Annotated in this window: 48 protein-coding genes (1 of these 48 only partly in view); 33 read left to right on the forward strand and 15 right to left on the reverse strand. The window is 63.5% G+C overall.

The genetic code is table 11. The annotated features are described in order from the left end of the window. A partial coding sequence (locus tag ACFX5Q_RS03355; RefSeq protein WP_404275372.1) for a PAN domain-containing protein occupies positions 1-1,773 on the reverse strand: 1,773 nt, incomplete at its 3' end. Between the two features lie 280 nt (positions 1,774-2,053). On the opposite strand from ACFX5Q_RS03355, the gene ACFX5Q_RS03360 reads away from it, so the two are divergent. The 6 genes from ACFX5Q_RS03360 to ACFX5Q_RS03385 all read left to right on the forward strand — a co-directional run bounded on the left by ACFX5Q_RS03360 (position 2,054) and on the right by ACFX5Q_RS03385 (position 16,796). Beyond that, positions 2,054-3,982 carry an autotransporter assembly complex family protein gene (locus tag ACFX5Q_RS03360; RefSeq protein ID WP_404275374.1) on the forward strand — a complete coding sequence of 643 codons (1,929 nt, stop codon included), beginning with the start codon at positions 2,054-2,056 and terminating at the stop codon, positions 3,980-3,982. A 3-nt stretch (positions 3,983-3,985) separates the two neighbouring features. Continuing rightward, a complete protein-coding gene (locus tag ACFX5Q_RS03365) occupies positions 3,986-10,036 on the forward strand; it encodes a translocation/assembly module TamB domain-containing protein (protein WP_404275375.1) in 6,051 nt (2,016 codons plus the stop codon). 286 nt (positions 10,037-10,322) lie between these two features. Then, the gene (locus ACFX5Q_RS03370) at positions 10,323-11,975 is read left to right on the forward strand and encodes an ABC transporter substrate-binding protein (RefSeq protein ID WP_404275377.1); all 1,653 of its coding nucleotides are present in this window, start codon (positions 10,323-10,325) and stop codon (positions 11,973-11,975) included. Positions 11,976-12,202: 227 nt separating this feature from the next. Continuing rightward, a complete protein-coding gene (locus tag ACFX5Q_RS03375) occupies positions 12,203-13,237 on the forward strand; it encodes an ABC transporter permease (RefSeq protein WP_404275379.1) in 1,035 nt (344 codons plus the stop codon). A 12-nt stretch (positions 13,238-13,249) separates the two neighbouring features. Beyond that, a complete protein-coding gene (locus ACFX5Q_RS03380) occupies positions 13,250-14,407 on the forward strand; it encodes an ABC transporter permease (RefSeq protein WP_404275381.1) in 1,158 nt (385 codons plus the stop codon). A gap of 52 nt (positions 14,408-14,459) precedes the next feature. Then, positions 14,460-16,796, forward strand: coding sequence for a dipeptide ABC transporter ATP-binding protein (locus ACFX5Q_RS03385; protein ID WP_404275383.1), 2,337 nt, complete (start codon positions 14,460-14,462; stop codon positions 16,794-16,796). A 19-nt stretch (positions 16,797-16,815) separates the two neighbouring features. On the opposite strand, the gene ACFX5Q_RS03390 is transcribed toward ACFX5Q_RS03385, so the two are convergent. Next, a complete protein-coding gene (locus ACFX5Q_RS03390; protein WP_404275384.1) occupies positions 16,816-17,406 on the reverse strand; it encodes a transglycosylase SLT domain-containing protein in 591 nt (196 codons plus the stop codon). A 216-nt stretch (positions 17,407-17,622) separates the two neighbouring features. Here ACFX5Q_RS03390 and ACFX5Q_RS03395 point away from each other — a divergent pair, with 216 nt between their 5' ends. Together ACFX5Q_RS03395 and ACFX5Q_RS03400 are read left to right on the forward strand one after the other, a co-directional pair. Further along, a complete protein-coding gene (locus ACFX5Q_RS03395; RefSeq protein WP_404275385.1) occupies positions 17,623-19,161 on the forward strand; it encodes a trimethylamine methyltransferase family protein in 1,539 nt (512 codons plus the stop codon). Positions 19,162-19,223: 62 nt separating this feature from the next. Continuing rightward, the gene (locus tag ACFX5Q_RS03400) at positions 19,224-21,665 is read left to right on the forward strand and encodes an FAD-dependent oxidoreductase (RefSeq protein ID WP_404275386.1); all 2,442 of its coding nucleotides are present in this window, start codon (positions 19,224-19,226) and stop codon (positions 21,663-21,665) included. A gap of 21 nt (positions 21,666-21,686) precedes the next feature. Here the strand turns inward: ACFX5Q_RS03400 and ACFX5Q_RS03405 are convergent, their stop codons facing one another. Beyond that, complete coding sequence (locus tag ACFX5Q_RS03405; RefSeq protein ID WP_404275388.1) at positions 21,687-22,079, reverse strand: DoxX family protein; 393 nt, start codon at positions 22,077-22,079, stop codon at positions 21,687-21,689. Between the two features lie 209 nt (positions 22,080-22,288). Here ACFX5Q_RS03405 and ACFX5Q_RS03410 point away from each other — a divergent pair, with 209 nt between their 5' ends. Continuing rightward, positions 22,289-22,777, forward strand: a complete 489-nt coding sequence (locus ACFX5Q_RS03410) for a hypothetical protein (protein WP_404275841.1) — start codon at positions 22,289-22,291, stop codon at positions 22,775-22,777. Between the two features lie 58 nt (positions 22,778-22,835). Here ACFX5Q_RS03410 and ACFX5Q_RS03415 read toward each other — a convergent pair whose 3' ends face one another. Then, the gene (locus tag ACFX5Q_RS03415; protein ID WP_404275389.1) at positions 22,836-23,612 is read right to left on the reverse strand and encodes a VOC family protein; all 777 of its coding nucleotides are present in this window, start codon (positions 23,610-23,612) and stop codon (positions 22,836-22,838) included. Between the two features lie 176 nt (positions 23,613-23,788). On the opposite strand from ACFX5Q_RS03415, the gene ACFX5Q_RS03420 reads away from it, so the two are divergent. From ACFX5Q_RS03420 to ACFX5Q_RS03450, 7 genes are all read left to right on the forward strand, one after another. Then, positions 23,789-24,517: a gamma-glutamylcyclotransferase gene (locus ACFX5Q_RS03420; RefSeq protein WP_404275391.1), complete on the forward strand. Its 729-nt coding sequence runs from the start codon at positions 23,789-23,791 to the stop codon at positions 24,515-24,517. A 114-nt stretch (positions 24,518-24,631) separates the two neighbouring features. Continuing rightward, the gene (locus ACFX5Q_RS03425) at positions 24,632-25,996 is read left to right on the forward strand and encodes an NAD(P)-dependent oxidoreductase (RefSeq protein WP_404275392.1); all 1,365 of its coding nucleotides are present in this window, start codon (positions 24,632-24,634) and stop codon (positions 25,994-25,996) included. A gap of 2 nt (positions 25,997-25,998) precedes the next feature. Beyond that, entirely contained in the window at positions 25,999-27,312 is a 1,314-nt protein-coding gene (preA, locus tag ACFX5Q_RS03430) for an NAD-dependent dihydropyrimidine dehydrogenase subunit PreA (protein WP_404275394.1), read from the forward strand. 130 nt (positions 27,313-27,442) lie between these two features. Then, complete coding sequence (locus tag ACFX5Q_RS03435; protein WP_404275396.1) at positions 27,443-27,961, forward strand: RrF2 family transcriptional regulator; 519 nt, start codon at positions 27,443-27,445, stop codon at positions 27,959-27,961. A 13-nt stretch (positions 27,962-27,974) separates the two neighbouring features. Continuing rightward, positions 27,975-28,433, forward strand: a complete 459-nt coding sequence (locus ACFX5Q_RS03440) for a carboxymuconolactone decarboxylase family protein (protein WP_404275397.1) — start codon at positions 27,975-27,977, stop codon at positions 28,431-28,433. A gap of 59 nt (positions 28,434-28,492) precedes the next feature. Continuing rightward, positions 28,493-28,870 (forward strand): DoxX family protein, encoded by a 378-nt coding sequence (locus ACFX5Q_RS03445; protein ID WP_404275398.1) that lies wholly within the window; start codon positions 28,493-28,495, stop codon positions 28,868-28,870. Positions 28,871-29,105: 235 nt separating this feature from the next. Continuing rightward, the gene (locus tag ACFX5Q_RS03450) at positions 29,106-29,462 is read left to right on the forward strand and encodes a DUF3592 domain-containing protein (protein ID WP_404275400.1); all 357 of its coding nucleotides are present in this window, start codon (positions 29,106-29,108) and stop codon (positions 29,460-29,462) included. Between the two features lie 35 nt (positions 29,463-29,497). Here ACFX5Q_RS03450 and ACFX5Q_RS03455 read toward each other — a convergent pair whose 3' ends face one another. Then, entirely contained in the window at positions 29,498-30,220 is a 723-nt protein-coding gene (locus tag ACFX5Q_RS03455; protein WP_404275401.1) for an SDR family oxidoreductase, read from the reverse strand. After that, on the reverse strand, positions 30,217-31,056 hold the full coding sequence (locus ACFX5Q_RS03460; RefSeq protein WP_404275402.1) for an SDR family NAD(P)-dependent oxidoreductase: 840 nt from the start codon (positions 31,054-31,056) through the stop codon (positions 30,217-30,219). The genes ACFX5Q_RS03455 and ACFX5Q_RS03460 overlap by 4 nt, the downstream gene beginning before the upstream one ends. A gap of 101 nt (positions 31,057-31,157) precedes the next feature. Between ACFX5Q_RS03460 and ACFX5Q_RS03465 the strand changes: the two genes are divergently transcribed. Beyond that, a complete protein-coding gene (locus ACFX5Q_RS03465; protein ID WP_404275403.1) occupies positions 31,158-32,030 on the forward strand; it encodes a helix-turn-helix transcriptional regulator in 873 nt (290 codons plus the stop codon). A gap of 13 nt (positions 32,031-32,043) precedes the next feature. On the opposite strand, the gene ACFX5Q_RS03470 is transcribed toward ACFX5Q_RS03465, so the two are convergent. Beyond that, positions 32,044-32,673 (reverse strand): TetR family transcriptional regulator C-terminal domain-containing protein, encoded by a 630-nt coding sequence (locus ACFX5Q_RS03470; RefSeq protein WP_404275405.1) that lies wholly within the window; start codon positions 32,671-32,673, stop codon positions 32,044-32,046. Between the two features lie 239 nt (positions 32,674-32,912). Here ACFX5Q_RS03470 and ACFX5Q_RS03475 point away from each other — a divergent pair, with 239 nt between their 5' ends. The 5 genes from ACFX5Q_RS03475 to ACFX5Q_RS03495 all read left to right on the forward strand — a co-directional run bounded on the left by ACFX5Q_RS03475 (position 32,913) and on the right by ACFX5Q_RS03495 (position 37,874). Further along, positions 32,913-34,241, forward strand: coding sequence for an aspartate aminotransferase family protein (locus ACFX5Q_RS03475; protein WP_404275406.1), 1,329 nt, complete (start codon positions 32,913-32,915; stop codon positions 34,239-34,241). 70 nt (positions 34,242-34,311) lie between these two features. Beyond that, the gene (locus ACFX5Q_RS03480; protein WP_404275407.1) at positions 34,312-35,562 is read left to right on the forward strand and encodes a Zn-dependent hydrolase; all 1,251 of its coding nucleotides are present in this window, start codon (positions 34,312-34,314) and stop codon (positions 35,560-35,562) included. Then, on the forward strand, positions 35,559-36,008 hold the full coding sequence (locus ACFX5Q_RS03485; protein WP_404275409.1) for a contact-dependent growth inhibition system immunity protein: 450 nt from the start codon (positions 35,559-35,561) through the stop codon (positions 36,006-36,008). Before ACFX5Q_RS03480 ends, ACFX5Q_RS03485 begins: the two co-directional genes overlap by 4 nt. Before the next feature lie 34 nt (positions 36,009-36,042). After that, positions 36,043-37,494, forward strand: coding sequence for a dihydropyrimidinase (gene hydA, locus ACFX5Q_RS03490; protein ID WP_404275410.1), 1,452 nt, complete (start codon positions 36,043-36,045; stop codon positions 37,492-37,494). Between the two features lie 2 nt (positions 37,495-37,496). Beyond that, positions 37,497-37,874, forward strand: a complete 378-nt coding sequence (locus ACFX5Q_RS03495) for a hypothetical protein (RefSeq protein ID WP_404275411.1) — start codon at positions 37,497-37,499, stop codon at positions 37,872-37,874. Positions 37,875-37,900: 26 nt separating this feature from the next. Here the strand turns inward: ACFX5Q_RS03495 and ACFX5Q_RS03500 are convergent, their stop codons facing one another. Next, positions 37,901-38,305 (reverse strand): cupin domain-containing protein, encoded by a 405-nt coding sequence (locus ACFX5Q_RS03500; protein ID WP_006204163.1) that lies wholly within the window; start codon positions 38,303-38,305, stop codon positions 37,901-37,903. 116 nt (positions 38,306-38,421) lie between these two features. Between ACFX5Q_RS03500 and ACFX5Q_RS03505 the strand changes: the two genes are divergently transcribed. The 4 genes from ACFX5Q_RS03505 to ACFX5Q_RS03520 are packed head-to-tail and all read left to right on the forward strand — an operon-like array spanning position 38,422 to position 42,285. After that, on the forward strand, positions 38,422-39,213 hold the full coding sequence (locus tag ACFX5Q_RS03505; RefSeq protein ID WP_404275412.1) for an ABC transporter ATP-binding protein: 792 nt from the start codon (positions 38,422-38,424) through the stop codon (positions 39,211-39,213). 29 nt (positions 39,214-39,242) lie between these two features. Next, on the forward strand, positions 39,243-40,121 hold the full coding sequence (locus tag ACFX5Q_RS03510) for an ABC transporter permease (RefSeq protein WP_404275413.1): 879 nt from the start codon (positions 39,243-39,245) through the stop codon (positions 40,119-40,121). Then, positions 40,118-41,272, forward strand: coding sequence for an ABC transporter permease (locus tag ACFX5Q_RS03515; protein WP_404275415.1), 1,155 nt, complete (start codon positions 40,118-40,120; stop codon positions 41,270-41,272). The genes ACFX5Q_RS03510 and ACFX5Q_RS03515 overlap by 4 nt, the downstream gene beginning before the upstream one ends. A gap of 41 nt (positions 41,273-41,313) precedes the next feature. Further along, positions 41,314-42,285, forward strand: a complete 972-nt coding sequence (locus tag ACFX5Q_RS03520) for an ABC transporter substrate-binding protein (protein ID WP_192180808.1) — start codon at positions 41,314-41,316, stop codon at positions 42,283-42,285. Between the two features lie 51 nt (positions 42,286-42,336). On the opposite strand, the gene ACFX5Q_RS03525 is transcribed toward ACFX5Q_RS03520, so the two are convergent. Next, positions 42,337-42,795: an Lrp/AsnC family transcriptional regulator gene (locus tag ACFX5Q_RS03525; protein ID WP_192180809.1), complete on the reverse strand. Its 459-nt coding sequence runs from the start codon at positions 42,793-42,795 to the stop codon at positions 42,337-42,339. Positions 42,796-42,916: 121 nt separating this feature from the next. Between ACFX5Q_RS03525 and ACFX5Q_RS03530 the strand changes: the two genes are divergently transcribed. Together ACFX5Q_RS03530 and ACFX5Q_RS03535 are read left to right on the forward strand one after the other, a co-directional pair. Further along, positions 42,917-44,200, forward strand: a complete 1,284-nt coding sequence (locus ACFX5Q_RS03530; protein WP_404275417.1) for a cystathionine gamma-synthase family protein — start codon at positions 42,917-42,919, stop codon at positions 44,198-44,200. 157 nt (positions 44,201-44,357) lie between these two features. After that, entirely contained in the window at positions 44,358-44,804 is a 447-nt protein-coding gene (locus ACFX5Q_RS03535) for a CHRD domain-containing protein (RefSeq protein ID WP_404275418.1), read from the forward strand. 51 nt (positions 44,805-44,855) lie between these two features. Here the strand turns inward: ACFX5Q_RS03535 and ACFX5Q_RS03540 are convergent, their stop codons facing one another. The 3 genes from ACFX5Q_RS03540 to ACFX5Q_RS03550 form a co-directional block, all read right to left on the reverse strand. Next, positions 44,856-46,505: a thiamine pyrophosphate-binding protein gene (locus tag ACFX5Q_RS03540; RefSeq protein WP_404275419.1), complete on the reverse strand. Its 1,650-nt coding sequence runs from the start codon at positions 46,503-46,505 to the stop codon at positions 44,856-44,858. Next, complete coding sequence (locus tag ACFX5Q_RS03545) at positions 46,502-47,677, reverse strand: CaiB/BaiF CoA transferase family protein (protein ID WP_404275421.1); 1,176 nt, start codon at positions 47,675-47,677, stop codon at positions 46,502-46,504. The genes ACFX5Q_RS03540 and ACFX5Q_RS03545 overlap by 4 nt, the downstream gene beginning before the upstream one ends. An 80-nt stretch (positions 47,678-47,757) precedes the next feature. Then, positions 47,758-48,690: an alpha/beta fold hydrolase gene (locus ACFX5Q_RS03550; protein WP_404275422.1), complete on the reverse strand. Its 933-nt coding sequence runs from the start codon at positions 48,688-48,690 to the stop codon at positions 47,758-47,760. Between the two features lie 185 nt (positions 48,691-48,875). Here ACFX5Q_RS03550 and ACFX5Q_RS03555 point away from each other — a divergent pair, with 185 nt between their 5' ends. Next, complete coding sequence (locus tag ACFX5Q_RS03555) at positions 48,876-49,886, forward strand: ribonuclease (protein ID WP_404275423.1); 1,011 nt, start codon at positions 48,876-48,878, stop codon at positions 49,884-49,886. A 42-nt stretch (positions 49,887-49,928) separates the two neighbouring features. On the opposite strand, the gene ACFX5Q_RS03560 is transcribed toward ACFX5Q_RS03555, so the two are convergent. Next, positions 49,929-51,209, reverse strand: a complete 1,281-nt coding sequence (locus ACFX5Q_RS03560) for a diguanylate cyclase (protein WP_404275424.1) — start codon at positions 51,207-51,209, stop codon at positions 49,929-49,931. Between the two features lie 268 nt (positions 51,210-51,477). On the opposite strand from ACFX5Q_RS03560, the gene ettA reads away from it, so the two are divergent. The 3 genes from ettA (at position 51,478) to ACFX5Q_RS03575 (ending at position 55,208) form a co-directional block, all read left to right on the forward strand. Beyond that, entirely contained in the window at positions 51,478-53,127 is a 1,650-nt protein-coding gene (gene ettA / locus ACFX5Q_RS03565; RefSeq protein WP_404275425.1) for an energy-dependent translational throttle protein EttA, read from the forward strand. Positions 53,128-53,174: 47 nt separating this feature from the next. After that, complete coding sequence (gene tam / locus ACFX5Q_RS03570) at positions 53,175-53,942, forward strand: trans-aconitate 2-methyltransferase (RefSeq protein ID WP_404275426.1); 768 nt, start codon at positions 53,175-53,177, stop codon at positions 53,940-53,942. A gap of 144 nt (positions 53,943-54,086) precedes the next feature. Then, a complete protein-coding gene (locus ACFX5Q_RS03575; RefSeq protein ID WP_404275427.1) occupies positions 54,087-55,208 on the forward strand; it encodes a beta-ketoacyl-ACP synthase III in 1,122 nt (373 codons plus the stop codon). 1 nt (position 55,209) lies between these two features. On the opposite strand, the gene ACFX5Q_RS03580 is transcribed toward ACFX5Q_RS03575, so the two are convergent. Further along, complete coding sequence (locus ACFX5Q_RS03580) at positions 55,210-55,776, reverse strand: methyltransferase family protein (protein ID WP_404275428.1); 567 nt, start codon at positions 55,774-55,776, stop codon at positions 55,210-55,212. A 210-nt stretch (positions 55,777-55,986) separates the two neighbouring features. On the opposite strand from ACFX5Q_RS03580, the gene ACFX5Q_RS03585 reads away from it, so the two are divergent. Further along, positions 55,987-56,604, forward strand: coding sequence for an MOSC domain-containing protein (locus tag ACFX5Q_RS03585; RefSeq protein ID WP_404275429.1), 618 nt, complete (start codon positions 55,987-55,989; stop codon positions 56,602-56,604). Here the strand turns inward: ACFX5Q_RS03585 and ACFX5Q_RS03590 are convergent. Continuing rightward, positions 56,601-57,237 carry the 3' portion of a D-amino acid aminotransferase gene (locus tag ACFX5Q_RS03590; protein ID WP_404275430.1) on the reverse strand. It continues 326 nt past the right edge of the window, so the window shows 637 of its 963 coding nt (coding positions 327-963); the start codon falls outside the window, past its right edge; it ends in the stop codon at positions 56,601-56,603. The genes ACFX5Q_RS03585 and ACFX5Q_RS03590 overlap by 4 nt on opposite strands.

The raw sequence follows: 57,237 nt of genomic DNA on the forward strand, positions 1-57,237 counted from the left end.
CCCGGAGACGCCGCGGTCGGACAGGTCGAAGCCGGCCCGGCCCATGTCGAGGAAGACGAAGTCGTTGTCGCCCTGCTTGGCCATCAGGACGGCCGGCACCATGCCGCCGTCGCCGCGCGTCAGGCCGGGGTTGAAGACGGCGCGGCCTTCGGCGTCGGTGGTGGCGGTGCCGAGGATCTCGTTGTTGCGGGCGAGCAGCGTGAGCTCGGCGCCCGATATCGGCTTGGCGGTTCCGAGCGACCGGGCAAAGACGTTGAGCCCGTCCTGCCCCGTATAGGTCGACAGGCCGATGTCGGAGACAACGAACCATTGCGTGGCCCGTGAATTATACTCGTCGCTCTTGTCGTCCACCGCCTGCGCGGTCAGCACATAGACGCCCGGCTTGCGCTGCGGCAGGGCCTCATCGACCGGGAAGGACGTGGTGACCTCCTTGTTAAGATCGTTGGCGATGTCGAGCTGGCCTTCCCAGACAGGCTCGCCCATCTGGTCGGAGATGTTGGAAAGGTCGTAGCCGTCGAGCTGCTTCAGGAACTGATAGCCGGACAGAAGCTGCGCCAGCGAACGGTCGCCGATGCGATAAAGCTTCATCTTGGCGGCGGCCATGTTGACGGTGACGACCGGAATGCCGCGGCGCGCGCCGGCCGGCAGCACGAAGCTGTCGCCGGTGAAGCGGGCCGATGGCGCGCGGTCCTGCACATAGATCGACAGCACCACGGGCACGGAAATCACCTCGCCGATGGCGGCCGGCAGGCCGGTGCGGAAGGTCACTTCATAGTGCTGGCCGTGTTCCAGCCCTTCGACGCAGATTTGCTTGTCCTTGGCCTCGACGCCCTTCGGCGGCGCATTGTCGACGGTGACGAACTGGGCATAGTCGACGCCCGTCTTGACCAGGTCCTCGGAAAACTGCGCGCAGATGCGTGGCGCGCTGGTGTCGGCGTCGACCGTGTGATCGATGACGCGGAAGCCCTTGCGTGACTTCAGGTCCGCATAGTCGGCCTGGACCGAAGGCGAAGCGACCAGCGCGAGGCTGGCTTCATAGGCCTGGAGTGCTGGCCGGTAGAGGTCGCGGCGGTCAAGCCCGGCGCCGAGCAGCGCCAGCACTTCGGCGCGCGTCCTGGTGGTGCGCAGGAGCTTGTAGGCGTTGAAGCCGGCGGAGGTGGCGTTTGCCGGCAAAGTCGATGCTTCGGAGGTGTTGGAGGCCGGCTGCACCGCAAGTGTCTCGCGCGCCAGTTCGAACCAGAGGTGGCCGTCATCGGGCAATACCGAAACCGCGGCCTCGTATTTCTGCATGGCGGAGCGATGGTCGCCGGTCAGCGACGACTGCTCGGCCGCTGCTTTGAGCGCTTCCAGCCCTTCGGTCGGCTTGTCATAGGCCGGATCGGTCAGCTTGTTGCGGTACTGCTGGGCCTGGTCGGCCATCCAGTTGGGGAAGAAGGCAAGCTCCGGCGGCGCGCCGATATCGGGATCGCCATCGACATTGGCGACCTTGCCGGCGATGGCGCCGTTGAAGGTTTTCAGCTGGTTATAGTCGGATTTGAGGAAACACCATTTGGCCTTGGTGTTGTAGGTGAAGGCGCGGCAGGCCGGATCGCCCAGGCAGGTCGTCTTGCACTGGTCGAGGCTGACATTCTGGTCGGAGCGGAGATCGAAACCGAAATAGTCGGAATTGTCGGTCGTCACGATTCGCCGGGCTTCGGCCGCTTGCGCGGCGCTTCCCAAGGCAAAGAAAAGAAGGAGAAGAAAAGACAGACCACGAGCCGCGCGCATTGCCATAACACCCTCCAGACAGTGCTTACGTCCCGGCATGATCAAGCTTCAGTCAGGCTTGTCAACACAAGGACGCGGCAGGTTCCGCCTGCCAACGGTTTCCTTTCCGGCCGAGAGCCGGTATCGGATAGAACCTCCATAGGACAGGGGATCACGCATTCTTGCGGCGACGCAGAAGGTGTGAATTCCAAGCCCTGTCTATTTCAGACAATTGGATTGTGGCCCCTTTACGAGCACTTCAGAACTTCATTCCAATTTTAGCATTGCAAGCTAGGTTAGATTTGTAATGTCGGCGCATGAAAGGCATATGTCGGGAAGAACCGCGCGAATGCGCGGGCTTCCGCGCGCCCTGCTTTTCGTGCTGATGTGTTCCACCATGCTCGCCGCGGAAAGCCGGAATGCGGCCGCTTTCGAGATTTTCGGCATCAAATTGTGGGGCTCGTCGAAGGACGAGGACGCCGATATCGTCGACCCGCTGCGCTACGCCGTGAGCATCGAAGCGACCGACGCCGACAAGGATCTGGTCAAGAAACTCGAAAACGCCTCGACGCTGAAGGCCGACGAAGAACGCCCTGTGTCCGGTTCGCTCGGCCTGCTGGCCAAGGCGCGCAGCGACCGCGAACAACTGGTTGCGGCGCTTTATGCGGATGCCCGCTACGAAGGCATCGTCACCGTCACCATCCAGGGCAAGGCGCTGGATGAATTGCCGCCGGACGCCGAATTCACCGGGCCGCAGCCGATCCCGGTGGTGGTCACGGTGACGCCTGGGCCGAAATTCACGCTGGGCAATATCAGGCTGGAGGGCGATGCGGCCGGGCTGGCAAGCGCCGATTTCGGGCTGATCGCCGGCGGCGATGCCGGATCGGGCGCCGTGCTCAAGGCCGAAGCGCTGATCGTCCGGGCGCTGAAGCAGGAAGGCCGGCCGCTGGCCAAGGTCACGAGCAGCCATATCGTCGCCGACCATGCGACCTCGACGCTCGACGTCACGCTGACCGTGGCGGCCGGACCGGTCGCCGGCTATGGCGACACGACGGTGGAGGGCACCGAGAAGGTCGACCGCGATTTCACCGAATACATGACCGGCCTGAAGCGCGGCCGCCAGTATTCGCCCGACGAGATCGACGATGCACGCGACCGGCTGCTTGGGCTGGAAGTGTTCAACAGCGTGACGCTGAAGGAAGGCGGCGGCCTCGACGCCGACGGCAACATCCCGATCAACGTTCAGGTCAGCGAACGCAAGCCGCGCTATTTCGGCGTCGGCGGCACCTTCTCCAACACCGAGGGGCTCGGCCTCGAAGGCTATTGGGGCCACCGCAATCTGTTCGGCCGGGCCGAAAAGCTGCGCATCGACGGCGCCATCAGCGGCATTGGCAGCAACGACCTGGGCGAGCTTAACTACAATGCCGGCATCATGTTCGAGAAGCCGGGTGTGGTCGGGCCGGCATCGAAATTCATTGCCAGCGTCAAGACCGTGCTCGAACATCCCGACGCCTATGACCATTTCTCAATCAAGGGCAGCACCGGGCTTTCCTATGACATCGACAAGAAGCAGAGGGTGTCGGCGGAAGGCGCGCTCGATTATTCGAAAATCACCGATGCCTTCGGCAAACACACCTATCTGATCGCCAGCATTCCGCTGCAATATGTCTATGACAATCGCGACGTCAGGCTCAATCCGACAAAAGGTTTCAGGGTGCTGGCCTATGCCGAACCGAGCTACGACATTTTGAGCGGCGCTGCCTTCCTCAAGCTGAAGGGCGAAGGGTCGGCTTACCAATCGGTCGACACGGCCTCAAAATTCGTGCTCGCCGAGCGCGTTGCCATTGGTTCCATCGTCGGCACCAGCCTGGAGCATGTCCCTGCCGACCGTCGCTTCTATTCCGGCGGCGGCGGCTCGGTGCGCGGCTATGCCTATCAAGGCATCGGCCCTAAGGACATCGACGGGCAGCCGATCGGCGGCCTTTCCTTCTTCGAAACCTCGGTCGAGATGCGCATTGCCGTCACCGACACGGTCGGCATCGTGCCGTTCGTCGATGCCGGCACCGTCTCGACGAAATCTTTCCCGGACTTTTCCGACATGAAGGTGGGCGCCGGCGTCGGCGTGCGCTATCTAACGCCATTCGGGCCGTTGAGGGTCGACGCGGCGATCCCGCTCAACCGCGACCCGGGCGACCCGCGTTTCGGCATCTATGCCGGCATCGGTCAGGCGTTCTGAGCCATGAAGACGTTCTGGCGCATCTTCCGCATTGTTCTTTACACGCTGCTCATCGTGGTGGCGGCAGCGGTCGGCGCGCTCGTCGTGCTGACCAAGACCGAGCGCGGTCGCGACAACCTCGCCGGCATCGTCTCGAACCTGGCATCGAGCGATGACCGCAAGGTCACCGTCAGCGGCATAGACGGCATCTGGTCGGGCGCGCTCAGGCTCGACCATGTCGTGCTGGAAGACCGCAACGGTGCCTGGCTGGTGGCCCGCAAGGTCGCCGTCGACTGGTCGCCGCTGGCGCTTCTGTCGAAGAGTTTTGACGCCGAGCGCATCGGTGCCGAGCGCATCGAACTCGCCCGCTTGCCGGCTGCGAGCACCCGGCCAGCGGAGAGTGGTGCAACGACGCTGCCGGTTTCGATCGACATAAAACAGATCGATATGCCTGAGATTGCGCTTGGCGAGCAACTGGCCGGGAGTGGCATTGCCGAGCTGGCCGCCAAGGGATCGGCCAAGGTCGATGCCTCGCCGCTGGCGGTCGAAACGGTGCTCAACGTCACCCGCCATGACGGCAAGCAGGGCAATGTCGACGCCAAGGTCCATTTCGCGCCCGCCGACAACAAGCTCGACCTCGATCTCAAGGCATCCGAGCCGGCGGGCGGCATCATCGCCAATCTGCTCAAACTGCCTGACGCGCCACCGGTCGATATCATTGTCTCGGGGACGGGGCCACTGGCCAACTGGAGCGGCATCGGTACCTTCGTCGTCGACGGCCAGATCGTCACCCAACTCACCGGCCGCCACCAACTCAGCGACAAAGGAAACTACGTCGAGGCCAAGGGTGACGGCGATTTCGGGCGCTTCCTGCCGGAGAAGCTGAAGCCGCTGTTTGCCGGCAAGACCAGCTTTGACCTTGCCGGCACCACGACGCCGGCCGGCGGCGTCGCCATCGAGCGCGCCACGATCGAGAGCGACGCCGTGCATGGCACTGCCGCGGGCACTGTCGATCCCAAGGGCGCGAGCGACCTTTCGGTGGAGATCGCCGCCAAAGGCGAGCCCGTGGTGCTCGACGTCGGCACCAAGGCGCAGCCAGTTACCGTGGCGGTGAAAAACGCGACCGCCCGCGCCTTTGGCGACGGCAAGGCGCCGATGGTCGATATCGGCGCGTCGCTGGTTTCGGTGGCGGCAGGCGGCACGCAGCTCAACGATCTGGCGGCGCAGATCCATTCCGACGGTTTCGAAATTGAGAACCGCAGCGGCCCGGTCACCATCAAGCTTTCTGCCGGCGGCCTGAAGACCGATGTCGCGACGCTGACGCCGCTGGTGACCGGCAAGCTGGCGGCCGATCTCGCCGGCAAGATCAGCAAGGACGAGATTTCGCTCGACCAGGGAACGCTGCGCAGCGATGCACTCAACGCCTCGCTGACGGCCACTCTATCGCTGACCGACCTGGCGATGAAGCTGAAGATGAACGCCGATGCGGTTTCATCGGCGCTGCCGCCGCAGATCAGCTCCGTGCTCGGCGAGCGCGTGACGTTCTCGGCGACCGCGACCCGCGATCCGCAAGGCTCGTTCGCCGCCAATTCACTCGAATTGACCTCCGGTTCGCTCAAGGCCAGCGGCACCGCCAGCGCGCAAGGCAGCGATATCCAGGCCGACATCAAGGGCACGCTCGGCGACGTTTCAGTGCTGTCGCAGCTGGCCGGCGTGCCTCTCGCCGGCGGTGTCAACTTCGCGCTGACGGCAAGCGGGGCGCGCTGGGCGCCGGACTTTTCCGTTTCGGCCGACAGCGCCAGCCTGACGGCGTCGGGCCGTACGGTCAAGGACATCAAGCTGACCGCATCGGGGAAGGCCGACATCGCCAGTCCGGCGGCGGATGTCTCGCTGACCGGGTCGGTCGACGGCCAGCCGCTCGACATCAAGGCGGCGCTGGTGACCAGCGATGGCAAGCGTTCGATCAAGGGGCTCAGCCTGTCGCTGGGTGACAACAAGGTTTCGGGCGACCTTGTGCTCGACGACAAGTTGCTGCCGCTCGGCACGCTGACGCTCGCTGCCCCCGATATCGCGCCGCTGGCTTCGCTTGCCGGTCAGGCGGTGGCCGGTGATATCGGCGGAGCCATTGCCTTCGCCAAGGATGGTGAAGCTCCGACCGTCACCATCAATGCGGCCAGTGCATCGATCTCGCGCGGCGAGATGGCGGCGAAGGCAATCACCGTCAATGCGCTGATCGCCAACTATCTCAAGAGCCCGGCGATCTCCGGTACGATCAAGGCCGACAGTGTGACATCGGGAACGACAGTCATCAGCGGCATTGGCGTCGACCTGAAGCGCGACGGCGACTGGACCAATTTCACCGGGGGCGCCACGATCGCCGGCATCCCGGCCACCGCCGCCGGCCGGGCGAAGATCGCCGGCGGGACGACCAGCATCGAGATCGCTTCGGGCGAGGCGACCGTTCGCGGCATCAAGGCCGCCATCGCCAGCCCGTCAAATCTCTCGATCGCCAATGGCGTGACCAGCATCGAGCGACTGGTGGTCGATGTCGGCGGTGGCGCCGTGACGCTCTCCGGCACTGCAGGTCAGACGCTCGACCTGGCGGCAATTTTCTCCGCCCTGCCGGCAGCCCTTGCCAATGATTTCTCCCCCGGCCTCGACGCTGCGGGGACACTCGACGGGACGGCGCAGGTGACGGGATCGCCGGCAAGCCCAGACATACGCTTCAACGTGCAACTCGCCGGCGCCGAGACCAGCCAGACCCGCCAGGCCGGGCTTGGGCCGCTCAACCTCAATGCCGCCGGCGGCTTAACGAGCGCCGGGGGGATCGCCATCGATCATGCGACGCTTGCCGGCGACAAGATCTCCGGCAAAGCCGCCGGCACGATCAACCCGAACGGCGCCAGCGATTTCGCGCTCGACCTGACATCGACCGGTCCCAGCCTGCCGCTGTCGCTCGGCAGCGCCGAAAGCCCGATCAAGCTCGAGCTGCAGGCCTTGTCGGTGAAGGCGGCGGGGCAAGGCATGAAGGCGAAGCTGGATATTTCCGCGGCGCTGCCTTCGGTCGCCACCAACCACGCCAAGGTTGAAGGCATCACGCTGGCGCTGCATTCCGACGCCTTCGACGTCAAGAGCCGTACCGGACCGATCTCGGGTACGGTGACGGCGGACAAGATAGGATTGGACAACCCGACCATCGCGCCGCTGATCGCCGGCAAGATCATCGCAAAAGTCGCCGGCAGCCTTGCCGCGGATGCCATCACCATCGACAGCGGCTCGGTGCAGGGCGCAGCACTCGACAGCGCTTTCAATGGCCGGGTTTCCCTGGCCGACGGCGCCATCGACCTCAACCTCAAGGCGGACGCCCTTTCGGCGGCGTTGCCGGCGGCGGCGCGTGGCGTGCTGGCCGAGCGGACGCAACTCAGCGCGACGCTGAAGCGCGATGCCCATGGCAATGTCAGCGCGAGCCCGGTCACGCTGGCGTCGGGTGCGCTGACCGCCAATGGGCAGGCAAGCCTCGCCGACAACAAGCTCAGCGCCGACATCAAGGGCGCGTTGGCTGATATTTCGCTGCTGTCGAAAGACGCCAAGGGTGCCATCGCTTTCGCGCTGAATGCGCAAGGCGCCAGCCTGGCGCCGGACCTGTCGCTGACGGTCGAGAGCGACCGGCTTTCGGTCGCGGACCGCGAAATCACCGGCCTGAAATTGACCGCCACCGGCAAGGCGGATGCCGCCAATCCGGCGGCCAATGTGCAACTGACCGGCAATGTCGCCGGGCAGGCACTGCAGGGCAGCGCGGTGCTGGCGACGACGGACGGCAAGAGCGCCATCAACGGACTGCTGCTGTCGCTGGGCAAGAACCGGATCTCCGGCGACCTCGCGCTCGACCAAGCCTTCGTGCCTGAAGGCACTGTCGCCCTCGACCTGCCCGATATCGGGCCGCTTGCCGCGCTGGCGCTGGAAAAGGCCGAAGGCGATGTGCGCGGCACGATCGTCTTCTCGAAGAGCGGCAACGCGCCGCAGGTCGCTATCAAGGCGACGACCGGTTCGCTTTCACGCGGCGACCTGGTGGCGAAAACCGTTTCCATCGACGCGCTGATCGCCAACTATCTCGCCGCGCCGGTGATCTCGGGCAAGATCCGCGCCGACAGCGTCACCTCCGGCGGCACCGTCATCCGCGGCATCGATGTCGATCTCAAGCGCGACGGCGACTGGACCGGCTTTTCCGGCGGCGCCACCGTCAAGGACATTCCGGCCAAGGCCGCCGGCCGGGTCACGGTCGCCAACGGCACGACGACCATCGAGCTCGCTTCCGGCCAGGCGACGGTGCAGGGGATAAAGGCGGCGATCGCGCAAGCCTCGACCGTGAGCATCGCCAATGGAACGACGACGCTGGACAGGCTGGTACTCAACCTCGGCGGCGGCACGGCGACGGTGACCGGCAAGGTCGGGCAGGCGCTCGACATCAATGCCGCGCTGGCCAAGGTGCCAGCCTCGCTCGCCAATAGTTTTTCACGCGGTCTCGATGCCGCCGGTTCCATTTCGGGCACGGTCAAGGTGACGGGCGCCCCCGCCAATCCAAGCATCGCTTTCAAAATCGACGCCGCCGGGGTGCAGACCGCGCAGACCCGCGGCGCCGGCCTTGGCGGCATGAACATCTCCTCGTCAGGAACGTTCGCCAGCAAGAAACTCACCTTCGATGCCAACATCAGCGATGGGGCGGGTCTCGGCCTCAAGGGCGGCGGCACGGTGACCATTGCGGGCGCACCGGCGCTGGTGCTCGACTTTTCCGGCAAGGTGCCGTTTTCCTTCCTTGCCGCGAAGCTTGCCGCGCAGGGCCTGTCGTTGAACGGCACCGCCAATGTCAATGTGCAGGTGCGCGGCTCGGCGACGTCACCGGTGATCGGCGGCACGGTCAGCACGTCAGGCGCCCGCCTGGTCGATGCGCGCTCCGGCCTTGCCGTCAACGACATCGCCGCCGACGTTTCGATCGGCGCCGGCGTTGCCCGGATCAACCGCCTGACCGGCACACTGTCGACGCGCGGCAGCCTGTCGGCCAGCGGGACGGTCGGCATCAATCCGGCGCAAGGGTTCCCGGCCGACCTGTCGGTCAAGCTCATCGACGGCCGCTATACCGACGGCAGGGTGGTCACGGCCAATCTCGGCGGCGACCTGACCATCAAGGGACCGCTCGCCTCGGCGCCGGTGATCTCGGGAACCATCAACCTGGCCAAGACCGTCATCACCGTGCCCGAGAAGCTGCCGGGGTCGCTGTCGGCGCTCGACGTCAAGCACAAGAACGCGCCCGGCGCCGTCCGGGCGCAGGACAAGGCGCTGCGTCCGCCAACGACAAGCGGCGGTGGCGGCGGCAGCGGGCTTGTCCTCGACGTCACGGTCAACGCGCCGAACCAGATCTTCATCCAGGGCCGGGGCGTCGATGCCGAGCTTGGCGGTTCGCTGAAGCTCACCGGCCCGGCATCGTCGCCGCATGCGGTCGGCACCTTCACCTTGCAGCGCGGGCGGCTGTCGATCCTCGCCAAGCGGCTGACCTTCACCGAAGGCACGGTCGGCTTTTCGGGCTCGCTGGTGCCCTACCTCAACCTGACGGCAACCTCGACGACGAGCAGCGCCACCGTCACCATCGTCGTCTCGGGCGAAGCGACCAATCCGAAATTCACCTTCTCGTCCGTGCCGGCCCTGCCGGAGGACGAGGTGCTGGCGCAACTGATCTTCGGCCGCTCGATGTCGAATCTGTCGCCGCTGCAGATCGCCCAGCTTGCCGAAGCCGCAGGGCAGCTGGCTGGCGTCGGCGGCTCGACATCGCTGCTCGAAAACCTGCGCAGCGCGATCGGCGTCGACGATCTCGACGTCACGACGGACGAGAAGGGCGGCACGGCCGTTTCGGCCGGCAAATACCTCAACGACCGCACCTATGTGACGATCCAGAAGGGCGACAAGCCGGGTTCTGGCAAGGCGACCATCGATCTCAATGTCGGGCGCGGCGTCAAATTGCGCGGCGAAGCCAACGATGCAGGGGAAGCCAAGGGCGGCATCTTCTACGAGCGCGAATACTGAAATCGGCGACGATCGCGAGCGTCGGGAGCTATCGCCCTGGCGCAAACTCAAGGATCAGCTGGCGCTGTCCTATCCCGCTTGAATGTCTCATTTTAATCGGGCCCCGGGATTCGAACGGAATCTTCCGGGCAGTAGCAATTTTGCGCCAAGACTGTCGCTATCACGCGAACTGCCCTCCTTCCAAAGTTGCACATTCGCTAACATGTTCCCCGTCCGTGTCGGTCTTTGACATCACGGCGCGGATGCGGAATGTTAAAAGGCAGAAAGCCAACAATGGGAGTCAGTCATGGCAATCTACAAAAGCAACGGTGACCGCGTTCCGGATCATATCCTGGCAATGGCCGAAGAAGCCAAGGCAGGCAAGATGGATCGCCGCGAATTTCTCGCTCTGGCCAGCGTCTTCGGCGCGTCCACGGCGATGGCCTACGGCATGCTCGGTCTGGCCGATCCGACGCCGGCCAAGGCGGAAGAGGTCCAGGGCAAGAAAGGCGGCACGCTGAAGGTCGCGCAGTGGATCAAGGATCCGAAGGACCCGCGCAAGGCCGACTGGTCGGAAATCGCCAATGCCGAGCGCCAGGCGCTCGAGCCGCTGGTCAAGTACACCACCGAATACACGTTCCGTCCCTATCTTCTGGAGAGCTGGGATGTGAACGACGACGCCACCGAATACACACTGCATGTGCGTAAGGGCGTGACCTGGTCGAACGGCGATGCATTCACCGCCGATGACGTGATCTTCAACCTCAAGCGCTGGGGCGACAAGAAAGCCGAAGGCAACTCCATGCCAGGTCGTCTCGGCTCGCTGGTCAAGGACGACAAGCTGGACGAAAGCGCCGTGACCAAGGTCGACGATGTGACCGTCAAGCTGAAGCTGGGCAAGCCCGATATCGCGCTCATCCCGAACATGTGCGACTATCCGGGCCTCATCGTTCACAAGACCTTCGACGAGAAGGGCGGCGACTTCAAGGCCTGCCCCATCGGCACCGGCCCATTCGAACTCGTCTCCTACGATGTCGGCCAGAAGGTGGTCTACAAACGCCGCGAAGACAACAAGTGGTGGGATGGCGAGGTCTTCCTCGACGGCGTCGAGTTCATCGACTACGGCACCGATCCGGCGGCGATGGTCAGCGCCTTCGAAGCCGGCGAAATACACACCAACTACGAAACCTCGGCCGACTATGTGTCGATCCTCGACGGCATGGATCTGGTGAAGTCCGAGGTGGTCACCGCAGCGACCATCGTCTGCCGCACCAATGTGGCCAACAAGCCTTACGACGACCAGAAGGTACGCCAGGCGCTGCAACTCGGCGTCGACAACGCTGTCGTCCTCCAGCTCGGTTACGGCAATGCCGGGACTGTCGCTGAGAACCACCACGTCTGCGCGATTCATCCGGAATATTTCGAGTTGCCGAAGATCGCGCGTGATCCGGCCAAGGCGAAGGCACTGATGGCCGAAGCCGGCCATGCCGATTTCGAGCATGAGCTGATCACGGCCGACGAGGACTGGAACAAGAACACCGGCGATGCGATCGCCGCGCAGTTGCGTGACGCCGGCATCAAGGTGAAGCGCACGGTGCTGCCGGGCTCGACTTTCTGGAACGACTGGACCAAGTATCCGCTGTCGATGACCACCTGGAACATGCGGCCGCTCGGCGTCCAGGTTCTAGCGATCGGCTACCGCACCGGTGAAGCCTGGAACGAGACAGCCTGGTCGAATCCCGATTGGGATGCCAAGCTCAACGCCGCGCTCGCCGTCGCCGATGCCGCCAAGCGCAAGGATATGATGAAGGACATCCAACAGACCCTGCAGGATTCCGGCATCATCATCCAGCCCTTCTGGCGCAAGCTCTACAGTCACTCGGTCAAGGCGGTGCAGAATTACAAGATGCACCCGACATACGAGCGCGACTACGGCAAGGTCTGGCTCGAACAGGCGTGATCGGATCGATCGGGGAGGGGGCGTTCGCCCCTTCCCCATCACTGCTTGCATGGTTCCAGAACCAGAAGCCGGCGCAGCAAAAAAGTTGCGGACTCTTCGGGAAAGATCGTGCAATAAAACAGGGTTGATCGCATCCGAGGGCCGGTTTGACAGCCAACTCTGCCGGCAACGGTAGGGCTGGTTTTCGAAGCTGGCTACAACCCCAACCAGACCGGCAGGGGACCGCCATGCTTTCTTTCGTTATCAGGCGCCTGGGCACCATGGCATTGACGATGCTGTGCCTGACGATCATCGTCTTCTTCCTGATCAACCTCGATCCGAATTTGAAGAAGCTGGCGATCAGCCAGACCGAAATGCATACATCGGCCGAGCAGCTCGAAAGCTGGTTGGAGGAACACGGCTACCGCCAGAACTTCTTCGTCCGCTATGGCCAATGGCTCGGCGTGATGCCCAAGCAGCCGGTGACCGATGCCGCGACAGGCAAGCCGGCCCAGCGGTTCTCCTTCTGCAACGATCCGCTTGTGCCGACATATTCCGGTATCCTGCAGGGCGATTTCGGTTGCTCGACCAAGTTCAAGACGGCAGTGGCGTCAAAGCTCTTTCCAGCGCTTAGCGCCACCGGCATCCTGATGCTTTGCGTCCTGCTGGTCATGGTGCCGATCTCGCTGCTGATCGGCATCCTTGCCGGCATGCGCGAGGGTTCGCGAACGGACCGGACGCTATCGGTCGCCTCGATTGCCTCGACGGCGACGCCCGAATATGTGTCGGGCGTCATCTTCACTGTCATCTTCGCGTCCTGGCTCGGCTGGCTGAATGGCTCGGCGGCCTCGGCCAGCCAAGGCATCACCTTCTACAATTTCACGCTGCCGGTGATGACGCTGGCGATCTACGGCATCGGCTATATCGCGCGCATGACGCGCGCCTCGATGGTCGAGGTGATGACGCAGCAATACATCCGCACAGCGCGGCTGAAGGGCCTCTCCTTCGGCAGCGTCGTGGTCAAGCACGCACTGCGTAACGCGCTGATTGCGCCATTCACCGTCATCATGTTGCAGTTTCCCTGGCTGCTCACCGGCGTCGTCATCGTCGAGGTGATGTTCCGCTACCAGGGCTTCGGCTATACGCTGGTCGAGGCCGCCGGCAATAACGACATCGACCTTTTGCTCGGCTGCTCGCTGGTCTCGGTGTTCATCGTGCTGATCACGCAGCTCATTTCAGACGTCGGCTACGCGTTTCTCAATCCGCGTATCAGAGTGCAGTAGGGGATCGGGCGGATGCAGGTCGAATATATAAGCGCCTTCAATGTCATCCTCGGTGTGATCGGGCGGTTCTGGCCGGTCTGGATCGGTCTTGCCATCGTCATGGGCGCGAGCTTCGCCTACAAGAAGAAGCTCGGCCTCTATGGTCAGCTGTTCGATAGCAGCGTCGGCATTGTCGGCGTCGGCATCTGCCTGTTCTGGCTGTTCACGGCGATCTTTGCGTCGACCGTTGCGCCCTTCGACCCGCTCGCCCAGGTGCCGATCATGAAGGACGCGCTGCCGGGCGGGATCGAGCCGGTATCGAAGCTCGTCTACTATTTCGGCGGCGACAAGCTGGCGCGCGACGTGTTTTCCCGCATGGTCTTTGGCAGCCAGATCGTGCTGATCATCGCGCCGGCGGCGACCGGCTTTGCGCTGATGGTCGGCATCACGCTCGGGCTGCCGGCCGGCTATTATGGCGGCAGGATCGACACGGTACTGTCCTTCCTGGCCAACCTGGTGCTGGCCTTCCCGGTGATCCTTTTGTTCTACCTGCTGGTGACGCCGGGCATCATGGACACGCCGATCCCCTATGCCATGGCCGGACTGTTCTTCCTGTTCCCGATCATCTTCTTCAGCGTGCTGTTCTGGACGCGCTACAAGAACCGGCCCGATCGCCTCTACATCCTGCTTGGGCTGACGCTTGTCATCGGCGGCTGGATCTATGCCGGCCTCGTCTTCGACGCCGATCCGCTCAGGATCGTCCACATCGATCCCAACCAGCTCAACATCTTCGTGGCGGTGGTGTTTGCCTCCAGCCCCGGCGTGTTCCGCATCGTGCGCGGCCTGACCATGGACATCAAGACGCGCGACTATGTGGCGGCGGCGCAGACGCGCGGTGAATCGCCCTGGTACATCATGCTGTGGGAGATCCTGCCCAATGCGCGCGGACCGCTGATCGTCGATGCCTGCCTGCGTATCGGCTACACCACGATCCTGCTCGGCACGCTGGGCTACTTCGGCCTCGGACTGGCGCCGGAAAGCCCGGACTGGGGCACCGCGATCAAGGACGCCAGCCGCCTGCTGCGGTCCTTCATCCACCCGGCTTTGCCGCCGACGATCGCGCTGATGTCGTTCGTGCTGGGGCTCAACCTGTTGGCCGACTCGCTGCGCGAACAATCGATGAAAGACTGATCGACGGGTCCTCGACCCGACGTGCCTGACAAAAATTGGATTGGAGCGACCCATGAATGAGGCAGTTCGAAATCCCGGCAAGCCGACCGATGGGCCGATCATCGAGATCGAAAACCTGTCGATCTCCTTCTTCACCCGCAAGGGCGAGATACCGGCCGTCATGGATTTCTCCTGCACGGTCATGCCCGGCGAAGCCATGGGCATCGTCGGCGAATCCGGTTGCGGCAAGTCGACCGTGTCGCTCGGCATCATGCGCGACCTCTCCAACATCGGAAAGATCGTCGGCGGCAAGATCAAGTTCCAGGGCAAGGACATGGGCGAACTGTCCGACGAGGAACTGCGCGCCATCCGCGGCAACAAGATCGCGATGATCTACCAGGAGCCGATGGCCAGCCTCAATCCGGCGATGAAGGTCGGCCAGCAATTGATGGAAGTGCCGCTGATCCACGACAAGGTGTCGAAGGAAGAGGCTTACAGCCGAGCGCTCGACATGGTGCGCTCGGTCAGGCTGCCCGATCCCGAGCGCATGATGCGGTCCTATCCGCACCAGCTTTCCGGCGGCCAGCAGCAACGCATCGTCATCGCCATGGCGCTGCTCTCGAAGCCGGCGCTGCTTCTGCTCGACGAGCCGACGACGGCGCTTGACGTGACGGTGGAGGCCGGCATCGTCGACCTGGTCAAGGGGCTCGGCGAGAAGTTCGGCACGTCGATGATCTTCGTGTCGCACAATCTCGGCCTGATCCTCGAGACTTGCGACCGCATCACGGTGATGTATTCGGGCGAAGCAGTGGAGACCGGCAAGATCAAGGACGTGTTCGATCGGATGCGCCATCCCTATACGCAGGGGTTGTTCCGCTCGATCCCGCTGCCCGGCGCCGACAAGAATTCGCGGCCGCTGATCTCGATCCCCGGGCAATTGCCGCTGCCGCACGAGCGGCCCAAGGGCTGCAATTTCGGCCCGCGCTGCCACCATTTCGTCGAAGGCGTCTGCAACGCCGCCGAGATCCCGATGATCGAGGTCGAGGGTCACGAAGGGCATTTTTCGCGCTGCGTGCGCTTCAACGAGATCGACTGGGAAGCGCTGCCTCCGGGCGCCAAGAAGGTCAACGAGCGCGTCGTGCCCGGCGCGCCGGTGCTCAAGATCGAGGATCTGAGGAAATACTACAAGGTCGGCGGCAGCGAGGTGTTCGGTTCGAGCGAGGGCCGCGTCGTCAAGGCCAACGAAACGATCTCCTTCATGGCGCGCGAATCCGAGACGGTGGCCATCGTCGGTGAATCTGGCTGCGGAAAGTCGACGCTGGCCAAGGTGCTGCTCGGCCTGGAAACGGCGAGTTCCGGCAGTGTGACGCTCGGCAACAAGGAAATCCAGTCGACGGGCATCGAGAAGCGCAGTGTCGAGACCGTGTCGTCGATCCAGATGGTGTTCCAGAATCCGTTCGATACGCTCAATCCCAGCCACACGGTCGGCTCGCAGATCATCCGTACGTTGGAAAAATTCAATGTCGGCAACAATGTCGCCGAGCGTCGCAAGCGGATGCTGGAACTGCTCGACCTGGTGAAGCTGCCGCGAGCGTTCGAGACCCGCAAGCCGCGCCAACTGTCAGGCGGGCAGAAGCAGCGTATCGGCGTGGCGCGCGCCTTTGCCGGCGACGCCAAGGTGGTGGTGGCCGACGAGCCGGTCTCGGCCCTCGACGTCTCGGTGCAGGCGGCGGTGACCGAACTCTTGATGGACATCCAGCGCAAGAACAAGACGACGATGCTGTTCATCAGCCACGACCTGTCTGTCGTGCGCTACATCGCCGACCGCGTCGTCGTCATGTATCTCGGCTATATCGTCGAGCAGGGCACGACCGACCAGATCTTCGCGCCGCCCTATCACCCCTATACCGAGGCGCTGCTGTCGGCGATCCCGATTGCCGACACCAGCGTGGTCAAGAAGCACATCGTGCTCGAGGGCGACATCCCGTCGGCAATGAACCCGCCGAGCGGGTGCCCGTTCCAGACGCGCTGCGGCTACAAGAAGCTGGTGCCGGACAATCTCTGCGAGACCAAGGTGCCGCCGGTGAAGAATCTCGGCGACGGCCATATGAGCCTGTGCTGGCTTGCCGACGACGTGCTGGCCAAGATGGAGCCGGTGATCAAGTTCGACAAGGAGCACGCCGCGCATGAGGGCGTGCCGGAAGATGCGCCGCACGGCAGTGGCCCGGGATTTGCCGGACCGGCGCCCAAGCGTCCGCGCGGCAAGAGGGCCAGTGCAAAAGCCGACGAGATCGGGGAGGCTGTCGAGAAGACTGAGGCTGTTGCGCGAGCCCGTCGCCACGAGATTCGCGACGAGGTTTCAGAAACCGGAGGCGCTGCAAAGCCTGCCCGTCCCAAGAAGCCGCGCTAACCCCGCGGAAGGCGATGCGTTAATTTCCGCATTGTTGCAACTGAACGGCATAGTCGCGGGCCATCTTTTCGGTTGCCCGCGCATAGCCCTGAACGCCGGCATCGCCACGGTTGCCGCGACCATAGGCGGTCCAGCCGAGATAGTAGGCCAGATAGAGATTGTAGATGTCGTTGCGCGCGACGCCGAGCGTGTCCGATGTCTTGGAATGATACCAGCCGACGAAATCGACCGCGTCGGCAAATTTTGTCCGCCGCGCCGCCCAGTTGCCGGTCTCGCTCTGATATTGCGCCCAGGTGCCGTCTAGCGCCTGCGAGAATCCGGTGGCCGAGGAGACATGCTTCCACGGGATGAAGCCAAGCAGCTTGGTGCGCGGTGGCCTGGCATTGCTCTTGAAGCCGGATTCCTTGCGCACCGTCGCCATCAGCACGGGAACCGGTATGCCGTATTTCTGCTCGGCACGTTCGGCCGCCGCCTGCCAGTTGTCAAACCAGCCGTCATTCTGGTCGAAGACGGCGCAGACATCGTTGATATGGTTCGGCGGCGTCGCGCAGGCGGAAAGCGCCAGCAGCACGGTGACGGCTACAATTTTACTAAAACTCGATCTACGCATTGGCAGACGAATAGGCGGAAAACATAAAGGGATTCTTGCAGCGTTTCTTAACGGCCCGCGGCTTCCGTGCGCCCATCTGGATCGGTATCGATATTTCGACCTGCTCTGTCGCGTTTATCTCCATGCAATTTCGGAAATGCCGCCTTGGCTAAAATCTCGCCTGCAAACGGCGGATTTCTGACATCGCTATCGCCGCGCCGGCGCTTTGATGGGGCCATGACCGAACCAAGACGCAAACGCGGCGCCGAGCGAACCAGCAACAGGGGCCCGGCCGCCATCCCGCAACTGCCGCTGAGACGGGTGACCAATCCCTATCCGCCGATGGCCATGCTCTCGGCCGACCAGATCGAGGCGATCCATGAAGCCTCGATGCACATCCTGGAAAATTTCGGTATCGAGGTGATGAGCCCGCGGGCGCTGTCGCTGTTCGAGAAGGCTGGGGCCAAGGTCGATCATTCCTCGATGAATGTCTGCATCGATCGCGGTATGGTCGACGAAGCGCTGAAGACGACGCGTTCTACCTATACGCTGACGCCGCGCAATCCGGCCCAGGCCATCCATCTCGGCGGCAACACCATCAATTTCACGCTGGTCGCCGGACCGCCCAATGTGCACGACATGGAGCGCGGCCGCCGCGCCGGAAACCTGCGCGACTATTCCGACCTCACCCGGCTGGCGCAGCATTTCAACTGCATCCACATGCTCGGCAACCAGGTCTGCGCGCCGGTGGAGCTGCCGGCCAATTCCCGCCACCTCGACACCTACTTCACCAATCTGACGCTGACCGACAAGAGCTTCCATGTCTCGGCGATCGGCCGGGGCAGGGCGCTGGACGGCATCGAAATGATGGCGATTGCGCGGGGCTTGACTCTGAACCAAATGCGCGACGATCCCGGCATCACCACCATCATCTCGGTCAACTCGCCGCGCCGCTTCGACGAGATGATGGCCGAGGGGCTGATGACCATGGCCGAGTTCGGCCAGTCGGTGGCGGTGACGCCGTTCACGCTAATGGGGGCGATGAGCCCGGTGACGCTGGCCGGCGCATTGGCGCAGCAGAATGCCGAGGCGCTTTTCGGCGTGGCGCTGACGCAGCTTGTGCGACCCGGCGCCCCGGTGATGTATGGCGCCTTCACATCCAATGTCGACATGAAGTCGGGCGCCCCGGCTTTCGGCACTCCGGAGAACACCAAAGCCAACATCGCCTCAGGGCAACTGGCCAGGCGCTACAACCTGCCCTACCGCACCACGCCGGGCTCGGCCTCCAATGCCGCCGACGTGCAAGGCGCCTATGAGACGCTGATGGCGTTGTGGGGCGCGGTGCTCGGCCACGGCAACCTCGTCTACCACGCCGCCGGCTGGCAGGAGGGCGGGCTGACGGCATCGTTCGAGAAGCTCATCATCGATGTCGAGATGATCCAGCACATGATGGAGTTTTTGCGCCCGATCGTGGTCGATGAGGCCGAATTGGCAGTCGAGGCGTTAGGCGCGGTGCCGACCGGCGGCCATTTCTTCGGCGAGCCGCACACGCTGGAGCGCTACGCCACCGCCTTCTACCAGCCGATGCTGTCCAACTGGCAGAATTACGAAGCCTGGCAGGAGGCCGGCGGGCTCGACGCCACAGCGCGTGCGACGCGCCTATGGAAGAAGGCGCTGGAAGAGTATGTCGAGCCGGTGATGGATGTCGCCGTGCGCGAGGCGCTGGAAGCCTATGTGGCCAAGCGCAAGGAAGCGATCGGGCAGGGCGAGCCGTGATGTCCGATCTTCCCATCCTGATTCACTTCATTCGTCCAACTCACTGAAATGACGAGAAAACCATGAAATCGCATGCAAAGGTCGTGGTCATTGGCGGTGGCGTCGTCGGATGTTCCGTGCTGTTCCACCTCGCCCGCCATGGCTGGACTGATGTCGTGCTTCTCGAGCGCGATGAGCTGACCTCGGGCTCGACCTGGCATGCGGCCGGCGGCATGCACACCATCAATGGCGATCCCAACGTCGCCAAGCTGCAGAAGTACACGATCTCGCTCTACAAGGAGATCGAGGAACTGTCGGGACAGGTGACCGGCGTGCATCTGACCGGCGGTGTGCTGCTGGCGGCCACTGAGGCGCGGCTCGACTGGCTGCGCGGCGTCGTCGCCAAGGGCCGCTATCTCGGCATCGACCTCGAGGAGATCTCAGCCAAGGAGGCGGCGGAGCTGATGCCGCTGCTCGATCCGAAACAGTTCGTCGGCGCGGTGCGCAACAAGGAAGACGGGCACCTGGACCCGTCCGGCGTTACCCATGCCTACGCCAGGGCCGCGCGCAAGCTTGGCGCCGAGGTCGAGCGCTTCACCAAGGTCGAGGACATTGTGCGGCGCCCCGACGGCATGTGGCGCGTTCTCACCAACAAGGGTGAGGTGGTGGCCGAGCATGTCGTCAATGCCGGCGGTCTCTGGGCGCGCGAGGTCGGCCGCATGGTTGGGCTCGAATTGCCGGTGCTGGCGATGGAGCACATGTATCTGATCACCGAGGACATGCCGGAGGTTGCCGCCTGGAACGCCAAGACCGGCACCGAAATCATCCACGCGGTCGATTTCGACGGCGAGCTGTATCTGCGCCAGGAGCGCGGCGGCATGCTGATGGGCACCTACGAAAAGGCCAACAAGCCATGGTCCGAATTCCAGACGCCGTGGAATTTCGGCCATGAATTGCTGGAGCCAGACATCGACCGCATCGCGCCGTCGCTGGAAGTCGGCTTCCGGCATTTCCCGGCCTTCCAGAACACCGGCATCAAGCAGATCATCAACGGGCCCTTCACCTTTGCGCCTGACGGCAATCCGCTGGTCGGTCCGGTGCGCGGCCTGCCGGGTTTTTGGTTCGCCTGCGGCGTCATGGCCGGCTTTTCACAAGGCGGCGGCGTTGGCTTGGCGCTATCCAACTGGATGATCGAGGGCGATCCGGGCGCCGACATCTGGGCGATGGACGTTTCGCGCTATGGTGACTGGGCGACGATGGCCTACACCAATGCCAAGGTGCGCGAGAACTATTCACGCCGTTTCTCGATCCGCTTCCCCAATGAGGAATTGCCGGCCGGGCGGCCGCTGAAGACGACGCCGGTCTACGACCTTTTGTCAGCCAAAGGCGCGCAGTGGGGTGTCTCCTATGGGCTGGAGGTGCCGCTCTGGTATGCGCCTGAAGGCGTCAAGGATGAGTTCTCGTGGCGGCGTTCGAGCGACTTTTCCCACGTCGCTCGCGAGGTCGCGTCGGTTCGTGGCAGCGTCGGCCTGGCGGAGATTTCGAATTTTGCCAAATACAAGGTCACGGGCGAGGGTGCGGGAGCATGGCTCGACCGCCTGCTTGCCTGCAAGCTGCCGAGGCCCGGCCGCATGACGCTGGCGCCGATGCTGAAAGAGGACGGCAGGCTGATTGGCGATTTCACGCTCGCCAACATTGGCGCCCCCAATTCCAACAGGGGTGAATGGTTCGTCGCCGGCTCCGGCATTGCCGAGCAGTACCACATGCGCTGGTTCGAGGCGCATCTGCCCGAAGATGGGTCGGTGTGCATCGAGGCGCTGGGGCCGAAGCTGACAGGCCTGGCCGTCGCCGGGCCGAAGGCGCGGGACTTGCTGGCAAAGGTGACGCGGGCGGATGTCTCCAATACCGCTTTTCCGTTCATGGCGATTGCCAGGATGGACATCGGCATGGCGCCGTGCCTGGTGGGCCGTGTCAGCTATACCGGCGATCTCGGCTACGAGATGTGGGTAGCGCCGGAATATCAGCGCGCCGCGTTCCAGGCGCTGATGGCGGCCGGCGAGGAATTCGGCCTCGGCCTGTTCGGCTCGCGTGCGCTCAATTCGCTCAGGCTGGAGAAGAATTACGGCTCGTGGGCGCGCGAATACCGGCCGATCTACGGACCGCTGGAGGCCGGGCTCGATCGCTTCGTCGCCTACGGCAAGGAGGCCGATTTCATCGGCAAGCAACCGGCGCTTGCCGAGCGCAAGCAAGGCGGCAGGCTGCGTTTACGAACCTTCATCGTCAAAGCCGACGATGCCGATGTCATCGGCGACGAGCCGATCTGGTTCGACGGCGCCGTGCGCGGCTGGGTCACCTCGGGCGGCTACGCGCATCATTCGAAAAAGTCCGTCGCCATCGGCTATGTGCCGAAGGAGATTGCCGACGAGAGCGACGGTTTCGAGATCGAATTGCTGGGCAAGCGCCATGCCGCACGCATGCAACCTGTGCCGCTGTTCGATGCGAATTTCGAAAGGATGCGCGCCTGACGGCACGCATCCTCCTGCGCGTCAGGCGCTGCGGCGGTTGTCCAGCGCGAAGGCGCCGGCGCCGGCAAACACCAGATAGAGGAAGATGAAGCAGAACGAGATGGCCGCATCGCCGCCGTTGTTGACCGGGAAGAAGTCGCGCGGATAATGCGCCATGAAATAGGCGATCGCCATCTCGCCGCAGAGCAGGAACGCCACCGGCCGGGTTAAAAGCCCAAGCGCCAGCAGGATGCCGCCGACGAATTCGAGAATGGCGGCGGCCAGCATCAGCCCGGTCAAGGTGCCGGCTTGCTCGCCGACGGGAAAGTTGAACAGTTTTTGCGAGCCGTGCTCGATGAACTGCAGCGCCGTCATGATGCGCAGCACCCCCAGAGCCTGCGGCTGAAATCTGGCAAGACTTTCAAAAAGCTTCATCTAAAACTCCATTTTTCCAAGCCTTCGGCCCGGCCATAGATTATCGCCCGGCAACGGACCATTCACTTCCCACGGCCTGCCATCAACAATCGGTGATTGGAAATGTTCGCCAATCTGACCCGTTCGTGTTGTTCTCTCTATGGTTGCATTATTATCGCGATGGTTGTATTGGTGTGTGGATATTCCAAACATGTGGGGTTCCCTTTGCCATGAAAAAAGTCGCCATCAGCCTATTCGCCATCCTTGCAGGGACCAGCGTCGCCATGGCCGACGACGCCGGCTGTGCTGCCTTCAAATGGCCGGTGACACGCGAGCAGGCGCTGTTTCCGGCAGCGCCCGCCGCGCAGCCCGGCGCTGCCCTGACAGTCGGGCAAGCGGCGGATTTCATGCTCACAGCGGTCGACACGATCAGTTTTGCCGTGCCGCCGGAACGTGCGCCGGCAGCCGGCACATTCGGCGCGACGGCAAACGTGGCCGTGCCGCCTGAGGGAGAGCTCCAGGTCAGTCTGTCTGATGAGGCCTGGATCGATGTCGTTCAGGACGGCCAGGCGATGAAGTCCGTGGCTTTCAGCGGCGTGAAGACCTGCCCCGGCATCCGCAAGAGCGTGCGTTTCAAGTTGCCCGCTGGCGCGGCCACGATCCAAATCAGTGGCGCCAAGCAACAGAGCATCAAGGTCGCGGTGCTGGCGCCGGAATGATTTCCTGACGCCGCTCTCATCGCACCGGGCGGCGCGATAAGACGCCTATCGGGCCGGATCAGCGCACCGGCGCCATCAGCGCGAAATGTGCGCCTTGCGGATCCTGGCACTGCACGATCCAGCTGCCGCCGGGCACCTCCATCGGACCCATCAGGATCTTGCCGCCATTGTCGGTGACGCGCTTGGCCGCCGCATCGATGGCAAGCACGTTGAAATAGAACTGCCAGACTGGCACCGGGATCTGCTGCGGCTTGTTCATCATGCCGCCGCCGGATTCGGGGCCGGCCCCAAAAGTCTGGTAGGTGCCCATCGGCCCCATATCCATCGAATCGCCCTTGGTCCAACCGAACTGACCGGAATAGAAATCGAAGGCGGCCTTCCAGTCCGACGTATAGAGTTCGTGCCAGCCTATGTGGCCGGGCGTGCTGGCTGGCACCGGCGGCTGGTCGGGACCGTTGGGTTGCAGGAGCATGAAGGTGGCACCCTGCGGGTCGCCAACGACGGCAAAGCGGCCGACGCCCGGAATGTCGTCGGGCGCGCGGTGGACCGCACCGCCGGCGTCCTTCAGCGATTGCGTCGCGGCGTCGACATCTTTGGTGTGGATGTAACCGAGCCAGGCCGGCGGCATGCCCATCTTGGCGGCGTCCTCCGGCAAGGTCATCAGCCCGCTGACGCCGCGCTCGCCGACATTCATGACGATGTAGGGCGGCATACCGGGCGCCATGTCGAAAGGTTGCGCGGTCCAGCCTACGACTGCGGTGTAGAAGGCCTCGGCGGCGTCGAGGTCGGTGGTCATCAACTCGTACCAGAAGAAGGGCATGGGGGATTTGGGCATTGTCGGTCTCCTCACCTTTCATGCATCGATCGCGGTCGATCCATCCTAGGACGATCCTCGCGACAGAAATCCGACATCTGGGCCAGAAATCGAGGACGGCAAGGGCGCCGTTGTTCCAGTCTTGCCTCCGCTGCGGTTTTCGCCTTTCCTTGCTGCCAGCGAGGGGTTGTCGATCCATGCGCCAGATGTCGCTTACGTCAGAGCTTGTCGCGCTGTGCCACCGGGAGGAGGCCGATCCCGGCCCTGATGGCAGTTGGATGCAGCTGAACGATGACGATTTCCGGATTCTGGCCTTGCGTCTGTCTGATGAAGCCGACGAGGGGCCGTTATGGGTGTTCGCCTATGGCTCGCTGATCTGGAAGCCAGCCTTCGAGTCCGTCGAGCGGCAACGTGCCACCGCCTATGGCTGGCATCGGTCCTTCTGCCTCGACATGGTCCGCTGGCGCGGCAGCGTGGCGCAGCCGGGCCTGATGTTGGCGCTCGAACGGGGCGGGCGATGCGATGGTGTGATCTACTGTCTGCCCGACGGTGAGAAGCCTGCGCAGATCGAAAGGCTGCTGCGGCGCGAGATCGACGATCACGAGAGCATCGGCTCGGTACGATGGGTTCCGGTGCGCACGGCGCAAGGGACGTTGCGGGCGCTGGGTTTCTGGGTCGGGGTGACCGGCAGGGGCACCTCGCTCAACCAGCCGCTGGAGACAGTGGCAAGGGTGTTGGCGCGTGCCTGCGGGCATGTCGGCTCCGGAGCGGAGTACCTCTACAACACGGTCAGCCACCTCGAAGAATTCGGCATTCGCGACCGCAATCTGTGGCGGCTTCAGCTGCTGGTCGCGGATGAGATCAGGTCGATCCATGGTCACGTTGAGACCGGGGCTCAGTCCGTGTCGGCAGTTCCTATAACATGACTATAATTATCATGTTTTTATCGAAGGATTTCAGCGGCTTCGCCGAAAATTGACCAATTGATAAAAAAATAAAACGTGCTAGCCTTCCCCAAAACGAAAACAAGGGGAACCGGAATGGCGACTGGTCATTTCAAGGAAGGCATTGCCGGCGGCCGGCTGTCGTCCGAGCAATATGCCGACAATTTTTCCGACCTGCATCCGCCGCTTGATCACCACGAGGCGCTGGTCGAATCCGATCGCTGCTACTTCTGCTACGACGCGCCGTGCATGAATGCGTGTCCGACCTCGATCGACATCCCGCTGTTCATCCGCCAGATCTCGACCGGCAATCCGATCGGTTCGGCCAAGACGATCTTCGACCAGAACATTCTGGGCGGCATGTGCGCCCGCGTCTGCCCGACCGAGACGCTGTGCGAGGAAGTCTGTGTGCGAGAGGTGGCGGAAGGCAAGCCGGTCCAGATCGGCCGCCTGCAGCGCTACGCCACCGATGTCGCGATGAGCGAGAACAGGCAATTCTATCCGCGCCCGGAGCCAACCGGAAGGAGCGTCGCCGTGGTGGGTGCCGGACCGGCGGGACTGGCAGCCGCACACCGGCTTGCTCGCCATGGCCACGACGTGACCATCCTGGAGGCGCGGCCGAAGGCCGGCGGCCTCAATGAATATGGCATCGCCGCCTACAAGAGCGTCGACAATTTCGCCCAGGCCGAGGTCGATTATGTGACCTCGATCGGCGGCATCGACATCCAGAACGGGAAGGCGCTCGGCCGCGACTATCAGCTGTCGGACCTGATCCGCAATTACGACGCCGTGTTCCTCGGCATGGGGCTTGGCGGCGTCAACGCGCTGCGTGCCGATGGCGAGGATGCCGACGGCGTGACCAATGCGGTCGAGTTCATCGCCGAGCTTCGCCAGGCCAGCGACCTTTCCGGCCTGCCGGTCGGCCGGCGCGTCGTCGTAATCGGCGGCGGCATGACGGCGATCGACGCCGCGGTGCAGTCGAAGCTGCTCGGCGCCGAGGAGGTGACGATCTGCTACCGGCGCGGCCAGGAGCATATGAATGCTTCAGGTTTCGAGCAGGATCTGGCCGCGGCCAACGGCGTCACCATCCGCCACTGGCTGCAGCCGAAGCGCGTCATTGCCGAAGGTGGCAAGGTGTCGGGCATCGAGCTCGAATACACGGCAATGAACGGCGACAAGCTCGCCGGCACCGGCGAGATGCTGACGCTCGTTGCCGACCAGGTGTTCAAGGCAATCGGCCAGAGTTTTGTCCCGGCCGCGCTCAACGGCAGCGGGGCATCGATCGAACTCGAAGCCGGCCGCATAAGGGTCGATGCGGAAGGCCGCACCTCGCTGGCGAAGGTCTGGGCCGGCGGCGACTGCATCTTCGGCGGTGACGACCTCACCGTCTCGGCCGTGGCGCAAGGCCGCGACGCAGCGGAAAGCATCAACCGGGCACTGACCTCGAACGGGAGGGCATGAGCATGGCAAACTTAAGCAACAATTTCGTCGGCATCAAATCGCCAAATCCGTTCTGGCTGGCCTCGGCGCCGCCGACCGACAAGGCCTACAATGTCATCCGCGCCTTCAAGGCGGGTTGGGGTGGCGTAGTCTGGAAGACGCTCGGCGAAGAGGGGCCGCCTGTCGTCAACGTCAACGGGCCGCGCTATGGCGCGATCTGGGGTGCGGACCGCCGCCTGCTCGGCCTCAACAACATCGAGCTGATCACAGACCGCGACCTGCAGGTCAATCTGCGCGAGATCAAGCAGGTCAAGAAGGACTGGCCCGACCGCGCCATCGTCGTCTCGCTGATGGTGCCGTGCGTCGAAGACGCCTGGAAGGCGATCCTGCCGGTGGTCGAGGAGACGGAGGCCGACGGCATCGAGCTCAATTTCGGTTGTCCGCACGGCATGTCGGAACGCGGCATGGGTGCGGCTGTCGGGCAGGTGCCGGAATATATCGAGATGGTGGTGCGCTGGTGCAAGCAAAACACCCGCATGCCGGTCATCACCAAGCTGACGCCCAACATCACCGATGTGCGCAAGCCGGCGCGCGCTGCGCTGTCCGGCGGCACCGACGCGGTGTCGCTGATCAACACCATCAATTCGATCACTGGCGTCGACCTCGATAGCTTCGCGCCGCAGCCGACCATCGACGGCAAGGGTTCGCATGGCGGCTATTGCGGTCCGGCGGTGAAGCCGATCGCCATGAACATGGTGGCCGAGATCGCGCGCGATCCGGAAACGCGCGGCTTGCCGATCTCCGGCATTGGCGGCATCACCACCTGGCGCGACGCGGCCGAATTCATGGCGCTCGGCGCCGGCAATGTGCAGGTATGCACGGCGGCGATGACCTATGGCTTCAAGATCGTGCAGGAAATGATCGCCGGCCTCGAGAACTGGATGGACGAGAAAGGCCACGCCTCGCTCGACGACATCGTCGGCCGCGCCACGCCCAATGTCACCGACTGGCAGTATCTCAACCTCAACTATGTCGCCAAGGCGCATATCGACCAGGACGCCTGCATCAAGTGCGGTCGCTGCCACATCGCCTGCGAGGACACCTCGCACCAGGCGATCACCAGCATGGTCGACGGCAAGAGGCACTTCGAGGTGATCGAGGCCGAATGCGTCGGTTGCAATCTGTGCGTCAATGTCTGCCCCGTGGAAAACTGCATCACCATGGAGCCGCTGGCGGCTGGTGCGATGGACCAGCGCACCGGCAAGCCGGTGTCGCCGGTCTATGCCAACTGGACGACGCATCCGAACAATCCGATGGCCAAGGTGGCGGCGGAGTAGGGTTGCCTCAACGTCATAGGGCGAGGGCAATAAGGCAGCGGCGCTTGCGGGCGCCGCTGCTTTTTTCGATTGCTATTGCGGATAAGAATTATCCATGATAAAAGATATCCATGAATAGGAAATCGGCACGATGAAGCTGGGTGAGGGCGTTGAGGCGGCGATCCACTGCGCCGCGATGCTCGCCGGCGTGGATGGCGCGGCGACCATGCCGGGCGCCGCGATGGCGGAGGCTTTCGGCCTGTCGCCGAGCTATCTCTTGAAGCACCTCAACATGCTGACGGCGGATGGCATTCTTGAATCGGTGCCTGGACCGGCCGGCGGCTACCGGCTGGCGCGGCCGGCGGAACGGATCACGCTGCTCGACATCGTACTGGCAGTGGAGGGTCGCGAGCCGGCCTTCCGCTGCGGCGAGATCCGCCAGCGCGGCCCGGTCAGGCTCGATGCCTCCGCCTATGTGAAACCGTGCGGCATCAATGCCGCGATGCTCAAGGCCGAGCGTGCCTATCGCACCGCGCTCGCCGAGGCCCGGCTGTCCGATATTGTCGCTGCCTATCAGAGCGATGCCGATCCGCGTTCGGTTGCGGCGGGTTGCGCCTTCGTGGCGCGGCATCAGCGACCGCAAAAATCCAGTTCAACCAAGCAAGCGTGAAAGGGTAAAGACGATGAAACAGAGGCTGCAATTCTTCGCCAAGGCGCCGGAGATCATGAAGGCGGTGTCGGCGCTCAACAAGGCGGTCGACGAATGCGGGCTCGAGGTAGGCCTTCTGCACCTGATCAAGCTCAGGGCGTCGCAGATCAATGGCTGCTCCTACTGCGTCGAGATGCACAGCCGCGAGGCCAGGCGCGACGGCGAGACAGAGCAGCGGCTCTATCTGGTCTCGGCCTGGAAGGAATCGCCGCTGTTTTCCGGGCGCGAACGCGCCGCCTTCGCCTGGACCGAAGCGGTGACCAAGATCGCCGAAAACGGTGTCTCGGATGAGCTCTATGCACGGACGCTCGAGCATTTTTCTGAAGAGAAACTGGTCAAGCTGTCTGTCGCGATCGGCATGATCAATACCTGGAACCGGCTTTGCGTGCCGTTCCATGCCGTTCATCCGATGCCAGCAGCGAAGGCCGCCTGAGCCAAGCCGGCGCGCGGGCCGCAAGGCCCGCGTGCCTTTTTCGTTTGAGGATCAGCACCATGCTCGCAAGTTTTCAGAATGAGATTCTGGTTGCCGCCCGCCTGCTGCTTGGCGGCGCCTTCATTTTTGCCGGCCTGCGCAACATCGTGAACGCGGCCTTCCTGACCCAACTGATGACAGACCGCGGCGTACCGCAGGCGGGGCCGGCGCTATGGGTTGGCATCGTCCTGCAGGTCGTTGCCGGCGGACTGGTCGTGGCGGGCTTCTGGACCACATTTGCAGTCGCAGGTCTGATCCTGTTCCTGGTCGTCGCCACGATCATGTTCGACAATTTCTGGGATCATCAGGGACCCGAGCGAGCGGCTCGCATCAACGGCTTTGTCGCCAATGTCGCTCTGACCGGCGGCTTCCTGTCGTTGATGGCGCAGCCGCTTTGACGAGTTGGCGGCGCAGCCGGATCAATCGCCGCCCGCATTAATCGCTTCGTCGCGAATGGCTGCTAGGATTGGCGCAGTTTCGCTGTTGGAGCCTTTATGGAGCAAAGCTGGAACAGCTTCTGGGGGAGCGTTTCGCAGGCTTTCCACCACGCGCTGTCGCCGTTTCGGGCGCTCGCCGAGGTGTTCGGCTATGCTCCGAGCGACATCCAGATCTGGTGCTTCCTGTGCGGCGTATTTGTCCTCGTGCTCGTCGTCCCCCGACACCTATGGCGATCTGGTGCTGCGCCGCCGCCGTGCCTATGCGACCGGCAAGGTGGTGAAGATCGACATGTCGGACGACGCGCCCAACACCCCGACCATAGAATTCACCGATCGCCATGGGCACATCTGGCGCTTCGACTCGAACCTGCCGGTTAATGACGCGACCGGTTCGGTCGGGGCGGTGGTCGAGGTGATGTATGATCCCCAGCGTCCGAACCGTGCGCGCGAAGTCGGGCGGCCGGTCATGAAGGCGGCTCACACGGCGCTCTGGTATACGATCGTGGCAGGCCTGATGGCGCTAGCCTTCTGGCCAGGCCTTACAGCCAACTGAGCCCCGCTCTCAGGAAAGCATCCTCGCCCTGCCGCTCACGCGGCATATCGCAACCCGCCGTCGCAGGTCAGCACCTGGCCGGTGACGAAGCCGTTGGAGACGAGGAAGGCGATCGCGCCGGCAACGTCTTCGGCGCGGCCGATGCGACCGACCGGCGTTTTCCCGGCATACTCGGTGAACACGGCCTGGCGCTGATCGTCGGGCAGGAAATTCCACCAGGGCGTATCGATGACGCCCGGCGCGACGACGTTGACGCGCAGCGGCTTCAGCTCCACGGCCAGGATCGGCACCACCGTCAACAGCATGCCGTTGACGGCCGCGATGCCGGCGACACCAGGCGCCGATAATTGCGCGGACACCGCCGAGATGAACGTGACCGAGCCGTTCCTGTTCAAGGTCGGCAGGGCCGCCTGCAGGCATGACAGCTGCGGCCGGACCTTCTCGTCGACCCCGCCGCCGATGTCTGCAAGGTCAAGGGTCTGGAACGGTCCGAGGCCCTTGCCGCCACTCGCCGCTAGAACAAGGTGATCGAACGGACCGGTACGATCGAAGAACTGGCGGGCCTCGTCCGGCTTCGCCGCATCAAACACGGCCTTCTCGGCTGCGCCGCCAAGGCTCTGCCATGCGCTGTTGAGCCTTTCCTGGTTGCGCCCCGTGATGGTCACCCTCATGTTCGGGCCAAGCAGCTTCTGCGCCGTGGCGAGGCCGATGCCGGAAGAGCCGCCGATGATCACGACACGTTCATTCTTCTCGCTCATGACTGCTTTTCCTTCGAAGTGGTGGAAGCGAGGCCGACGAGGTCGAGGCTCAGTTCCCGCAATTGCTGTCTTGCCTTCACGTCATAGGCTTGCGCATCGGCGCGGGATTCCCGCATGCCATCGAAATAGAGGCCGCTTCTGCCTTTGAGATCAGGCGATGTCGCGAGGTTGAGGATGGCTTCAGCGCCGGTTTCGACCGAGCTCCACGGTGTGACGCCCGCCTGCCGGACCATGGTCGTGTTCATGTAGCTCGCCGGATGCAGGGCGTTGACGGTGACGCCTGTGTCTTTCAGCTGTTCGGCCAGATCGACGGTGAACAGGATCTGCGCCAGCTTGCTCTGGCAGTAGGCGCGCACGCCGTCATAGGCGCGGGTCAGCATGACATCGCCGAAGTCGATTGCCTGCTGGCCGGCCGAGGCGACGTTGATGATGCGCGAAGGCGCGCTCGCCTTAAGTAACGGCAGAAGCTCTGTGGTCAGCAGGAAGCCGGCGAGGTAGTTGACGGCAAAGCGCAATTCGCAGCCATCGGCGCTGACCTGTCGTTTCGCGCCGGCGGTGCCGATGCCGGCATTGTTGATGAGGATGTCGAGCCGGTCGGTCCTGGCGCGCACCGCTTCAGCGAGGCGGCGGACCTCAGCCAGCGAGGCGAGGTCGGCGGCAAGAAACTCGGCCTTGCCGCCGGCGGCTTCGATTTCGGCGACCAACGCCTTGCCGCGCGCCGCATCGCGGCCATGCACCAGAACGCGGGCGCGTGCAGCGGCCAGCCTCTCCGCGACGACGCGGCCGACGCCGTCTGTCGAACCTGTAATGAGGACTGTCTTGTCTTTCAGTTCCATGCCTGGAGCCTCCACGTTTGCTCTGAACGCAAGATGGGGCACCGGGCGCGGCGCAAACAGTTCAAAATTTATCCTGGTATTGATACTGCTATAATGGGCTTATGGATGCTCCCGCACAGTCTCCCGAAGACAGTCGCCGGCGCGAGCTTGGCGCCTTCCTGCGTTCGCGCCGCGAAAGGCTGTCGCCGTCGGCCACCGGCATCGCTGCTGGCCAGAGGCGGCGCACGCCTGGCCTGCGCCGCGAGGAGGTGGCGATGATCGCCGGCGTCGGTACGACCTGGTACACCTGGCTGGAGCAGGGCAGGGACGTGCGTCCTTCCGTGGAGGTGCTGACCGCGCTGTGCGAGGCGCTGCGGCTCGATGCCGCCGAGACGCGGCATTTGTTCACGCTTGCCGGCCGCCAGCAGCCTGAGCGTCGTGCCGTGACGCCGGAAAAAGTGGACGGCCCCTTGCTGCACATGCTGCAGAGCCTCGTCCTGCAGCCAGCCTATGTCGTGGGGCGACGCTGGGACGTGCTGGCCTGGAATCCGGCGGCCGTCGCCGTTTTCGGTGACTATGGCCTGCTGGACGGTGATGCCCGCAACATCGTCCACATGGTGTTCACCAACCCGCACCATCGCCGCCTGCTTGTCGACTGGGAGCAACTGGCGCGCTCGGTGCTTGCCTCGTTCCGAGCCGAGAGTGCGAAATATGTCGGCGATCCGGATTTCGAACGGCTGATCGAGTTGATGACACGCTCAAGTCCGGAATTCCGGGCGTGGTGGCCGCAGCGCGATGTGGCGCGGAAATTATCGGGGGTGAAGCATGTCCGGCACTCGATCGCCGGCGCGATGGCCTTCGAGCATATGAGCCTTTCGATCGACGACGGCTCGGACATGAGGCTGATCGTCTACACGCCACTCGCCGAGCAGAACTCGATCGCCAAGCTGCAGCAACTGCTGGAGGCGCTGCCGGCCGAGCGGCGCAGCGCCTGATTTCCGCCCGAGGCTAGCCTTTCGGCTTCAGCCCTTCGATGAACAGCTGCTCCAGGAACCTGGCGGCGTCCTCGAAACGGCCGTCGCCGCCGCGGTCGGCGCCGAGCACGGCGCGGACCTGGACATCGAAATCGGCATAGTGCTGCGTCGTCGCCCAGATCGAGAAGATGAGGTGCCAGGGATCGGTGCGGACAATCTTGCCGGCGCGCATCCAGCCCTTGATGATGGCCGCCTTTTCGTCGACCAGCGTCTTCAGCTCGCCTTCCAGCAGCGGCATGATGCGTGGCGCGCCTTGCAGGATCTCGTTGGCGAACAGACGGCTCTCGCGCGGGAAATCGCGCGCCATTTCGAGCTTGCGCCGGATGTAGCTGCGCAGTTCGGTCAGGGGATCGCCGATATCGTCGAGTTCGCGCAGCGGCGCCAGCCAGGTCGCGAGCAGCCGCTCCATCAGCGTTTCGTGAATGTCCTCCTTGCGGCGGAAATAATAGAGCAGGTTGGGTTTCGACATGCCGGCGGCTTCGGCGATCTGGTCGATGGTCGAGCCGCGAAAACCGTTGGTGGAGAAGACTTCGAGCGCCGCTTCTAGGATCAGCTCGCGCTTTTCCTGCTGGATGCGGGTGCGGCGGGGAGCTGAGCCTTCCATCGTCTCCGTCATCCTTGCCGGCCGCGGCCGCGCGGGCCCTCTGGACCAATTCTCTGGACCAGTTTTTCCCCGGCCTGTGGAGCGCGCTTCCGATACCGCATTTCCGCTAGTAATCCCTTGACCGCCGACAGGGCGGTGCTAACGTTTGTCCAATCGGTCAAAAATTTGCGTAGCACGAAAATGCAGCAAAGACCAAGCGTTGGCCGCAGCGAAACAGGTTACAAGGGGAAGTCTTGGTCATGTCCAACCGGCTGAAAGTCACGCCGAACGATCTCAGCGCATTCTGGATGCCGTTCACGGCAAACCGCCAGTTCAAGCAGGCGCCACGCATGTTCGTGTCCGCCAAGGACATGCATTACACAACCAGCGACGGCCGCAAGGTGCTCGACGGCACCGCCGGTCTCTGGTGCGTCAATGCCGGCCATTGCCGGCCGAAGATCACCGAGGCGATCCAGCACCAGGCGGCCGAACTCGACTATGCGCCGGCCTTCCAGATGGGCCATCCGATCGTCTTCGAGCTGGCGAACCGCCTGGTCGACATCGCGCCGAAGGGCATGGACCATGTCTTCTTCACCAATTCCGGCTCGGAATCGGTCGACACCGCGTTGAAGATGGCGATCGCCTATCATCGCACCAAAGGCGAGGGCGCGCGCACCCGCCTGATCGGCCGCGAACGCGGCTATCACGGCGTCAATTTCGGCGGCATCTCGGTCGGCGGCATCGTCAGCAACCGCAAGATGTTCGGCACGCTGCTCGGCGGCGTCGACCACATGCCGCACACGCATCTTCCGGAAAAGAATGCCTTCTCCAGGGGCGTGCCGGAGCACGGCGCGGAACTGGCAAACGAGCTGGAGCGCATCGTCGCGTTGCATGATGCCTCGACCATCGCCGCCGTCATCGTCGAGCCGGTGGCTGGTTCGACCGGCGTCATCCTGCCGCCGAAGGGCTATCTCCAGAAGCTGCGCGAGATCTGCACCAAACACGGCATCCTGCTGATCTTCGACGAGGTCATCACCGGTTTCGGCCGCCTCGGTACGCCGTTCGCCGCCGACTATTTCGGCGTCACGCCTGACATCATGACGACGGCCAAGGGTGTCTCCAACGGCGTCATCCCGATGGGCGCGGTGTTCGTCAAGAAGGAGATCCACGACGCCTTCATGACCGGCCCCGAGCACATGATCGAGTTCTTCCACGGCTACACCTACTCGGGCAACCCGATCGCCTGTGCGGCGGCACTCGGCACGCTCGACACTTACAAGGAAGAGGGGCTTTTGACCCGCGGCGAGGAACTGGCGCCCTATTGGGAAGACGCGCTGCATTCGCTCAAGGGCGAGCCGAATGTCATCGATATCAGAAACATCGGCCTGATCGGCGCGATCGAATTGGCGCCGATCGCCGGGCAGCCGACGAAGCGGGCCTTCTCGGCCTTCGTCAAGGCGTTCGAACGCGGCGCGCTGATCCGCACCACCGGCGACATCATCGCGCTGTCGCCGCCGCTGATCATCACCAAGGGCCAGATCAATGAGTTGATCGACCATGTGCGGGATGTTCTACGCTCAATAGACTAGACTTGCTTGATCCGGTCGGCCGGCGTCGGGAACCGCCGTCCGACCGGGTAATGAAATGAGAGGACTTTGAATGGCCGCCCCAGGCGAGAATCTGCGAGTGAATTCAGACCGTTTGTGGGATTCCATCATGGAGATGGCGAAGATTGGCCCCGGCATTGCCGGCGGCAACAATCGCCAGACCGTGACCGACGAGGACGGCGAGGGCCGGCATCTGTTCAAGCGCTGGTGCGAGGCGGCCGGGCTCGAAATGGGCCTCGACGAGATGGGCACCATGTTTGCCCGCCGCGAAGGCACCGATCCCAGCCTGCCGCCAGTCTATGTCGGCAGCCATCTCGACACCCAGCCCACCGGCGGCAAGTATGACGGCGTGCTTGGCGTGCTCGGTGGGCTGGAAGTCGTGCGCTCCCTCAACGATCTTGGCATCAAGACCAAGCATCCGATCGTCGTCACCAATTGGACCAACGAAGAAGGCGCGCGCTTCGCGCCCGCCATGATGGCGTCAGGCGTTTTCGCCGGCGTGCTCGACCAGGCCGACGTCTACGAGCATGTCGACAAGGACGGCAAGAAGTTCGGCGAGGAGCTCGAGCGCATCGGCTGGAAGGGCACCGAGAAGGTCGGTGACCGCAAGATCCACGCCTTCTTCGAACTGCATATCGAGCAGGGGCCGATCCTCGAGGACGAGGGGATCGACATCGGCGTCGTCACCCATGGCCAAGGGCTGAAATGGCTGCAGGTGACGCTGACCGGCAAGGAGGCGCATACCGGCTCGACGCCGATGCCGAAACGCCGCAATGCCGGGCTCGGCATGGCCAGGGTGATCGAGCTGGTGCACGAGGTCGCCATGGACTACCAGCCCGATGCCGTCGGTGCGGTCGGCCACATGCAGGTCTATCCGAACTCGCGCAACATCATTGCCGGGCGTACCGTCTTCACCATCGACATCCGCTCGCCGGAAAAAGAGGTGCTCGATACGATGGACGCGCGCATCCGTGAGGGCATCGACACGATCTGCGATGCGCTCGACATCAAATATCAAATCGAGCAGGTCGGCCATTTCGACCCGGTCACCTTCGACAAGGGTTGCGTCAAGGCGATCCGCGATGCCGCCGACCGGCTCGGCTACACGCATCGGAACATCGTCTCGGGCGCCGGGCATGATGCCTGCTGGATCAACCGCGTCGCGCCGACGGCGATGGTGATGTGCCCCTGCGTCGACGGGCTCAGCCACAACGAAGCCGAGGACATCTCCAAGGAATGGGCAGCGGCCGGCGCCGACGTGCTGTTCCATGCGGTTGTGGAGACAGCGGAGATCGTGGCTTGAAGCCTCGGCGCAACCTTGACGAGGACCGGGCGCTCAACGTGCTGCTGGGCTGGAAGACGGATCAGCCGCCTTATCCGACTTCCCTTGTCGAACGGGGCAGCATCGCCTTGGCAACGCCGCTGCGCAATCTGACCAATGAGCAGATACTTCTCCTGGTCAGCCAAGGGTTCGGACTGGAATATGTGGTTCCCAAAGCGATATCCATCCTCGCTGAAAATCCCTTGATAGGGGTGACGTTCTACGACGGCGATCTGCTTGAAAGTTGCCTGAAGGTTTCTGCGGAGTTCTGGATGGAACATCACGATCTGTGGATCGAGCTTGACGGGATTTTGCGGTTGCTGGATCAGACCATGTCAGACATCGGCAAGCATCGCGCGCATTTCGAGTCCGCTTGGGAGGCTTGGAGCAGACAGGACACGAGCACCACGAGGTCGAAGAAAGCTTAGGCCTGCCAACGCGGGCATATAGGGGAACAAGAAAATGACCAAAGTCATCAAGAACGGCACCATCGTCACCGCCGACCGCACCTGGAAGGCCGATGTGTTGTTCAGCCACGGCAAGATCGTCGCCATCGGCTCTGACCTGCATGGCGACCATGAGTTCGACGCCACCGGCTGCTACGTGATGCCTGGCGGCGTCGATCCGCACACGCATCTCGAAATGCCGTTCATGGGCACCTATTCGGCTGACGATTTCGAATCCGGCACCCGGGCGGCCTTGTCCGGCGGTACGACGATGGTGGTCGATTTCTGCCTGCCGTCGCCGAAGCAGTCGCTGCTCGAAGCCTTGCAGATGTGGGACAACAAGACGTCGAAGGCGTCCTGCGATTATTCCTTCCACATGGCGATCACCTGGTGGGGCAAGCAGGTGTTCGACGAGATGGCGACCGTCGTCGACAAGGGTATCACCTCGTTCAAGCATTTCATGGCCTATAAGGGCGCGCTGATGGTCGACGACGACGAGATGTATGCGTCGTTCCAGCGCTGCGCCGATCTTGGCGCGCTGCCGCTGGTGCATGCCGAGAACGGCGACGTGGTGGCAGCACTGTCGCAGAAGCTCTTGGCGGCCGGCAACAATGGTCCCGAGGGGCATGCCTATTCGCGCCCGCCGGAGGTGGAAGGCGAGGCGACCAACCGCGCCATCATGATCGCCGACATGGCCGGCGTGCCTCTCTATGTCGTGCACGTCTCCTGCGAGCAGGCGCATGAGGCCATCCGCCGGGCGCGGCAGAAGGGCATGCGGGTGTTCGGCGAGCCGTTGATCCAGCACCTGACGCTCGACGAGAGCGAATATTTCAACAAGGACTGGGACCATGCCGCGCGCCGCGTGATGAGCCCGCCCTTCCGCAACAAGCTGCACCAGGATTCGCTGTGGGCCGGCCTGCAGGCCGGATCGCTGCAAGTGGTGGCGACCGACCATTGCGCCTTCACCACCAAGCAGAAACGCAACGGCGTCGGCGATTTCACCAAGATCCCGAACGGTACAGGCGGGCTCGAGGACCGCATGCCGATGCTGTGGACCACCGGCGTCAACACCGGGCGGCTGACGATGAACGAGTTTGTCGCGGTGACCTCGACCAACATCGCCAAGATTCTCAACATGTATCCGAAGAAGGGCGCCATCGTCGAAGGCGCGGATGCCGACATCGTCGTCTGGGACCCGAAGCGCAAGAAGAAGATCACCTCGAAGAAGCAGCAGTCGGTGATCGACTACAATGTCTTCGAAGGTTTCGAGGTGACCGGCCTGCCGCGCTTCGTCTTCTCGCGCGGCGAATTGTCGATCGAGGAAGCCGAGGTCAAGGCGAAGCCCGGCCATGGCGAATTCGTCGCGCGCGAGCCGAATGCGGCAGTCAACCGGGCGCTGTCGACGTGGAAGGAAATTTCTGCGCCACGCAAGGTGGAACGCACTGGCATTCCGGCGACCGGGGTCTGACCATGCGCATTGTTCATCTCGCCATGGCGGCCGCGGTCCTGCTGGCCGCCGGCCAGGCTTCGGCCGCTGCGATCGACCTGTCCAAGCCCTATGGCAACAAGTCCGGCTGCATCAACAAGAACGGCCAGGAAGTCTATGCCGAGGACATGCTGCTCCTGAGCGACGAGGCATTCGTTACCGCGGCCAGCGCCTGCACCTTCACCGAAAAGAAGGCACAGGCCGATGGGTCACTGGTGGTCAAATCCATGTGCGAGGCAGAGGGCGAGGAAGGTCAGTCGCCGATACAGTTCACCATCAAGCGCAGCCCCAAGAATGCCAAGAAGCTGGTGATCGCCGACGAGGACGGCACCGTTTACGGGGAAGTGTCCCGGTGCCGATGACGGCCAGCGTCTCACGTTCGATGATCTCAAGCGACCAGCGCATCCAGTTCCGGCAACAGGACGACGCTTTCCTGTTCGTTGGGGTCGGTACGGGCGATGACCGCCGAAGCCGGACTGCCGCTCAGATTGGCCGGCAAATGCGGCACGCCGGCGGGGATGTAGAAGAGGTCGCCGGCCTTGACCAGGATCTGCTGCTCGAGCTTGTCGCCGTACCAGGTGTGGACTTCGCCGGAGAGCACGTAGATCGCCGTTTCATGGCTTTCATGCAGATGCGCCTTGGCGCGGGCGCCGGGCGGCATGGTGAGAAGATGCATGCAGATGCCGGAGGAGCCGACGGTCTCGGCGGCGATGCCGGCGAAGTAGCTCAGCCCCTGCTTGCCTTCATAAGAGCTTTCCGGGCGGATAAGATGACAAGTGGGTTTAGGCGACATCGGGGAAACTCCGGGCGTCGATCTGATGGGACAGGACGAGTGGAAAACAACGCAATCACAAAATCAACCGGATTCCAGCCAGCGCAGCAGCGATGCGGCGAGGCAGGTTGCAGCCTATGACAGGGAATTCGCCAGCCGTCGTTTCGGCAAGCAAACTCGGCCTCACCTTCCAGACCAATGACGGCCCGGTGCAGGCGCTGTCCAACGTCGATCTCACCATCGGCAAGGGTGAATTCGTCTCCTTCATCGGGCCATCCGGCTGCGGCAAGACGACCTTGCTGCGCGTCATTGCCGATCTGGAGAAGCCGACCGCCGGAACCATCTCTGTCAACGGCATGACGCCGGAGCAGGCGCGCGAGAAGCGGGCTTACGGCTATGTCTTTCAAGCCGCTGCCCTTTTTCCCTGGCGCACGATCGAGCGCAATGTGGGGCTGCCGCTGGAGATCATTGGCCTCTCCAAGGCTGAGCAGACCGAGCGCATCAAGCGCACGCTGGAATTGGTCAACCTCTCCGGCTTCGAGAAAAAGTATCCCTGGCAGCTCTCCGGCGGCATGCAGCAGCGCGCCTCGATCGCGCGCGCGCTCGCCTTCGACGCCGATCTGCTGCTGATGGACGAGCCGTTCGGTGCGCTGGACGAGATCGTGCGCGACCATCTCAACGAACAACTGCTGGAACTTTGGGAGCGGACCAACAAGACGATCTGCTTCGTCACCCACTCCATTCCCGAGGCGGTGTACCTCTCGACGCGCATCGTCGTCATGTCGCCGCGCCCGGGTCGTGTCAGCGACATCATCGAATCGACACTGCCGAAGAAGCGGCCGCTCGACATCCGCGAGACGCCGGAGTTTTTGGCGATCGCGGCGCGGGTGCGCGACGGGCTGCGGGCAGGACACAGCTATGATGATTGAGGGGGCGTCAACCGCGCGGGGAGCGCTCAATGGATAGCTTCCGCGACAAGATCGTCCCGGTGACCTCGATCCTCTTGGGCGTGGTCGTCGTCTGGTACGTGATGGCCGTCGTCCTCAACACGCCGTTCCAGCGCGATCTCGACCGCCGCGCCAACGAGACGCCGGGCGTCGTGGAATTCCTCGGCAAGACGCTGTCGCAGCCGAAGCCGACGCTGCCGGCGCCGCACCAGGTGGCGGTGAACTTCTTCGAAAACACGTTTCTGCGCAGCGTCACCTCGAACCGCAGCCTTGTCTACAATGCCTGGGTGACGCTGTCGTCGACACTGCTCGGCTTTGCCTTCGGCACGGCGCTTGGCATCATCATCGCCGTCGGCATCGTGCATGTGGCGACACTCGACCGCAGCCTGATGCCATGGATCATCGCTTCGCAGACGATCCCGATCCTGGCGGTGGCGCCGATGATCATCGTCGTGCTGGCGGCGATCGGCATCACCGGCCTGATCCCCAAGGCGCTGATCTCGACCTATCTGTCGTTCTTCCCAGTCGCGGTCGGCATGGTCAAGGGACTGCGCTCGCCCGAGATCATGCATCTCGATTTGATGCATACCTACAATGCCAGCCGCGCGCAGACCTTCTGGAAGCTGCGCGTGCCGGCATCGGTGCCGTTTCTGTTCACCTCGATGAAGGTAGCGGTGGCGGCAAGCCTGGTCGGCGCCATTGTCGGCGAACTGCCGACAGGTGCTGTCGCCGGCATCGGCGCCAAGCTGCTCGCCGGCGCCTATTACAGCCAGACCATCGACATCTGGTCGGCGCTGGTCGCGGGCTCGGTCGTGGCGGCGCTGCTGGTCATGGTGGTCGGTATCGCCGGGCGCCTCGTCGACCGCGCCATGGGCGGGAGGCCGGCATGAACTGGCTGAAACCCTCCTGGCAGGCGGTGCTGGCGGTCGCGCTCTGCCTGATCGCGGTCGCGCTCGGCGCGATGTCGAAGCCGGAAGCGGCGGCGTTGGCGCAACCCGAGGCGTCCTTCCACTACCCCTATCTTGTGACGAAGGGGCTGATGTTCGGCCTGCTTGTTATCGCAGCGTGTGTCTCGATGACCAGGCTGCCGGCTATCGTTGAAGCTCTGGTGCTGTTCGTCGGTGCGCATCTCGTCGCTTGGCTGTTGATCACGGGCATAAACGGGTTCGAAGGCACGGCATTGACGCCGTATTTCCTGGTGCTCGCCGCTGCGTGGCTTCTGGGATGGCGCTGCGTGGCGGTGCTGTCTTCCCTGCGCCCCGTCGCGAATTGGGCCAGGACCGCCCTTCGCCTGATCATCCCGGCGATCTTCGGCGCCTGGATCCTGATCCTCTGGGAAGCGATCACGCGCGGCGCCGGCATTCCCTTCATCCTGTTGCCGCCGCCAAGCGCCATCGGCGCGCGCATCGCCAGCTCGCTGCCGGTGCTTGGGGCCGATGTCAGGCAAACCATCTTCAAGGCGGTGATCTTCGGTTATGTCGTCGGCAGCGGCGCGGGCTTCATCGCGGCAATCGCCGCCGACCGCGTGCCCTTCCTGCGGCGTGGCCTGCTGCCGATCGGCAACATGGTCTCGGCGCTGCCGATCATCGGCGTCGCCCCCATCATGGTGATGTGGTTCGGTTTCGACTGGCAGTCCAAGGCGGCGGTCGTCATCATCATGACCTTCTTCCCGATGCTGGTGAACACTGTCGCCGGGCTTGCCGCTTCCGGCCACATGGAACGCGACCTGATGCGCACCTATGCGTCGGGCTACTGGCAGACACTGTTCAAGCTGCGGCTGCCGGCGGCCGCACCCTTCATCTTCAACGCGCTGAAGATCAATTCGACGCTGGCGCTGATCGGCGCCATCGTCGCCGAGTTCTTCGGCACGCCTGTCGTCGGCATGGGATTCCGCATTTCGACCGAGGTCGGGCGGATGAACATCGACATGGTCTGGGCTGAAATCGCAGTTGCAGCACTTGCGGGTTCGGTCTTTTATGGCGTGGTCGCTCTTTTCGAGAGAGCCGTCACGTTTTGGCATCCCTCTGTCCGTGGTGGATAGGGGCGGTGGGTTTAAGGGCACTAACTTCAGAGGGTAACAACATGAAAAGACTGATTATTCCTGTTCTGGCCGGTGCGATGTCGCTGGCCGCTTTCCAGGCGATGGCGGCGGACAAGGTGACGCTGCAGCTGAAATGGGTCACGCAGGCACAGTTCGCCGGCTACTATGTCGCCAAGGCCAAGGGCTTCTATGAGGCCGAAGGCCTCGACGTCGACATCAAGCCGGGCGGCCCCGATATTGCGCCCGAGCAGGTGATCGCCGGCGGCGGCGCCGACGTCATCGTCGACTGGATGGGCGGCGCACTGGCCGCGCGCGAAAAGGGCGTGCCGCTGGTCAACATCGCCCAGCCGTTCAAGAAGGCCGGCATGGAGCTGGTCTGCCCGAAGGACGGCCCGATCAAGACCGAAGCCGACTTCAAGGGCCATACGCTGGGCGTCTGGTTCTTCGGCAACGAGTATCCGTTCTACGCCTGGATGAACAAGCTTGGCCTGAAGACCGAAGGCGGTCCGGACGGCGTCACCGTGCTGAAGCAGAGCTTTGACGTGCAGCCGCTGATCCAGAAGCAGGCCGACTGCATTTCGGTCATGACCTACAACGAATACTGGCAGCTGATCGATGCCGGCTACAAGCCGGACCAGTTGATCGTGTTCAACTACTCGGCCATGGGCAACGACCTGCTCGAGGACGGGCTCTACGCGTCCGAGGACAAGCTCAAGGATCCGGCCTTCGAGGACAAGATGGTGCGTTTCGTTCGCGCTTCGATGAAGGGCTGGAAATACGCCGTCGACAATTCCGACGAGGCGGCCGGCATCGTCATGGACAATGGCGGCCAGGACGAAAACCACCAGAAGCGCATGATGGGCGAGGTTGCCAAGCTGATCGACAATGCCGACGGCAAGCTCGATCCGGCGACCTATGAGCGCACCGCCAAGGCACTGCTCGACCAGAAGATCATCACCAAGGAGCCTAGCGGCGCCTACACGACCGCGATCACCGACAAGGCGATCAAGTAGGCCTGCCTAAGCAAGGATACTGATCTTTGAAGCGGCGCCTCTGGCCAAGTGTCAGAGGCGCCGTTCCTTTATGGTGTTCATGACGAAGCTGGTCTCGATCGAGGCGACGCATTTCAGCCGGGCGATCTTCTCCTTGATGAAGCGCTCGTACTGGTCGAGGCTTCCTGTCACCACCTTCAGCACATAATCGCGCGAACCGGTCACGAGGTGGCATTCCAGCACCTCTTCCCAGCCGCGGATCGCGTCCTCGAACATGACGATCTCGTCCTCGTTCTGGCGGCTGAGCCGGACGGTGGCGATGGCAACCATGGTCCAGCCGAAAGCGGCCGGATCGACCAGCGTGGTGTAGCCTCTGATGACGCCGGTTTCCTCCAGGCGCCGCACACGCCGCAGGCAGGGCGACGGCGACAGACCGATCCGCTCGGCAAGCTCGTTGTTGGTGATGCGGGCGTCGGCTTGCAGCTCACGCAGGATCTTGCGATCGAAATCGTCGGCTATCTTCTGCTGCACTCTGCGTCTCCTGAGGCAATTTCTTGCGAGAGTGCAGCCATACCGGTCCAAAAATAGCAAGGACTGCACGATCGGGATGGCATAAATTGCCGTGAGACACTCCTCAAAAGGCAGAAAAACCATGACCGCGCCGCGCCCGTCGAAAACCCATATCGGCAACCACAAGCTCCACCCGGAGACGCTGATGCTGAGCTATGGCTTCGATCCGCAGCTTTCGGAGGGTGCCGTCAAGCCGCCGGTGTTCCTCACCTCGACCTTCGTGTTCAAGTCGGCGGAAGAGGGACGCGACTTCTTCGACTACACCTCCGGCCGCAAGGAGCCGCCGAGCGGCACGGCTTCCGGTCTGGTCTATTCGCGTTTCAATCACCCCAACAGCGAAATCGTCGAGGATCGCCTTGCGGTCTATGAAGGAACGGAAGCCTGCATCCTGTTCTCGTCCGGCATGTCGGCGATCGCGACGACACTGCTGGCCTATGCTCGTCCGGGCGACGTCATCCTGCATTCGCAGCCGCTCTATGGCGGCACTGAGACGCTTCTGACGCGCACGCTTGCCGGCTTCGGCATCGGCGCTGTCGGTTTTGCGGACGGTGTCGACGAAACGGCGGTGCGGGCCGCTGCCGACGCAGCGGTCGCGAAGGGCCGTGTCTCGGTGATCCTGATCGAAACGCCGTCAAATCCGACCAACAGTCTGGTCGATATCGCGCTGATGCGGAGAATCGCCGACGAGATCGGCGCGGGCCAAGGGTCGACGCCGATCATCGTGTGCGACAACACGCTGCTCGGCCCGGTGTTCCAGCGGCCGATCGAACATGGCGCCGATGTTTCGGTCTATTCGCTGACCAAATATGTCGGCGGCCATTCCGACCTGATCGCGGGTGCGGCAATGGGCAGCAAGGCGGTCACCAAGCCGATCAAGGCGCTGCGCGGCGCCATCGGCACGCAGCTCGACCCGCATTCCTGCTGGATGCTCGGCCGCTCGCTTGAGACGCTGTCGATCCGCATGGAGCGGGCCAACGACAATGCGCGCCTGGTCGCCGAATTCCTGCGCGATCATGCCAAGGTCGAGAAGGTGCATTATCTGCCGTTCCTGGGCGAGGACACGCCTGCAGGCCGCGCCTATCGGGTGCAATGCAGCGGCGCCGGCTCGACATTCTCCTTCGACATCAGAGGCGGCCAGAAGGCGGCCTTCGCCTTTCTGAACGGCCTGCAGATCTTCAAGCTGGCGGTAAGCCTCGGCGGAACGGAATCGCTGGCCAGCCATCCGGCGGCCATGACCCATTCGGGAATTCCCTTCGACGTGCGCCAGCGCATCGGCGTGCTTGAGACGACGGTCAGGCTGTCCATCGGTGTCGAACACCCCGACGACCTGATCGCCGACCTGACGCAGGCGCTGGCGGCCGTCTGATTCTTGCCTTCATGGAAGGGGCGTGCGACCGCCCCTTTTTTATGGGCGCCGGTAAAATATGCGTGTGCCGGGATACATTGCGCCGTCCAACCGTTTCAGTGACGCATCCGCGCGCCGGGGAGCCGCGGCGGATGCGTCACGAAACGGAGGTTTCTTCATGCGCATCCAATCCTTGTCGCTGCTTTCGGCGTTCGCCGTTTCGACGGCCCTGCTGTTCGCTTCGCCGGCCATGGCCGATATTGTGAAGTACAAGGCGACGCTCGACGGCAGCCAGCAGAGCCCGCCTGTCACCACCAAGGGCAAGGGGACCGCCACATTTACCTTCGACACCGCCAAGAAGAAGCTCAGCTGGAACGTGAAATATTCCGGCCTCAGTGGGCCGGCGACGGCCGCCCACATTCACGGCCCGGCCGCGGCGGGTGAAAACGCGGGACCCGTGATCCCGTTCAAGAAGGTCAAGAGCCCGATCAAGGGATCGGCGACGCTGACCGATGCACAGGCGGCCGATCTGGAAGCCGGCAAATATTACGTCAACGTCCACACCAAGGCGAATCCAGACGGCGAAATTCGCGGGCAGATCGAGAAGGCGGCGACGACGATGTAGCGCACCGTCCTGCCGGCGGAAAAGGGCGGTGCACTGCCCCTTTCGCGTCGGTCAGCTCTTGTCGCGGATTTGAGTCAGCGTGCGGGTCGGCGTGATCGCCTCGGGATCGAGCCTGATCTCGACAATCGCCGGTTTGCCGCTGGCGCGCGCGCGCTCGAACGCAGGGGCGAAATCGGCGGTCTTCTCGACCGTCTCGCCGTGGCCGCCATAGGCGCGGGCGAGAGCGGCGAAATCGGGATTCTTCAGATCGGTGGCGACGACGCGGCCCGGATATTCGCGCTCCTGATGCATGCGGATGGTGCCGTAGATGCCGTTGTTGACGACGACCACGACGATCGGCAGGTCGTATTGCACGGCGGTGGCGAATTCCTGCCCGTTCATGAGGAAGCAGCCATCGCCGGCGAAGGCGACCACGGTGCGATCCGGATAAAGATCCTTGGCGGCGACCGCAGCAGGGGTGCCGTAGCCCATCGAGCCGGAGGTCGGAGCCGCCTGCGTGGCAAAGCGGCGGGAGCGGTGGAAGCGATGCACCCAGGTGGCGTAGTTGCCGGCGCCGTTGGTGAGGATGGCGTCGTCTGGCAGGACCTTTTCGAGATAATTCATGATCGGTCCCATCTGGACGGAACCGGGACCGCTCTCCGGCGGCGTCGACCAGTCGAGATAGGCGGCGTGCAGCTTCGGCGTCTCGTCTGCCCATGCCGGCGTGGCAGTGGGCTTGCGTTTGGCGAACGCCTCGACGAAGGCCGAAGGCGAGGCGTTGATCGCAAGCGCCGGCCGGTAGACGCGACCAAGCTCGCCGGCATCGGCGTGGACATGGACCAGCGTCTGGTCAGGGTAGGGGCTTTTCAGCAGCGTGTAGTCGGAGGAGGGCATTTCGCCCATGCGGCCGCCGATCAAAAGTACGAGGTCGGCCTGCTTGATCGCCATCGCCAGCTTCGGGTTGATGCCGATGCCGACGTCACCGGCATAGTTGGGGTGCAGATGGTCGAACAGCATCTGGCGGCGGAAAGAGCAGCCGACCGGCAGCGACCATGCTTCGGCGATTGCTCGCATCCGCGCCACGGCGTCGTCATCCCAGCGCGTGCCGCCAAGGATGACGAAGGGCCGCTTGGCCTTGCCAAGAAGTTTCTCAAGCGCGTCGAGCTCAGCTTCACCGGGGCGGGTTTCAACTGGTGTGTGCGGCAAGGCCGCGGGCGCCTCTACAAGACTGGTCAGCATGTCCTCTGGCAGCGAGATGACGACCGGGCCGGGTCGGCCGGAGGTTGCCACCGCAAAGGCGCGGGTGACGAATTCGGGAATGCGCGCCGCATCGTCGATCTCGACCACCCATTTGGCGATATCGCCGAAGAAGCGCTTGTAGTCGACTTCCTGGAAAGCCTCGCGCTCCTTGGCGTGGCTGGCGACCTGGCCGATGAACAGGATGACGGGAACCGAATCCTGCATGGCAATGTGGATGCCGGCCGAGGCGTTGGTGGCGCCGGGGCCGCGGGTGACGAAGCAGATGCCGGGCTTGCCGGTCAGGCGGCCGTGGCAGTCGGCCATCATCGCGGCACCGCCTTCCTGGCGGCAGACGATAGTATGGATCGGCGAATCGTGCAGGGCGTCGAGCACCGCCAGATAGGATTCGCCCGGCACGCAATAAATGCGATCGGTGTCGTTGGCTTCGAGCGCGTCGACGATCAGTTGTCCGCCTGTCTTCATTGTCCCGACTTCTCCAGTTCGGCAAGGATCTCTTCGGTGTGTTCGCCTAGGCGCGGCGAGGGGCGCTCGTAGACCAGCGGCGTGCCGGACATGACCATCGGCGCCCGCACCGAGGGCAGAAGATTGCCATGACCATCGTCCAGGTCGAGGCGCATGCCGCGTGCGATCGTCTGCGGATCGGCAAACATCTGACCGATGGTGTTGATCGGGCTGGCCGGTACGCTTGCGGCTTCCAGCTTCGCCAGCAGCAGATCGCGATCGGTATCCTTCAGCGTCTCGATCATGCGCTCGCGCAGTTTCGCTCGGTTGGCGACGCGGGCGGGGTTGGTGGCGAAATCGGGATTGCCAGGCAAATCGTCGAGGCCGACGGCAGCGCAGAATTTGGCGAACTGGCCGTCATTGCCGACCGCCAGGATGATGTGGCCATCCCTGACCGGCACCACCTCGTAGGGTGCGATGTTCATATGCGCGTTGCCCATCTGCACTGGCGATTTGCCGGACACCAGATAGTTGAGGTTCTGGTTGCCGAGCGCCGAGATCTGGCTGTCGAACAGCGCCATGTCGATGTGCTGGCCCTCGCCGGTTTTTTCGGCATGGCGAAGCGCGGCCTGGATGGCGATCACCGAATAAAGTCCGGTGAAGAGATCCGAGATGGCGACGCCAGCCTTCTGCGGCTCGCGGCCCGCCTCGCCGGTGATCGACATCATGCCGGCCATGGCCTGGATGATGAAGTCGTAGCCGGCGCGCGGCGCGTAAGGTCCGTCCTGGCCGAAGCCGGTGATCGAGCAATAGACCAGGCGGGGGTTGATCTTCTTCAGGCTGTCATAGTCGAGCCCGTATTTCCTGAGGCCGCCGAGCTTGAAGTTCTCGATCATCACGTCCGCGGTCGCGACCAGCCGGCGCACGGTCTCGGCGCCTTCAGGCGTCGAGAAGTCGACGGCGATGGAGCGTTTGCCGCGATTGCAGGAATGGTAGTAGGCGGCCGACAGGTTCTCGCCGTCATGGCTCATGACGAAGGGCGGCCCCCATTTGCGGGTGTCGTCGCCACCTTCCGGGCTCTCGACCTTGATGACGTCGGCGCCGAGATCGGCCAGCAATTGCCCGGCCCACGGCCCGGCAAGGATGCGGGCGAGTTCAATAACGCGGATGCCTTTCAGGGGAGGCTCAGTCATGGATCACCAGAATTGGTCGGAACCGCAGCCTCTATCAACACGCGCCGCGGCTGTCACGAGCCTTGCGCTGGGCCAAGCCTTCACCGCTTCAGGACAGTTTCGGCCCATGCCGCGAAATCGTTCATGACGATGTCCCGATTGACCTCGTTCAGGCTTTCGTGGCGGGTCTCGGCGTAAACCTTTGAAACCAGATTCGAAAAGCCCATCGCGCGCATGCGTTTCGCGAGGTGGCCGATCGCCTTGCCATAGTCGGAAGCGGGGTCCTTTTCACCGCCAATCAGGCTTACAAAGAGGTCACGGCGCACGCCGGCAAAGCTCGAGTCCTTGCCGCCGTGCTGCGCCATGTTGACCACGTCGCGCCACATTGTCACCGTCGCGTCCCAACCGCACAGCGGGTCGGCGATGTATTTCGCCACTTCGGCCTCGTCGCGGGACAGCCAGTCGAACGGCGTCTTGTGATTAGGCACCGCCTTGCCCCAGGCCTGGAAGGTCAGCCTCGGCAAGATGCGCGACGGCACGTCGGAACCGAGCCGGAACCGCTCCCAGGCCAGGATGGCGAGCGCCAGCTGGCCGAGCAGGCCTTGCGAGAAATTGCCGTTCCAGATCGCGGCGGCATGGATGCGCGCTGAGTGCGCCAAGACAAAATTGAGCGCCACCGAGGCGCCCATCGAATGGCCGAAGACGATGACCGGCAGGCCGGGTTGCTCCGTGGCGATGAGGTCGTGGATGGCGTTGACATCGGCAACGACCTTGGCGCCGCCATCGGTGTCGGCGAATTTGCCGAGGGGAGCGTCAGGCGCCTTGGTGGCGCCGTGGCCGCGATGGTCGTGGGCGTAGACGTGAAAACCGCGCTCGCTGAGGAAATCAGCGAAGCGGGCGTAGCGCGCGGCGTGCTCGGCCAGCCCATGGTTGATCTGGATGACGGCGCGCGGATGGCCGCCAGCGTGCTTCACATAAAGGTTGAGCTCCGCGCCGGTCGGCGATTTGACCATGCGCTGTTGGCTGAATGGCATTGTCTCTTGGTCCCCCTGCGCTCTCGCGCTCACAAGAGTTTTGTTTGCGCCGGCGCCGGTTTTGCGTCAATCCGGCATGGCGATTCCGAGTTGTGAATGTTTCTGATCTTGTGGCGCGCTATCGCAATTCTGACACGGAGACCAAGGCAGTGTGTGGCGCAGTATCTTCCAGCCGGGGCAAGGGTATGCGGACAGGATTTGCTTTCGTTTTGGCGCTTTTGGTCGCCTCGGTGGCTGGTGCGGCGCGAGCCGACGTCAAGATGAGCGGCGCCTTCGTCGCTGACGCCGCCTGTCCGGCGACGCAAGCAATCAAGAGTGGCAAGAACCCCGGCAATGTCTCGACCGAGGCGGGGCAAAGCTACCAGCTGCTTGCCGGCAACAAGGACGCGCCAACGCATTATCTCATCCTGGTGCCGGGCGCCGATCCCGAACGCCGCTGGGTGAAGATCAGCTGCGGCCACGTCACCGGCGGCAGCGCCGCAACCGCGCCCGCACCGGCCGATCAAACCAAGCCGTCGGCGCCGGCCTCTGGGAAGCCCGAATATGTCTTCGCGCTAAGCTGGCAGCCGGCCTTCTGCGAAACCAAGTCCAACAAGACCGAATGCCAGGCGCAGGCCCCGGCGGGGTTCGAAGCGACGCATTTCACCCTGCATGGCCTGTGGCCGCAGCCGAACGGCAATTTCTATTGTCAGGTGGCGGCCAGCGACAAGGCCAACGACAATCCGGCTCACTGGCGGGACCTGCCACCGGTCAACCTCGATGCGGATACGCGAGCGGAACTCGACCAGGTGATGCCGGGCACCAAGTCCGATCTGGAAAGACATGAATGGATCAAGCATGGCACCTGCTACGGCAAGAGCCAGCAGGAGTATTTTACCGATGCGTTGAACCTGATGCGCGCAGTGAATGCCTCGCCGGTGCGCGAGCTCTTCACCAAGAATATCGGCAAGCAGGTGACGTCGGACCAGATCCGCAAAGCCTTCGACAGCGCCTTCGGCGCCGGAGCCGGCGAACGGGTCCGGGTGTCCTGCCTGGTCGACCCGTCGAGCGGCAGGCGCTTGATCGGCGAACTGACGCTCGGCCTTGCCGGTCCGATCGGCCCGACCAGCTCGCTCGCCGATCTGATGCAGGCTTCGGCGCCGACGACCAAGGCGGGTTGCCCGAAAGGCACCGTCGACCCGATCGGGTTCCAGTAAGCGCGCGGGCTTTCGCCGGCGCTGGCGACAGCGACTGATGCGCTACGCCGACCGTGTCCAGGCGTCGAGGCTTTCGACTTGAGCGTCGCCCAGCTCGCCGACGACGCGATCGCGACCAGCCGCTTTGGCCTTGTAGAGACGCTGGTCGGCCAGGGCGAAGACATCGGCGAGGCAGCGGGTCGTCTCGCTGAGGCTGGAGATGCCGACGTTGACGGTAAGGTCGAATTTGCTGGTGCCGGCCGAGGCCTTGACGGCATGCCGGATGCTTTCGCCGAGCAGCCTTGCGACAGCATGCGGCTGCGTGCAAAGGATGGCGAATTCCTCGCCGCCGATGCGGAAAACCTTGTGTTCGGCGCCGGCGGCCTCGGTGAGCACGGCGGCGATCGACTTCAGCACCTTGTCGCCCTCGGCATGGCCGAAGCGGTCGTTGATCGATTTGAAATGGTCGACATCGACGATCAGCAGGCTGAGCGGCCTGGCGGTCGGCAGACTGGCCGCGATGGCAGCTTCGCCATCGGTTTCGAAGCTGCCGCGATGCAGCAGGCCGGTCAGGCCGTCACGGCCGACATGCTTGACCAGGGCCTCGTAGCGCTCGCGATAGGTCAGCGTGTCGAAGATGTCGGACAGGCCGCGCGGCACGGCGATCGGACGCGCCTCAAACCACTTGAGATAAGCAACCAGCATCGAGCTGTAGACGAGGGCCGCACCCATCTTGGCGAACCAGCCGCCGAAGAAGACTGCGATCGGCGCGCCGGCGACGAAATGCAGCGCGGTGAAGAAACCCGCCTGGTCGAAGGTCAGCACGCAGGCGACGCAGACCAGAATGCGGGCAAAGGGCGCGTTGCGCAGGTAGCGGCCGAGCTTTTCGTAGAGCAGGATGATCAATATGGCGTCGACAAACAAAAGCGACGTGCCCCACACCATCAGCCAGCCCATCTGGTCGATGAAGCCGATGTCGGGAAGCTTGCCGTCGGGAAGCGGTGAAATCGCATGCAGGCGAAGGATCAGCACCAGGCCGATCATCAGCGCGTTGCCGAGCAGCAGGCCGTAGATGGGCTGCCGCACGGTTGCCGCGTCTTCCTTGATGTAGAGCAGAAGCAGCATCACCAGCTTGCCAGAAAACAGCACCGCCGAACCGGGTGAAACCATGCCGAAGGGCAGGGCGACGTAAAACACGCTGGCGAGATAGGTCTCGAGGAAATGCATGACGCCGAGCGCGCAGACGAAGACGCCGAGGCCGATGCGATCCCGCAAGCGGAACAGCGTGACCATGACGCCGAAGTAGAGAACCGCTTCGGTAAGGAGCAGGAAACCGTTCAGCAATCCGTCGATCCGATCTCTCCTCGGAAATCGCGGCTTGCCGGCGATTTCCATCAGACACCGTTTTGACGCGGAATCATTAACCGGTGCTTTCGTGAGCCGGTGTGGCGAACCGAAAACGTCGATCCTCGGTGTGTCCCATAAGCCTTGCGGAAGCTTTGGGAACTACCGAAGCCACCGAAAGCGATTGCCGTTCGGCCCGGCATCGCCTACATAGCGCGCAACCTCCATTCAATCCGACATTTTCGGTCAATTATCAGGGAAAGCGCGCGTGGCACGCCAGTTCATCTATCACATGGCCGGCCTCAACAAGGCCTACGGCACCAAGAAGGTGCTCGAGAACATCCATCTGTCCTTCTATCCCGACGCCAAGATCGGCATTCTCGGCCCCAACGGCGCCGGCAAGTCGACGATCCTCAAGATTATGGCCGGCATCGACAAGGACTGGAACGGAGAGGCGTGGCTGGCCGAGGGAGCGACCGTCGGCTATTTGGCGCAGGAGCCGGCGCTCGACGCGAAGAAGACCGTATTCGAGAACGTCATGGAAGGCGTTGCCGCCAAGACCGCCATCATCGAGCGCTACAACGAACTGATGATGAATTATTCCGACGAGACGGCGGACGAGTCCGCCAAGCTCCAGGACGAGATGGACCGGCTGAACCTCTGGGACCTCGAACAGCAGGTCGAGATGGCGATGGAAGCGCTGGGCTGCCCGCCCAAGGATACCGAAGTCACCAAGCTGTCGGGCGGTGAGCGCCGCCGCGTCGCGCTCTGCCAGCTGCTGCTGCGCCAGCCCGACCTTCTGCTGCTCGACGAACCGACCAACCATCTCGACGCCGAAACCACGGCGTGGCTGGAAAAGCATCTGCGCGCCTATCCGGGCGCGGTGATGATCATCACCCACGATCGCTACTTCCTCGACAATGTCACCGGCTGGATCCTCGAACTCGATCGCGGCCGCGGCATTCCCTATGAGGGCAACTACACCAAATATCTCGAAGCCAAGGCCAAGCGCCTCAAGCAGGAAGGCCGCGAGGACGACGCCCGCCAGCGCGCCATCGGCCGCGAGCGCGAATGGATCCAGTCCAGCCCGAAGGCCCGCCAGACCAAGTCCAAGGCGCGTATCAAGGCGTTCGAGGATCTACTTGTCGCCGCCGACAGCCGCCGCCCGACCGACACCCAGATCGTCATCCCGCATGGGGAGCGCCTCGGCAATGTGGTGATCGAGGTCGCCGACCTGTCGAAGGGCTTTGGCGATACGCTGTTGATCGAGGGCCTGGAGTTCAAGCTCCCGCCGGGCGGCATCGTCGGCGTCATCGGCCCGAACGGCGCCGGCAAGACGACGCTGTTCAAGATGATCACGGGCCAGGAAAAGCCCGATGCCGGCACGATCCGCGTCGGCGAGACGGTCAAGCTCGGCTATGTCGACCAGAGCCGCGACGCGCTCGATCCGTCGAAGACCGTGTGGGAAGAGATCTCGGGCGGCGCCGAAGTGGTCAAGCTCGGCAAGTACGAAGCCAACACCCGCGCCTACTGCTCGTCGTTCAACTTCCGCGGCCAGGACCAGCAGCAGAAGGTCGGCAACCTCTCCGGCGGCCAGCGCAACCGCGTGCATCTGGCCAAGATGCTGAAGACCGGCGGCAATGTGCTGCTGCTCGACGAACCGACCAACGACCTCGACACCGAAACGCTGGCCGCGCTCGAAGACGCGCTGGAAAGCTTCGCCGGCTGCGCCGTCATCATCTCCCACGATCGTATGTTCCTCGATCGCCTGGCGACGCACATCCTCGCCTTCGAGGGCGACAGCCATGTCGAATGGTTCGAGGGCAATTTCGAGGATTACGAGCAGGACAAGATCCGTCGCCTCGGACCCGATGCCGTCAACCCGCACCGGATGACGTATAAGAGGCTGACGCGATAGGATATTTGTCGGGGCGGCGAATTCTCAAGGTGATCTGAGGAGCTGACATGGCTGATTGGTCCGCCGCCCAATATCTGAAATTCGAGGATGAGCGAACGCGGCCCGCGCGCGATCTGGTCGCCCAAGTGCCAGTGGATTTCCCGCGCCGTGTGGTCGATATCGGCTGCGGGCCGGGCAATTCGACCGAGCTTCTGGTCGAGCGCTGGCCGGACGCGCAAGTCAGCGGCTTCGACACTTCGCCCGACATGATCGAGAAGGCGAGGGCGCGCCTGCCCGATGTCACCTTCGAACTGTCGGATGCGGCAACATGGCAGCCGGAGAAGCCGGTCGACGTGATCTTCGCCAATGCGGTGTTCCAGTGGCTGCCGGAGCATCCGGCCGTCTTCCAGCGGCTGATGGGTTTCCTGGCGCCGGGCGGCGCGCTTGCCATTCAGATGCCGGACAATCTTGGCGAGGACTCGCATCGCCTGATGCGGGAGACGGCCGCCGAGATGCCGTTTGCCGCAAAGATCAAAGGGGCGGCGCGCGGGCAGCTGCCGCCGGTTTCGTTCTACTACGATCTTCTGTCGCCGCTCGCGGATCGGCTGGATATCTGGCACACGATCTACAACCATCCGCTGGCCGATGCCGCGGCGATCGTCGAATGGGTCAAGGCGACGGGGCTGAAGCCTTTCCTCGATCCGCTCGACGCGGACGAGAAGACCATGTTCCTCGACCACTACACGGCCAAGATCGCAGAGGCCTATCCAAGGACGGCGAACGGCAAGGTTCTGCTGCGCTTCCCTCGCATCTTCATCGTCGCCAAGCGGGCCTGACCGAGTGTCGGTCAACTCGCCGCGATAGCAACGGGAAATGGCGGTTTAAGCTGGCATAAACCGGCAAAATGCGACAAGGGTTGCACCGGGCCGTCTATGCGCCCACATCAAGCCCGCAACGCCCGCGCATGGGACGGATTGGAAATGCATCGCGTCATCATCAGCGGCATCGGCGTCGAAATCCCTGGACCCAAGATCACCAATGAAGAACTGGTCGCCAGCTTCAACGCCTGGGTCGACATGGAGAACGCGCGCCGCTCCGTTACGGGCGAGACGCTGCTGCAGAAGTCGGACAGCGACTTCATCGTCCATGCCTCGGGCGTCCAGACCCGGCATGTGATCGAGCGGGAAGGCATCCTCGATCCGACGCGGATGGCGCCGCGCATACCGGCGCGGCCCGACGATGCGCTGTCGCTGCAGGCCGAGTTCGGCGTCGCCTCGGCGAGGAAGGCGCTCGACCATGCCGGGTTGAAGCCGTCCGATATCGACCTGGTGATCTGCTCGGCCTCGCACCACCAGCGGCCCTATCCGGCGATTGCCATCGAAATGCAGCAGGCCCTGGGTACCAAGGGCGCCGGCTTCGATATGGGGCTTGGCTGCTCGTCGGCCGCGGCGGCGCTGCACATCGCGGTCAATCTGGTGCGGGCCGGCGCGCACAAGCGCGTGCTGGTGACGACGCCGGAGATCATCACGGGTCATCTCAATTTCCGCGACCGGCAGACGCATTTCATCTTCGGCGATGCATCGGTGTCGATGGTGGTCGAGGGGCTCGACCAGGGCGAGAAGCGGCCGGGGCGTTTCCAGGTGCTCGATACGCGCACCTGGACGCAGATGTCGAACAACATCCGCACCAATCTCGGCTACCATACCCGCACCGCCCAAGACGATCCCTATATGATCAACCTGGAAGGCAATCTGATCAAGCAGGTCGGCAACAAGGTGTTCAAGGAAGTCACCGTCGCCGGCCACAAATTCATCGTCGAATTCCTGGCCGAGCACGGGCAGACGCCGCAAGGCATCCGCCGCTTCTGGCTGCATCAGGCCAATGCGCGCATGAACGCCATGATCCTGAAACTCGCCTTCGGCCACGAGGTCGACCATGATCGCGCGCCGATGGTGCTGGAGCGCCTCGGCAATACCGCCGGCGCCGGCGCCATCATCGCGCTATCCGAGAACCACGCCGACATGAAGCCCGGCGACTACGGCCTGCTCTGCGCCTTCGGCGCGGGATATTCGATCGGCGGCGCGCTGCTGCGCATGCTGTGATCTAGGCGGGTGCGAACGGCACCAGCATTGGAACGCGCGTGGCATAGTCGTCATAGGCGCTACCCAGTTCGCCGCGCAGGAACTGTTCCTCCAGCCTTGCCTTCACAACGGCGCCGATGGTGAGCAGGGCGGCACCGGCAATGCCCCAGACCGTCCCCTTGGCCGCCATGGTGGCGAAGACCGCCAGCAGCAGGCCGGTGTAGATCGGGTGCCGAACCAAGCCATAGGGGCCGGTGTCGACGACGTGGTGATCCGCCTTGGCGGTTATGTTACCCGACCACAGCCGGCCAAGGTGCAGACGCGCCCACCAGGAGAAGATGAGGCCAATTGCGATCAGGGCGACGCAGATCCAGGCCTCGGTGAGGTTCGGCATCCAGAGCCGCAACCGGCCGACATAGCCGTGCGCCGGAACGAAGAGCAGGATCACACCGACCATCCACAGGGCGCGATAGCGAAGTTCCGCCTGCAGGCCGGCGCGCTTCTCAACGGGGTCGGACCAGAAGGCGGCCGCGAGCCAGGAGACGACCCAAATCTGCCAGAGCGCGGCGATTGCGGCTGCGGGATGCATGATGACGCGTCTCCTCCTGACGCTAGTATCAAGTCGAGGCAGCACGGCGGCAATACGGCGCCCGGCCAGAGGATGCGCGATCGGCGGTAAGAAAATCGTGATCGGTGAAGCATCCCATCAACCGGCTCGATCGGATCATCAGCGCTTTGGACTGGACCCGGTCCATGGCCGCGGGCTAATTGCGGTTCGTCTTGCAGAAGGAATGAAGCCATGGCGGATCTCTTTGCCGAGACCGAAAATCCGGTCGAAACCCTGCCGGCGCGAAAGCTCGCGGCGAAAGTGGCGGCGCTCTACGTCGCGCCGTTCGATCACTTCGAAACGCGACCGGTGGAAGAATTGCGGCTCGGCTTCGACGGCATCGATGGTGATTTCCATGCTGGCGCCACGCGGCGCTCCGGCGGGCGCGAGCCCTGGTATCCGCGCGGCACCGAGATGCGCAACGAGCGGCAATTGTCGATCGTGGCGGCGGACGAACTCGCCATTGTGGCCGAGCGGATGAGCCTCAAGGAGATCAAGCCGGAATGGATCGGCGCCAATCTGCTGATCGAGGGCGTGCAGCAGCTTTCCATGCTGCCGTCGGGTACGCTCTTGTTCTTCAAGGGCGGCGTCACCATCAAGGTCGATGCGCAGAACGGGCCATGCCGCATCGCCGGGCGCTCAGTCGCCGAACATGCCGGGACGGCCGACCACGAGGCCGGCGCGCTGGCCTTTCCAAAGGCGGCCAAGCGGCTGCGCGGCCTTGTCGCCTGGGTCGAAAAGCCCGGCACGATTGTTGCCGGCGAGGAGATATCGGTGCGCGTGCCCGAGCAGTGGATCTACCGCGCCTAAGTGTAGGACACCGGGCTCGACCAGGCTGGGTCCTCGTGCTTTTGCCAATAGAGCGCCATCAGCCGACTGGTGATGGCGCCAACTTGGCCGTCGGCGACCGAAATGCCGTCGATCACCGTCACCGGCATGATGCCGCCGGCGGTCGAGGTGATGAAGACTTCATCGGCTGCCTTCAGCGCTGCGACGCTGACGTCGGCCGCTGTTGCAGACAGCCCCGCCTCGGAGCAGAGATCGAAGACGGTGCGCCGCGTGATGCCGGGCAGGACGCCAATGGCCGGCGTCGACAATTTGCCGTCTTTCACGCAAAAGACGTTGAAGCCCGGACCTTCAGCGACATTGCCGTTGAAATCGAGGATCAGCGCGGTCTCGGCGCCGCGGTCATAGGCGTCGTAGAGGCCGCGCACCAGGTCGAGCCAATGGTAGTTCTTGATCGTAGGATCGATCGAGGCCGGCGGGATACGCACCTTGTCGCTGATCGCGACATTGAGGCCGCGCCGCAACTGCTCGGCATTGGCGACCGAGCCGAAGGGCACGGCGAAGGCCATGAAGCGATTGATCGCCTGGCGCGGGTCACGGCTGAAGGTCGGCGAAGCGCCGCGCGTGCATAGCATCTCGACATAGGCGGCACGATGG

Source organism: Mesorhizobium sp. IMUNJ 23033, from assembly GCF_044778005.1.
In the GTDB taxonomy this organism is placed as follows: domain Bacteria; phylum Pseudomonadota; class Alphaproteobacteria; order Rhizobiales; family Rhizobiaceae; genus Mesorhizobium; species Mesorhizobium amorphae_A.

What these genes read in the sequence shown, in the direction of transcription:
- ACFX5Q_RS03400 (WP_404275386.1), top strand. Translation starts at nt 19,224, where the DNA reads ATGAAATCGCATGCAAAGGTCGTGGTCATTGGCGGTGGCGTCGTCGGA.
- ACFX5Q_RS03415 (WP_404275389.1), bottom strand. Translation starts at nt 23,612, where the DNA reads ATGCCCAAATCCCCCATGCCCTTCTTCTGGTACGAGTTGATGACCACC.
- ACFX5Q_RS03545 (WP_404275421.1), bottom strand. Translation starts at nt 47,677, where the DNA reads ATGACTGAGCCTCCCCTGAAAGGCATCCGCGTTATTGAACTCGCCCGC.
- ACFX5Q_RS03475 (WP_404275406.1), top strand. Translation starts at nt 32,913, where the DNA reads ATGTCCAACCGGCTGAAAGTCACGCCGAACGATCTCAGCGCATTCTGG.
- ACFX5Q_RS03465 (WP_404275403.1), top strand. Translation starts at nt 31,158, where the DNA reads ATGGATGCTCCCGCACAGTCTCCCGAAGACAGTCGCCGGCGCGAGCTT.
- ACFX5Q_RS03500 (WP_006204163.1), bottom strand. Translation starts at nt 38,305, where the DNA reads ATGTCGCCTAAACCCACTTGTCATCTTATCCGCCCGGAAAGCTCTTAT.
- ACFX5Q_RS03375 (WP_404275379.1), top strand. Translation starts at nt 12,203, where the DNA reads ATGCTTTCTTTCGTTATCAGGCGCCTGGGCACCATGGCATTGACGATG.
- ACFX5Q_RS03480 (WP_404275407.1), top strand. Translation starts at nt 34,312, where the DNA reads ATGGCCGCCCCAGGCGAGAATCTGCGAGTGAATTCAGACCGTTTGTGG.
- ACFX5Q_RS03505 (WP_404275412.1), top strand. Translation starts at nt 38,422, where the DNA reads ATGACAGGGAATTCGCCAGCCGTCGTTTCGGCAAGCAAACTCGGCCTC.
- ACFX5Q_RS03470 (WP_404275405.1), bottom strand. Translation starts at nt 32,673, where the DNA reads ATGGAAGGCTCAGCTCCCCGCCGCACCCGCATCCAGCAGGAAAAGCGC.
- ACFX5Q_RS03550 (WP_404275422.1), bottom strand. Translation starts at nt 48,690, where the DNA reads ATGCCATTCAGCCAACAGCGCATGGTCAAATCGCCGACCGGCGCGGAG.
- ACFX5Q_RS03555 (WP_404275423.1), top strand. Translation starts at nt 48,876, where the DNA reads ATGCGGACAGGATTTGCTTTCGTTTTGGCGCTTTTGGTCGCCTCGGTG.
- ACFX5Q_RS03380 (WP_404275381.1), top strand. Translation starts at nt 13,250, where the DNA reads ATGCAGGTCGAATATATAAGCGCCTTCAATGTCATCCTCGGTGTGATC.
- ACFX5Q_RS03455 (WP_404275401.1), bottom strand. Translation starts at nt 30,220, where the DNA reads ATGAGCGAGAAGAATGAACGTGTCGTGATCATCGGCGGCTCTTCCGGC.
- hydA (WP_404275410.1), top strand. Translation starts at nt 36,043, where the DNA reads ATGACCAAAGTCATCAAGAACGGCACCATCGTCACCGCCGACCGCACC.
- tam (WP_404275426.1), top strand. Translation starts at nt 53,175, where the DNA reads ATGGCTGATTGGTCCGCCGCCCAATATCTGAAATTCGAGGATGAGCGA.
- ACFX5Q_RS03460 (WP_404275402.1), bottom strand. Translation starts at nt 31,056, where the DNA reads ATGGAACTGAAAGACAAGACAGTCCTCATTACAGGTTCGACAGACGGC.
- ACFX5Q_RS03395 (WP_404275385.1), top strand. Translation starts at nt 17,623, where the DNA reads ATGACCGAACCAAGACGCAAACGCGGCGCCGAGCGAACCAGCAACAGG.
- ACFX5Q_RS03360 (WP_404275374.1), top strand. Translation starts at nt 2,054, where the DNA reads ATGTCGGCGCATGAAAGGCATATGTCGGGAAGAACCGCGCGAATGCGC.
- ACFX5Q_RS03445 (WP_404275398.1), top strand. Translation starts at nt 28,493, where the DNA reads ATGCTCGCAAGTTTTCAGAATGAGATTCTGGTTGCCGCCCGCCTGCTG.
- ACFX5Q_RS03510 (WP_404275413.1), top strand. Translation starts at nt 39,243, where the DNA reads ATGGATAGCTTCCGCGACAAGATCGTCCCGGTGACCTCGATCCTCTTG.
- ACFX5Q_RS03425 (WP_404275392.1), top strand. Translation starts at nt 24,632, where the DNA reads ATGGCGACTGGTCATTTCAAGGAAGGCATTGCCGGCGGCCGGCTGTCG.
- ACFX5Q_RS03520 (WP_192180808.1), top strand. Translation starts at nt 41,314, where the DNA reads ATGAAAAGACTGATTATTCCTGTTCTGGCCGGTGCGATGTCGCTGGCC.
- ACFX5Q_RS03410 (WP_404275841.1), top strand. Translation starts at nt 22,289, where the DNA reads ATGAAAAAAGTCGCCATCAGCCTATTCGCCATCCTTGCAGGGACCAGC.
- ACFX5Q_RS03405 (WP_404275388.1), bottom strand. Translation starts at nt 22,079, where the DNA reads ATGAAGCTTTTTGAAAGTCTTGCCAGATTTCAGCCGCAGGCTCTGGGG.
- ACFX5Q_RS03540 (WP_404275419.1), bottom strand. Translation starts at nt 46,505, where the DNA reads ATGAAGACAGGCGGACAACTGATCGTCGACGCGCTCGAAGCCAACGAC.
- ACFX5Q_RS03495 (WP_404275411.1), top strand. Translation starts at nt 37,497, where the DNA reads ATGCGCATTGTTCATCTCGCCATGGCGGCCGCGGTCCTGCTGGCCGCC.
- ACFX5Q_RS03585 (WP_404275429.1), top strand. Translation starts at nt 55,987, where the DNA reads ATGGCGGATCTCTTTGCCGAGACCGAAAATCCGGTCGAAACCCTGCCG.
- ACFX5Q_RS03575 (WP_404275427.1), top strand. Translation starts at nt 54,087, where the DNA reads ATGCATCGCGTCATCATCAGCGGCATCGGCGTCGAAATCCCTGGACCC.
- ACFX5Q_RS03390 (WP_404275384.1), bottom strand. Translation starts at nt 17,406, where the DNA reads ATGCGTAGATCGAGTTTTAGTAAAATTGTAGCCGTCACCGTGCTGCTG.
- preA (WP_404275394.1), top strand. Translation starts at nt 25,999, where the DNA reads ATGGCAAACTTAAGCAACAATTTCGTCGGCATCAAATCGCCAAATCCG.
- ACFX5Q_RS03535 (WP_404275418.1), top strand. Translation starts at nt 44,358, where the DNA reads ATGCGCATCCAATCCTTGTCGCTGCTTTCGGCGTTCGCCGTTTCGACG.
- ACFX5Q_RS03580 (WP_404275428.1), bottom strand. Translation starts at nt 55,776, where the DNA reads ATGCATCCCGCAGCCGCAATCGCCGCGCTCTGGCAGATTTGGGTCGTC.
- ACFX5Q_RS03365 (WP_404275375.1), top strand. Translation starts at nt 3,986, where the DNA reads ATGAAGACGTTCTGGCGCATCTTCCGCATTGTTCTTTACACGCTGCTC.
- ACFX5Q_RS03440 (WP_404275397.1), top strand. Translation starts at nt 27,975, where the DNA reads ATGAAACAGAGGCTGCAATTCTTCGCCAAGGCGCCGGAGATCATGAAG.
- ACFX5Q_RS03385 (WP_404275383.1), top strand. Translation starts at nt 14,460, where the DNA reads ATGAATGAGGCAGTTCGAAATCCCGGCAAGCCGACCGATGGGCCGATC.
- ACFX5Q_RS03515 (WP_404275415.1), top strand. Translation starts at nt 40,118, where the DNA reads ATGAACTGGCTGAAACCCTCCTGGCAGGCGGTGCTGGCGGTCGCGCTC.
- ACFX5Q_RS03435 (WP_404275396.1), top strand. Translation starts at nt 27,443, where the DNA reads ATGAAGCTGGGTGAGGGCGTTGAGGCGGCGATCCACTGCGCCGCGATG.
- ACFX5Q_RS03420 (WP_404275391.1), top strand. Translation starts at nt 23,789, where the DNA reads ATGCGCCAGATGTCGCTTACGTCAGAGCTTGTCGCGCTGTGCCACCGG.
- ACFX5Q_RS03370 (WP_404275377.1), top strand. Translation starts at nt 10,323, where the DNA reads ATGGCAATCTACAAAAGCAACGGTGACCGCGTTCCGGATCATATCCTG.
- ACFX5Q_RS03530 (WP_404275417.1), top strand. Translation starts at nt 42,917, where the DNA reads ATGACCGCGCCGCGCCCGTCGAAAACCCATATCGGCAACCACAAGCTC.